Below are 57,671 nucleotides of genomic sequence, written 5' to 3'. Positions count from 1 at the left end.
AATTTACCACTGTTTCTTTCTTTAATAGCATCAACACTGATAGTGTTTAGGTTAAGTGCAGAACCTTTTTCAACAGCATCGGCCAACTGAGTGTTTTGGATAATCAAAGAATCGTTGAATACGGTTTGTTGCTCCAATTCAGCAAAAGTGCTGTCTCTTTGCATAGCCAACAAGCTGTTGGATTGAGTCAAGGAATCTACTTGCTTCAATAGTTTTTCTCTTTCAGCTTTAAGAACACTTACTTGTCTTCTGTATCTTGAAAGTGTTGCAATATCAGCTTTCATGCTGCTTACAGAATCGATGTATTTTGCAATGTTGTCTCTTGCAGCAACCAATTCCTCGTTTGTTGCGTTGCTTTCCAAAATGGCTTTGTCGTATTCAGATTTCAAGTTGTTCAAATCCTCAACAACCATTTCTTTTTCTTGTGTAAGAGCTTGTGTTGTTTGTTTTTTATCTTGGTAAAGACTCACAGTGTAAATAATGGTTCCCAAAAGAACTACACCCAACAGACCAGCAATTACCTTTAATCCGTTATTGTTACTTTTTGTTTCAGTCATAACTTTTTGTTTTAATTGATTCTCGTTTAAGGTTTTTAATCAATCGCGTTCAGTTTATATACGCATTGGATTCCATTTTGGATTATTTGGATTAAAATATTCTGGATAATTAATTACGTTTCTGCGTATTATCCCTTATTTTTAAAAGGAAAAATAAAAAACAGAACATGAAAAAAAATATCATACTTACCGCCAGTGCCCTATTAGTGCTCTTTACTTCCTGTAAGGAGAAAAAGGAAAATCAAGATGAAAAAACAGAAGTTGAGACTGTAGCGGTAATGGAGTCTCCGGACCCTGCCAAGATAATTCCGATTGAGCACGCCACGGCGCTAATTGAATGGGACGGTAAAACTATATATGTAGATCCTGTGGGAGGAAAAGCTGCATTCGAAGGTCAGAACTCCCCGGATATGATCTTTATAACAGATATCCATGGTGACCATTTTAATCCAGAAACATTAAATGAATTGGACTTGGAAGGTGTAACGATTATTGCTCCGGATGCCGTAAAATTACAAATGGAGGAAAACCTATCGTCCAAAACAACAACAATGAAAAATGGTGAAAGCAAAGAAATGGCCGGATTCAACGTTGAGGCAATTCCTATGTACAATCTACGTGAGGAGGCTAAAGATTTCCATACAAAAGGTAGAGGAAATGGTTATGTATTCACATTTGGTGATGAAAGAATCTATTTCTCTGGAGACACGGAGGATATTCCGGAAATGCGTGCATTGGAAAATATAGATAAAGCTTTTGTATGTATGAACCTTCCGTTTACCATGACAGAAGAAAGTGCAGCCGATGCCGTTTTGGAATTCAAACCAAAACAAGTTTATCCTTATCATTATAGGGGAAGACCGGAAGTGAGCGATGTAGAAAAGTTCAAAACCATCGTTAACGAGGGTGATAACAGTATCGAAGTGGTTCAGTTGGACTGGTATCCCAACGAAGAATACTAGATCTATGAAATAATAACGAATTTTCATCGTTAGAACATCAAACTTAGTAACCAAAACAAATACTTGAATATGGCTCCCAAATCCCATGTTTTTGTAGTGTTGGCAATTCTTTTTGCCTTACAGACTACCTACGCAAATCAATGTGATAATTTTTATTCCAAAGTGACCTATGCCCTCAGCCATGGTAAAAAAGCCATGGAGGCAACCAACTTTGAACACCAAATGTACTATGCCGAAAGAGCGTTGACTGCTCTGGAAAAAGGCGAAACATTTATGGCCGACTGCGCATGCGATAAAGCAAAGAACAAAACGTTGGATGCCATGGAAACCTTGGACAAGGCAATTGAGCCTGCTGACTGGGAAGCCGGTAGGTTTTTCACCAAAAAAGCTATTGGCGAAATCAATGAATTGATTACCATTTTAGATCAGTGTACACTAGGGAATACTACCGCATCAACTCTTGAAGTTGCAGTGGAGTATGAAGAGAGTCCTGAAACTGAAGTTGCCGAGACAGCTTCTGTGGAGTCCATGGAACTTGAAATGATCAAAGTATTCGAAAAACATGCTGGAGACAAGCTTCAATCTGCGGAACAGGCAATTGCCCAACTGATTGAACTTTCAAATTCCATTGGTTCGGCCCCAATTAACACCGAAGGCCCAAATAGCTTGGCTGCACACCAACAAGCCTACTTGGAAAAAGCAAAAAAAATATTGGAAGAAGGAATTAAAAATCTCGGAGGAGAAGATTAATTCCTTCCTCCTTTTTTTAACGAATCAGTTTTTTGTATTTGATACGCTTGGGCATGATATCCGTTCCCAAGCGTTTCTTTTTGTTCTCTTCGTAATCAGAGAAAGAACCTTCAAAGAAATATACTTGAGAATCTCCTTCAAATGCTAAAATATGCGTACAAATTCTATCCAAGAACCATCTGTCGTGGGAAATGATCACGGCACAACCCGCAAAGTTCTCCAAACCTTCTTCCAAGGCACGGAGCGTATTCACGTCCAAGTCGTTGGTAGGCTCATCCAAAAGCAATACGTTCCCCTCTTCTTTTAGGGTCATGGCTAAATGAAGACGATTTCGTTCACCCCCGGACAACATGTTCACTTTTTTGTTCTGTTCGCTACCAGAAAAATTAAATCGACTTAAATATGCTCGGGAATTCACTTGCTTCCCTCCCATCATGATCAATTCTTGGCTATCACTAAAGTTTTCCCAAATGGTCTTTTCTGGATCAATGTTGGAATGGGATTGATCTACATAGGCCAGCTTGGCAGTTTCCCCAACTATAAACTCACCTTTATCGGGAGTCTCCTCGCCCATTATCATTTTAAAAATGGTGGTTTTACCAGCACCGTTCGGGCCAATAATCCCTACAATACCTGCTTGGGGCAAATTAAAGTTCAAGTTCTCGTACAATAATTTGTCACCAAAAGCTTTGCTTACGTCCTTGGCCTCGATTACATTTGTACCCAAACGTGGTCCATTGGGAATATATATCTCCAACTTCTCCTCCATTTGTTTTTGGTCCTGGCTCAAGAGTTTATCGTAATTCTTTAAACGGGCCTTTTGCTTTGCCTGTCTTCCTTTGGCTCCTTGTCGTACCCAATCCAACTCTCGCTCCAATGTTTTTTGACGCTTGGAAGCCTGTTTACTCTCTTGCTCCAAACGTTTTGCTTTTTGATCCAACCAACTGGAGTAATTTCCTTTCCATGGGATTCCTTCGCCACGGTCCAATTCCAAAATCCAGCCAGCAACGTTGTCCAAGAAATAACGGTCGTGCGTAACAGCTATTACGGTTCCCTTATATTGTGCCAAATGGTGTTCCAACCAATGCACGGACTCAGCATCCAAGTGGTTGGTAGGCTCATCCAAAAGTAGAACGTCCGGTTCTTTTAGCAACAAACGACATAAAGCCACACGCCTACGCTCCCCACCGGAAAGCACACCTATCTTTTTGTCGGATTCCGGTGTACGAAGGGCATCCATGGCAATCTCCAATTTGGTATCAAGTTCCCAAGCATTTGCTGCGTCAATTTGATCTTGTAGGGCTGCTTGCTTATCCATCAACTTTTGCATCTTATCTGCATCCTCATAAACTTCGGGCAGACCGAACATATCGTTGATTTTGTTGTACTCGTCCAAAATGGCTACAGTTTCCGCAACCCCTTCTTTAACAACTTCCAAAACTGTTTTGTTCTCATCCAGCTCCGGTTCCTGTTCCAAATATCCTACCGAATAACCAGGAGAGAAAACTACATCTCCTTGATAATTTTTATCTACACCGGCAATAATTTTGAGCAAGGTGGACTTACCAGAACCGTTAAGACCTAAAATCCCGATCTTGGCCCCGTAGAAAAAACTCAGGTATATGTTTTTAAGTACCGGGGTGTTGGCCGTTTTATAGGTCTTGGTTACCCCAGACATTGAAAAAATGACTTTCTTATCGTCTGACATCTAGTATAAATTAAATTGTTCTGTGAAAAGAGGTTGGTTATACTCTACCTTTAAGGGCATTGAACACCCAAGCTACGGCAAAAAATCCTATTCCTACCGCTGCAAATCCGTATCCGGCAACCTCATCATACTTAAAAGCTCCTAGTGCGATCATTCCCAAGCCCACAAAGATCATAATCCATGTAGCATAGGCAAGCACAGTGTTCTTATTCATTCCCATTTTATAAATTTCTGAAGAATTTCAAATATCGTAAAAATAGAGATAATGTAAAGTTATTATTAAGGATTATGTTTCAAAAGGAAAGCTAACGCCACATTTTTCCCTCACCTTGTCTAATAAGTCGGATAAATCCAAACTATTTTGATGGGACCAGAGATCGCTCTCATTCTTTTTAGCTCTTAAACATTTATGAACCTCCAATATTTCATAGTAATATCCTATCCCTTTTAAAGGCATTTCAATTTGATGGGATTCATCCCCTTTAAACAATGTATAACCATCCGCTTCATGCCATCTAGGATTCAAAAACAATTGTGCTTCTGTTCCGGATATTTCGGCCTCCATTCTTGATCTACTTGTAAATCCACTATAGAGCATAGCCTGTGCCTCAGGATAATCAAAAATCATGCTGGTCTGTAATTCGGTGCCATTTTCATGAAACTTGGAAGTGGCCATAATTTTAGTTGGCATTCCCAATAAGAGATAGGATAAAAAAATGGGATAAATCCCGATATCCAAAATAGTCCCAGATGCCAAATTGGGATTCAACAACCTAGAATTCTCATCCCTGTCCAAAGCATAAAAAGCAAAATCGGCATACACATACTTAAGCTCACCAATTTCACCACTGTCAACCAATTGTTTAACTTTTTGAATGGATGGATTAAATCTCGACCACATGGCTTCCATCAAAAAAGCATTGTATTTTTTAGATGCATTGACTTGTGCGAGAACTTCCTTTTTATTCACACCCATTGGCTTTTCGCAAAGCACCCCAATACCATTTTCGAGTGCCTTTACCGATAAATCTTTATGAAAATTATGTGGTGTTGCTATGTAGACCACATCTACAGTTCCCGATTCAAAAAGTTCATCATAACTACCAAAAGTATGCGGAACCTTATATTCCTGAGCAAACTCCTCTGCCCTTTCCATAGATCGTGATGCTACTGCCGTAACCTCTGCATCTTCTACCAATAAAAGGTCCGAGACAAATTTCCTTGCTATTTTTCCTGGGCCTACAATGCCCCATCGTATTTTGGTTTCCATATAGTTCAAAAGTAATGATTATAACTCCTTATCTTTAACCAGCTAAACGAATTTAAATTAGAATGGACTTAAACTTCAACAAAAACGAAGACCATAATAAACTTAAACTCTCCGATCTTAAACGCAGACTGGCCAAAGTGAAACTTGGCGGTGGTAAAAGTCGCATTGAAAAGCACCACGCCAAGGGTAAGATGACAGCAAGGGAACGAATAGACTATTTGCTTGACGATGGTGCTGAATCCATTGAAATAGGTGCTTTTGCCGGTGAGGATATGTATCAAGAGCACGGTGGATGCCCATCGGGTGGTGTTGTGGTTAAATTGGGATACGTACAAGGAAAACAATGTGTTGTTGTTGCCAACGATGCCACTGTAAAAGCTGGCGCTTGGTTCCCAATCACCGGAAAGAAAAACCTACGTGCCCAAGAAATTTCCATTGAAAATAAGCTGCCCATCATCTATTTGGTGGACAGTGCAGGTGTTTATCTGCCTATGCAAGATGAAATATTTCCTGATAAAGAACATTTTGGGCGAATCTTCCGAAACAATGCTGTAATGAGCAGTATGGGCATTACCCAAATTGCAGCGGTAATGGGAAGTTGCGTTGCCGGAGGGGCCTACTTGCCCATTATGAGCGACGAAGCATTGATCGTTGATAAAACGGGAAGCATCTTTTTAGCGGGAAGCTATTTGGTAAAAGCTGCCATTGGCGAATCCATCGATAACGAAACCCTAGGGGGAGCCACCACACATTCCGAAATTAGCGGAGTAACCGATTATAAGGCAAAGGATGATAAAGATGCACTTGATAAAATCAAAAATATTGTAGATAAAATCGGGGATTTTGACAAGGCTGGATTTAACCGGATTGAAGCCAAGAAACCTGCTGAAAACCCTGATGACATTTTTGGATTGCTACCGGCATCCCGAAGCGATCAATACGATATGTTGGAAATTATAAAGCGTTTGGTGGATGATTCGGAATTTGAGCAATACAAAGAAGGATATGGACAAACCATTTTAACGGGCTATGCACGCATAGATGGTTGGGCCGTGGGTATCGTGGCCAATCAACGGAAAGTGGTAAAGACCAAAAAAGGTGAAATGCAGTTTGGTGGGGTCATCTATTCCGATTCTGCGGATAAGGCGACACGATTTATAGCCAATTGCAACCAGAAGAAAATTCCTTTGGTTTTCTTGCAAGATGTTACCGGATTTATGGTAGGCAGTAAAAGTGAACACGGAGGTATAATTAAAGACGGTGCCAAAATGGTGAATGCCGTAAGTAATTCGGTAGTTCCTAAGTTCACCATTGTTATAGGAAATAGTTATGGTGCCGGAAACTATGCCATGTGCGGTAAGGCTTATGACCCGCGATTGATTGTTGCTTGGCCAAGTGCCGAACTTGCCGTAATGAGCGGTAACTCTGCCGCCAAGGTACTCTTACAGATTGAAAAAGCGAGTTTGGAAAAAAGCGGAAAGGCAGTGGATGCAGATAAAGAAAAGGAGCTTTTTGACGAAATCAAACAACGCTATGATGAACAGATTTCTCCCTACTATGCAGCAGCCCGACTTTGGACAGATGGAATTATAAACCCGTTAGATACCCGTAAATGGATTTCTATGGGAATCGATGCGGCCAATCATGCTCCAATTGAGAAAAAGTTTAATATGGGAGTGCTTCAGGTATAACCGCTATTTGCTTTGCACAAATCTTGAAGGTAGATTAAAATCGAACAACTGCTGGTTGGCCCCTTTGGAGCCCAATCGATACACCTTTGTCTCTACAGTCTGCAATTTGCTACTGTAATTGCGATAAATGGATACTTTCAGATAAGTCGGGGCCAATTGTTTATTGCCATAATATGTGGCATTGATTTTCCAAGTGCCCTGTAGTTCATCATCCAGTAAAAAGTCGGCCATGGAGTATCCCAATTTCTTTTCCGATTGTATACGCTCGGGCATCTCTGCCATGGTATGCTTCCAATTAAAATATTGATTGCCCGGGTTCACGAACTGCAGGTCGAACTCCGCTTCGGAATCGCTCCACTCAAATACCAATCTTGTGGTAAACTGCTCCAACGGACTTTTTGAATTAACTTGTTCGTGCTTCTCCAATATGTCTGCTATTTCCCTCCCTATCATTTGGGCAAGCTCGGTGCTATCTCTAGAAATGAATCCTTCATCAATTAAATAGGCATGTCTTGCCAATAATGAATTTGCTTGATCGCTGTCACCGATAGCATGGTAACTTTTAGCCAAATCAATAAAACTCTGGGTGTAATCTGGACGTAACAGATATGCTTTCTTGTACATTTGATGGGCCTTATTGAACCTGGATTGTGATTCATACATAAAGGCCAATGTTTTTATCCAAACTGGATTTGATTCAAAAAAAGGCATTCCCTCCTTTATGATGTTATCCGCATGGGACTCACCAAATTTCTCAAAAAACAATGCATAGGTATCCAAATAAAAATATGGGACGCCAGAAAAATCTTGTTGATACTTTTGATAAATCTCCAAAGCTTTTTCAAAACTTGGGGAACTTTCCATTTCCTGTACGTAGGTTGGCAATTCATATTTTAGTTCTGATCGGGAAACCACTTTACCGGTAACAAAATTATCACGTAGTTTGGCCCTGTCGTAATACTTTGAACTATTCGGCTCCCTTAGACCATGAAAACTATTTTTAGTGTTAATGAGCACGACACCACCGCTGGCAATGTGACCATAACGCCAGACGGCTTGAATACCCGGTATAATTCCCACACGTTCTATGTTGGAAACATCCAACCAAACCGGGGGGTCCGTAAAAATATTGCCGTCGACCTCGAACAGAGCCGGCCTTGGGTTACCGATAGAACCTCCTCCTCGCAAAAACAATGTCCTTCCCGACTGACCTGTATTATAGTTACCATAGTTTCCCACCCTAATTCCTGCCCTTCGGCTTGCAATGGCCGATAGCACATCGGAACCTGGACGAAACTCTTTTCCATCTATTACCTTTAGATGATATGCCACAGTTGCAGGACTCAAATAGCCGAAAGAAGAATTCACAATGGATGAGTCGGTCAAGTAGTTCATCGCAAGATTCCGTTGCTTGCTTATTTTCTTGGTAACCACTACTTCATCCAACATTTCCACCTTGGGCCGCATGGCAATATTTAATATTCGGGTCACATCCTCCACTATAATGGTAATCGTGTCCATACCAACGTACGTAAATTGTAATTCTTCTCGGGGCGATGCCAGAATGTTATATGCGCCTTGCTTGTTTGATAATGTTTTGGTGTCCGTGGTCAAATTGGTTACGTGTACGTTGGCCAATGGACTTTCTCCATCAGTCACACGTCCATTGATCATATTTTGAGCCACACTTGGGGCCAGTGCACCTAAAAAAAATACTATGGAACAAAAGAATCTCAATTGTTGGCAACGTTAGAGGAAAGGTTAAAATCGAACAAATATTGGTTGGCGCCCTTAGGCCCCAAACGATACACCTTTGTTTCCTTACTCTGTAATTTGCTACCGTAATTACGATAAATGGTCACTTTGAGGTAGGTTGGAGTCACTTGTTTATTCCCGTGGTATGTGGCATTCACCCTCCATCTTCCCGGGAGTTCATCATCCAACAAAAAGTCGGCCATGGAATACCCAAATTTCTTTTCCGATTGTATGCGCTCCGGCATCTCTGCCAAAGTATGTTTCCAATTAAAATATTGATTGCCCGGGTTCACGAACTGTAGATCAAATTCCGCTTCAGAATCGTTCCACTCAAAAACAAGACGTGTTGCAAATTCATCGTCTTGGTAATCTCTCTTTTTGATTTTTAAGGTACTGTTCTCCAAAGTGAACAAATTTTTTATCTCTCGCTTCATGATCATTCCCAGTTCCATGCTATCCACAGGCAACATACCTTCATCTTGAAGATAAGCATGTCTTGCATATAAAGTGGTGGCAGACTTGGGTTGCCCCAAATTTCGATAACTATTGGCCATATCTATAAAGCTCTGAGCATAATCGGGCCTAAGCGAATAGACTTTTTTATAGATGTCATGTGCCTTTTCGTGTCTGGCCTCACTTTCCAATGTATAGGCCAATGCTTTAAGCATTACAGGATTTTTATCCATTACTTGGATATACTCCTCCATTATTTCGTCCGCGTAATCAACTTCTTTGCGTATTTCATAAAAATAGGTGTAGGAATCCAATAGGAAGTAAGGGTTATTGCCATAGATATTCCTGGTTTTCAAATAGATGTTTTTAGCCTCCTCAACAGAATTGCTTTCCTTTAACCGCTTTAAATAATTGGGTAAAGTTTGATTGGCAATACTTTTTTGAACCTCCCCTTCCTTCACATAATTATTGCGGAGCTTGGCTTGATCAAAAGGCGTGCTGCTTTTTTGCTTGTACGTTCCATTCTTGGTATTCACGATCACTACGCCACCATCAGCAATAGATCCATATTTTGAAGCTCCTATTAATCCGGGCATTAGGGCAACTCGTTCCACCGTACTCGGGTCTAACCAAGATGGGCCTTGGGTAAAAATTTGTCCATCAATATCATAAATAGCTGGTTTCGGGCCTCGAGCTGAACTCATTGACCTAGAATACACATCAAAGGTTTGGTCTGGATTAATAACAACTTTCATTCCAGCGAACTTACCTTGGAGGTACATTCCAAAATGATAATGGTTACTGATCATATCCTTGCTGTTGAGCACGGGTAACCTACCAGGGAAGGTTTCAGAATCAATAATGCCATAAGCAGTTCTGATCAGTTTTTCATTCTTGGGATATTGCTGCTGTAAAATTCGCTGTTTATTTCTGCCAACTTCACTGATTATCTCTACCTCATCCAGTTCCTCTATCCGAATCTCCATGGTCACATTTAGAATTCTTGTAACATCCTCGACCATAATGGAAACAGTATCCATTCCCATATAGGTATATTGGAGTTCTTCACGAGGTTTGGCCTTTATGGTATAATTGCCTTCCGAATTGGATGAAGTTTTACTTCCTGAGTCCAGGTTATGGATTTGAACGTTGGACAAGGGATTTTTACCATCCGTGATACGGCCGTTAATACTTTGTTGGGCAAAACTACCCACCGAATAGAAAACGAATGCAATCGTAAACAATAGTAATCTCATAGCAACTTGAATTTTAGTGGATTACTAAATTTACAAAAAAAAAGAATCAGTTCCCTAAATGTGCCTTGGGTCTTGGAATAAGCATTAATTCTGTTTGTCTTCCGTTGATGTATCTAAATCCATCTTCACCATAAAAACCAGGTTCTTCCAGCATAATCCTAATATCACGATTCCATTCAGGAATGTTCACGGTGGCATTCAATTCAATGGCATAAGCCGTATTTGGATTTAAGGGATAGTTTTCACCATCATCTTTCATTACTCCGCCTTGTGCATCCCACATGCCTATTGTAGTTCCTGCGGAGTGTCCGTACATTCCCAAAGGATGTGTATAGATGGATGGGCGCAGACCAGCATCTTTGGCATCTTGTAATGCCTTGGCCAAAATATCGTTCCCTACCCTTCCTTTGATCATGTTTTGGGTTAAAAAATCTTGAACTCGATTGCCATCATAAAGGGCATTGACCAAAAACGAAGGTGCCTCGGTTTCTTCTGGCTTTAAAACATAGGCCAATTCCTGACAATCGGTGTTCAACCTCAAATAGGTGATCCCGAAATCACAATGTAAAAGATCGCCCCGTTGAATCACGGCATCATCTGGTCGTCCTGAGAAAGAATATAGGTGTCCAACGAGTTCCTCACTGGTTCTTTGAATATCCACCGTGGGGTGAAACCAAGTCTCCAACCCTAAATCGGTTACTTTTTGACGCATCCACCATTCTACCTCAGTGGTTGTGGTAACACCAGGGGTAATTACTTTTTCTGAAAATGCCTCGGCAATTATATCATGGGTGATATCGGTAAGCTGATTAAAAATGGTCATCTCACGTGGAGTCCGTGTCTCGATCCAACGAACTGCCAATTGTTCTGCAGAAACTACTCTGGACTGATATTTTTTGGGCAAATTGGCCATGAATTCATCAAAATCTGTCTTATCCAATCCATCTGCAATATTGTGGTCTTTAGAAAAATTGAGACCTATTTTTTCCGGGTTTCGCTCAGCTATCAACTGCATCAACCTTTTCCATTGGTCCGGTTCCTTTTCCTTGTCCCAAGCAGAGGTTATGCTTTTACCGATATTGTAACGTGCCACGGCGAGCTTTTCGATCGTGTTCTTTTGTTTGTTCCTGTAAAAAAGTAGAATAGTTCTTCTTCTGGCATTCAACCAAGTTGCAGGCAGCATGGTTTTTAGTACTGGGTCTTCGTTATATTCACGGGAAATCAGCACCCACATATCCAATCCCGCATCATCCATTAATTGTGGAAGTAAAACATTGAACCTTTCTTCGAGAATTTCGTCCACTACTCTTGCCCTTTCGACCTCGGGCAGTATTTGTTGGGAAACAACGATAAAAGGTAATAACAGCAGTACTAGTTTGATGGTTTTTCGCATGGTTGATTTTTTGCTGAAATTACAGCTTTTAACAGATATAAAAAAAGTGCCCGAAGGCACTTTTAATTATACGTTTGCATACTTTTCAATTAATCGTACAATTAGATCGTTTAGCTTTTCCACTTCATAATCGGAAGTGGACGGTTTTAGATGCGTATTACCAATACCGCTGTCATCAGTTAAAAAAACATATGTTCCATTTGTAGAGATACTAAAGAAACGCATTAGCATTTCAACTGTTTTATCTGCGCCACTTGCTACTACAGGTATTATTTTGATACCATTTTTTTGTGCAACTTTGATTTGTTCGTGTATGATTTCAACATTTTCTTCTGTAAAATGAGGTGGAGCATCCAAAAGCAAAAACAATAATCTAGCGCGTGCATTCTTATTCCACGACATGGACATAGAGGATTCCATTGCCTTTTCCACTGCCTCCTCATAATCACCTCCCCCTCCAGCAAATTGGTTGTTCAAAATACTTTGGGCTTCATCCAAATTCGAAGTAAAGTCAAAATCCTTTACAACATAATCATCGCCTTGATCTCTATAAAAGGTCATTGCAACCCTTTTTTCTCCAACCGTGTTGTCAATTCTATTAATTATGTCTCTCAATTCATTTTTCAAGTACTCCATCTCATCTCCCATAGATCCAGTGGCATCAATTGTAAACATAATATCTATATTATTACAAGAAGATTTTCCATCAATTACAAAATCGACCTTAGTTGCATTGGACTTTATTTTCTTTCCAAATATTTTGTTTTCATGATATACTTGAACATAATAATAATCACTAATTCCACGACACTCATCATCTTTAAACAATACGGCTTTACCTAAGGCATCAGTTCTTGAACTCATTTCTGGTTGGGTTGAATCTTCACTATCTGAAAAAATTGATAACCTAGCATTATTTATAGCATTTCCCCTTTTATCCTTAACGGTTACAAGAACTTTGTTTTCTAGATGAAATCGCCAATCGGTTCTTATTTTTTGAAATTCCTTTTTGTTTATAATTTTTTTCAATTCATTAAAACTGTCAATATCGTTGATTTCACCTGCCGTTAAAATGCCTGATCTATAATTTCCAAATCCCTTTGTAATCGGTGCATCTGCTGCACTACCTCTTACAACGTCAGAAACCGCATAACTCAATGCCATTTTACTTTTACTTGAGCCATAGCCTACTACAACAACTTCTTCCAAAGTTTCTCTGCTTTCCGTTAACTGAACATTGATTATGTTATCCTCACCTATTTCCATTTCCTTGGTGTCGTATCCAATATAGGAAAACACCAAAGTCTGACCTTGATTAGCATTTATACTATACTGACCATCAAAATTAGTTTGGGTCCCGTTGGTAGTTTCTTTCACCATAACGTTGGCTCCAGGAATAGGATAGTTGTCGGCATCGGTTACAACACCGGAAATAGTGTTTTCCTGTGCGGCAATTTGCGCGGAAAATACCAGCAGTAATAGAATTATTGGATTTTTCATAATTGATACGGTTTTTAGATTTACAACTAACCTAGTATCAATTACTTTTAAATAAAATCGGGAATTAGGCAAGTGGAATCCTCAATTAGTGAAACACCCTTTAGGGTTAGTTTAGCCAATGAGCTCCATGGTTTTTTTACGGTCCACTTTTTTGGTGGAAGTTTCCACAAAGGATTTAACAAAGTAAACCTGTTTGGGTATTTCAAATTTTGCAATATTCTGGATGCCCTTAATGTTCTGGATTATCTTCTGAGGGTCTGACGGTTCTCCCTCCACGACCAGAATCAGTCGGTGGCCCAAAGCTTCATCGGGTTGGCCGGCCACAAAAAAACGTTTCCCCAACACTTCCGATAGCTTTTCCTCAATTTTTTCCGGCACCAACTTAACTCCACCAGAATTGATGATTGAATCATATCTGCCCAACCAATAAAACTTATTATCGTTGATGAGCTCAACGAGGTCGTTCGTAATTATCTTCCCATCAGAAATTTTTGGAGCATCTATCACCAAACATCCCCTATCGTCTTGGCTTACCCTAACGTTGGGCAATGTCTCGAATGGGTTCAAGGCTTCTTCATCTATTCGTTTTACTGCAATATGTGTGATGGTTTCCGTCATACCATAAGTTTCGAAAGCTTGTACTGGCAAATCCACAAGTCTCTTCCTTAAATTCGCATCGACCGGGGCTCCTCCCACAATCAATTGCTGTACCCGGCTTAATTGATGTAATGAGTTTTGAACCTGTAACGGAACCATAGCCACAAAATCGTAGATTTTATCATTATTGGGCATGGGTGACGAGGAGGGTTCCACATAGTCCAAATGCAAACCGAGAACCATGGCCCGTACCAACATCATTTTCCCTGCAATGCCAGTGCATGGCAAACAGAGAAGTGCTTTTTGTTTGGGTTTTAAATTGAAATATTCACCTGTGGCCAATGCGGAATTCACCATTTGCTCTTTCAGGAGCGTTATGGTCTTGGGTTTTCCCGTAGATCCGGATGTAGATACCTGCAAGGTTGATTTTTGAGAGCCCCAATCCAATAAAAAATCACCTATAGGATCTTCAAATTCTTCACCCTCCTTTACAAAACTGTACCCGACCTCAAAAAGGTTTTCAAAGGCACACGGAATGCCGTTTAATCTAAACTCTGGGTGTATTCTATGCCACGTCTGATGTTCCATTGGTAATTGCTACAAATTCTTCTTTGGATAACACCCGCCCAAAAAGTCTTTCGTTCCAGTTTTTCCAGCCATATTTTTTTGAGAAGAAAAACAATAGAATGGGAAACACTACAAATACAGGAATCAATACATCCCACCCCAATACTGGTTCAGAAATATCCCGATAAATCGAGTTGGTCTGAAAAGCTGTCCAATCAGCTGTCACCAAAAGTGCAGTGATCAAATTATTGGCCGCATGGAACCCAAGCGCCAGTTCCAACCCTTCATCCATTAGGGTTAAAATCCCCAAAAAGAACCCTGTGCCGATATAATAAATCATAATTCCAGGCCCAAGCTTTTCTACTTCCGGGTTCGCAATGTGCATTAACCCGAACAATGTGGAAGTAATTATCAGTGGTACCCATTTGTTCTTGGCCATTAGGCCTATTCCCTGCATCATATGCCCCCGAAACAAATATTCCTCAAAACTTGTTTGTAAAGGAATCAACAAAATGGCAATTATGGCCAAAGGAATAAATTTCACTAGGTTAAAATTAAGCTCATACTTTTCGGGTGAAAAGAAGATGTCGGTACCTGTGAGCACAATGGTCACTACGGTCCATAGCCCGAACGAAAACAAGATTCGCTTCCAATCTATTCTTTTTCTCGAGGTGGTCAATGAGGTTATGGATTGTTGGTGCACCAATAACGTCCATCCTATAACTACAAAAAAGCCTGCCACCAATGGGGCCAATAACATAATCAAAACCAAATTGCTCCCGAACTGATCAATAATTTGCTGCATGGCGTCCTCCACGCTAACGGGTGAATTTATGGTAGTGATGTAATTCAATATCATGAAGGCAATAAATCCAATTGGAATCACCAAGTACCTCCAAAGTCCTTCTTTTCCTTTATACCCTTGTTCTATGTACATATTTCTTGTATTAAATCCATATCCCAGGCTTTTGCCTGTCTGTAAAACAATTTCCCGTTGGAGACTTCCAAAGGACTATTGATATTATTTGTAAATAAACTTCCGGTTCCCAATCCTTGTGGCATGTGCGTATGCAAAGAGTATGTAAGCTGCGCTATGGCATTTAATCCAATATTGCTTTCCAGAGCACTGGTAATCCACCATTTGACACTTTGTTTTTCCGAAAGTTCAATCCACTCTTGGCTCCCTTTTATTCCTCCTATTAAACTTGGCTTTAAAATGATGTATTGGGGTTGAATGGTTTGTAGTAATTTTTGCTTTTCCGTTACATCGAACACTCCAATTAATTCCTCGTCAAGTGCTATGGGCAAAGGTGTTTTTTCGCAAAGATCGGCCATATGGTCCCACTGGCCCGCCTTTATCGGCTGTTCAATGGAATGTATTTTAAACTCTGACAACCGTTCCAGCTTTCCCATGGCTTCATTAAAGGGAAAAGCCCCATTTGCATCGACCCTGAGCTCAATCTCACTTGGAGAAAAATTGTCTCTAATAGATTTAAGTATGGCGATTTCCTTTTCAAAATCTATGGCACCAATCTTCATTTTGATACAACCAAAACCATCCTTTAATTTTTGCTCCAATTGCTTGAGCATATATGCCGTATCCCCCATCCAAATCAAACCATTGATAGGTATTGGTGATTCCTTTTGAGTAAAATCGGAAGGAAACAATTCAAACGGATTCTTGGAACTTAAAGATAAGAATGCTTGCTCCACACCAAATTGAATGGACGGGAACTCCTTTAATTGATTAAGAAGTTCTTCCTTTCCCAAATGTATATGATTGCATGTCCATGCCAATTGTTGCTCATAGTCCGGTCGATCATCCACACTTAATCCTCTTAAAATTCCGCACTCCCCTATTCCAATGCTATCAGCTTGTTTTAATATAATAAACCAGGTCTCCTTTTGGGTCATTACGCCACGAGAGGTACCGCTGGGCACTTTAAAATCTAAGGTGTACTTTTTATAGGTAGCTTTCATCATGAAGTAGTCAAATTTAAGTATATTTTGAATCTAAAAAAGCACTTATGTCAAGTATCCATGGAAAAACTATTTGGGTAACCGGAGCTTCTTCTGGAATAGGTAAAAGTTTGGTTATGGCACTTGGGTCATACTCCTGTAATATTATTATTTCCTCCCGTCGTGAAGATGAACTTATCAAAGTAAAGGAGGAGTGCGGTAATATGGACAATATTTCCATTTTACCATTAGACCTTAATAATCATAAAGGGATGGAAGCCATTGCCCAACAAGCTGTTTCCTTTTATGGAAAAGTGGATATTTTGGTGAACAATGCCGGAATTAGCCAACGTTCCCTAATAAAAGACACCAAGTTGGAGGTTTACGAGCAATTAATGGACATTAATTATTTGGGAACCGTGGCCTTGTCCAAAGCCATTCTCCCACACTTTTTGGCAAACCAAACAGGACATTTTGTAACGGTTACCAGTTTAATGGGCAAATTCGGTTCTCCTTATCGTTCAGGTTATTGTGGAGCTAAACACGCACTGCACGGTTTTTTTGATGTTATGCGTATGGAACACGAAAAAGATGGTGTTAAAGTGACTATGGTTTGCCCCGGTTTTGTACAGACCAATGTGGCCAAAAACGCTCTTACGGCAGATGGTTCTCCCCAAAAGAACGATGATGTCGCAACTCAAAATGGAATTAGCCCAGAACTAGCAGCCAAAAAAATGATAACAGCCATAGAAAAGGACAAGTTCGAAGTGTATGTGGGAGGAAAAGAAGTGAAGGGAATTTACCTTAAACGATTCTTTCCAAAACTACTGCACAAAATGGTACTTAAAAGTCAAGTGAGGTAGGCTAACTAAAGTTGAACCAAAAACGAACCCCATCAACTTGTTTGTCAATATTTAATTTGGATTGTAGCTGGTTCACCAACCTGTTGATCAATCTAATTCCCATGGACGAATGTGCACGTTCATCGGTATCCTCTGGCAATCCTACGCCATTATCAGTATACTCAAAATAACCTTGGTCTCCATTTTTACGTAGATGGATGTAAATTTTACCATTTTCATCGTTTTCCGGGAATGCATATTTAAAGGAGTTGGAAACGAGCTCGTTCAAAATAAGACCGAACGGAATTGCACGATCAATGTCCAACTCTGTCCCTTCAGCATCAATAGTAATGCTGATGTTGTGTCCTCCTTTTTTATAAACGGATTGTACGCTATTGATCAAACTTTCGATATAACCCTGCATTTCAATCACGGAAAGGTCATCGTTCTGATACAATTTTTGATGAATCAATGCCATGGCCTTTACCCTGCTCTTTCCTTCTTCCAAGGCCTCTATAGCAGCTTTACTCCGGGTATTCTTGGTCTGCAGGCTCAATAAACTGGAAACCATCTGAAGATTGTTCTTTACCCTATGGTGGATTTCTTTGAGCAATGAATCCTTTTCCACCAACGAATTTTCAATGATATGCTTTTGCTCCGCGATCAATCGTTGGTTTTTAATACTCTTTAAATATGCATAGACCAACCCTGCAAAGCCCAATAGCGTAAATATCAATGAAATGAACACTAGATTGATACGCTCATCCTTGGCTTTCATATCATTCCTGATCAGCTCGATGTTCCGCTTTTGCTCATCAATCATACGTTGCGAATTCTGCAAATTCTTATTGGCAACTATGGTTACCAATTGCTGTTTGATGATGGTGGATTGCTTCTCGGCCAGGGAATCCTTTATTCTTTCATTTCGTTTATAATACCCTGTTGCGTTTTTAAAGTTTTCTATCCTGTCGTAATACGCACCCAGCAGACTGTTCCTTTTGATTGTTTGTAGTACAGAAATATTCTCGAACTCCATATCGAGTATTTTCTTTGCTTTGGCATAAGCATCCTCTTGAAGGTTGGCTTCGGCCAAGAACAACGAATTTTCGATTACTTCGCTTTGATCGGAATTGTTGGCAGATGCTTTTAAAACTTCAATACTTTGCTCCAATAGGGGTATTGCCAACTCGTATTCGCCCAATTCCACGTGACATTTGGCGATACCACCTTCAATTCTTGCTTTGAGCAATTCTGCTTCAAAAATATCTCCCTCACTGTTTTGGATGGAAACATCGTTGAGATAAACATTTAAATATCCCTTTGCCTTGTTGAACTCCTTAAGTGCTGTTGGTGCAGAATCGTCCAATCGAAGGTAGTTCCCCATTTTACTGTGGTATTTTGCCAGTCCGTAGGCATCGTTGTCGGCGATAGTGGGTTTTACCTCTTTGGCAAATTGCTGCCATGCTTCCCTGTAGAGCCCTAGATTGCTGTAAATATCATAAAAGGCTACATTTTCGGTTATTCCCAATTCTCTTTTTTGCTCTCTTACTTCAATCTGTTTATCGTACAATTGAAGATTGGCATAATTATCATCCAAAACATCAAGGACCTTTTTTTGATATTCAATATCCAAAGTGTCCGGTGCCGCTATAAGTTCCTTGGCAAGAACGGTACTTTTATCATAATCCCCCAGATCATTATAAATCTGGGCCTGCATTACCTGGTAAAGAAGAATGGCTGAAGTATCCTGAGTTTTCTGAGCATTGGCCAGATAAATTTTAATGGTATCCAACCAATCGTATGCCGAATTGACATTGTACCTGTCCAGCGAATTGAAAAAAACATCGAACCTTTCGGATGGCAGGTCCGTATCCTGAAATTCTTTAAGAACACTTTCCTCGTCTTCTGCAATTATTTGTGCAGATGAAACAGAGAGAAAAGCAAAGTATACCGAGAGAAATAAAAATCTTACGTAACGTCCCATTAATTAATTTGATACAGTTCCCCGGAAATACTCCAGGGGCCTATATTATTATCGTGCCCTTTTTTCCTTTATTGCCCCAATAATCGATTCAAATAAAAAAATAGAATATTGTTAAGAATCGCAATGTATGGGGTATATAAAGAACGTTAGTTTACCTACAAAATTAAATCCCAAGGTAGAGAGTTGTTGGTTATTGTTGTGAAAGTGTTGTTTTCTGTTGTGAAATGACCGTGAGCGTATGCCAAGTAGCACTTTATCGATGTTTTGTGCCTTTTATGGAGTATAGTGAGCAATTACGATAGGTGCAAAATTGAAAAAGGCCCTGCTTTTTACGACAAGACCCTTTTACGAGAACACTATATGAAAATGAAAAAATTACTTTCTGAATTATTAACACTGCTAAAGTAGTCGCCTATGTCCAGTGTACGAAAATATTGTTGTGAACCCCATAAAAGTTGTGGTCTCGCTCTTTCTATAGTGTTGTGGCATAAAAAAAGCGCCTTAATAAGGCGCTTTTTAAATAATAGCTTTTACTCGTTAACTGTTCATTGATGAAAGAATAAACTCCTTGAAGTCCTTTGAAATAGGAATCAAATTGTTGTTGATCATTATATCCTTGGAGTTGATCGCATCAATATGATCTACATTAACAATGTATGATTTGTGCGCTCTATAAAATTTATTCTTTGGCAATTTCTCGAGATAATCCTTTAATGGTGAGCGGACCAAGAACTTTTTGTCCACTGTATTTACTTCCAAATACACATTGTCAGCTTTAATGAATTGAATATCGCTGAACTGGATGCGGTAATACAGATGTTGTTTTTTTACAAAGATGGAATCCTTTAAAACAGAATTCGAAGTTATCTCATCGGCAGCATCATCGTCCTCTACTTTTACATTTCCTTTTTTGGCATAATTAAAATTGGAAAGTGCAATTTCAATGGATGTATAAAGATCCTGTTGCTCAAAAGGCTTTACCAAATAACCATCGGGCTTTACCGTTTTTGCATTCTCCACAGTGGCACGATCCGAGTTGGAAGTGACGAATATGAAAGGAATGTTATATGTATCCCGTATATGTTTGCCTAAATCGATACCTGTTTTGTCCGAAGCCAAAATAATGTCTATCAACACAAGGTCCACATGATTGTTCTTTAACACATCTACGGCTTGTTCGTAAACAATCACATTATCCACGATCTCATAGCCGATTTCCTCTAGCATGGATTGCATATCATCAGCGATGATGACATTATCCTCTACAATCAAAATTTTTATCGGTTGTTCCAAGTTGCCTAAAGTTTATTTGGTTGTACTTCAAATTTACAAAAAAATATTAACTGAAATTAAGAATAAAATCGCCAGCAGAAAGGTACTCAGCGCGACTTTTTTTAATTCCACATCTAAATTACCAGGGTTATCGGTTTTCATCACTTTGAGCAAATGAATCAACAGAGGGACAAAGGCCAACATAAAAAATGACTGTTTTATGTCAAAGTTTTCCAAACTCAGAAAAACCAAGAAACAGATCAAGGCCAGTAAAATCAAACTATAATGATATCGCTTACCGTTCTCAAAACCCATTTTTACCACCAAAGTGATCTTGCCATGCTTTTTGTCCGAAACCACATCCCTTAAATTGTTCAGATTGAGTACTGCCACACATAAAAAACCAATGGCAACCGCCGGGAGTACGACCGTCCAACCAAGCGATTTGGTATATAAAAACATACTTCCCAAAACTCCCAAGAGTCCAAAAAACAGAAAGACAAAAAGATCTCCCATTCCGCGATATCCGTAGGCATTGGATCCCACGGTATATTTTATTGCCGCCCAAATGCTCAACAGTCCCAACACAAAAAAGAGTAGAATGTAAATAATGTTCTCCTTGCCGAAAGCCAAATAAATCAGTGCCAAGGCAATGAGCATGCTAATAACTATGGAAATGATAATTCCTTTTTTCAAGGATCCTCTGGTGATGGAACCACTTTGAATGGCCCGTGCAGGACCAATCCTGTCCTCATTGTCCGTTCCCTTTACCCCATCGCCATAATCGTTTGCAAAATTGGAGGTGACCTGAAAACCTACGGTTGTGAATAAGGCCAATATAAATATGGTCAAATCGAATTGTCCTTCCATTACGGCCAAGGCCGTACCTACTATTATTCCTGATAACGAAAGTGGAAGTGTGCGGAGTCTAGCGGCTTGTACCCAAGCCTTTGTGTTTCCCAATATTAAAACGGATCTTCAATTTTTATTCTCTGACCATCTTTATAAGATGCTACAAACGCATCTTGAAAGCCCATTTGTACCAACTGCTTTCTAAATTTCTGTGCTTCCTCCAAGGTTTCAAAATTACCAAGGGAATACGCATAAAAAGGGTTGGTCTTAACAAAAAGGGTGTTGGTCAGCGCTTCAGAGGCCAATGTTACATTATTGTCCACAAAGGATTTTACCTGAACGGAATAAATTTTTTCCTTGTTCAGGAATTCTTTCGCCAAATAAAACTCTTTGACCAAACTTAGTTCCTCATTTTGGGATTTAAGATTATCAATTCGTGCCTTGATCACATCAAGACTGTCTATGGATACAAGCACATTACTTTGGTTCTCAAAAGATTGCTTGCTGCTCAATCCTGCGGTAAACGAGGTTATGGCTAAGGTTCCTATTACAAAAAGTCCAACAAACCCAAGAAGAATGTTTCGTTGCAACTTGATTTTACGTAGGTCCTTGTTCTTATATTTAATCTGGTCGAGAAGTCTTTCGTTGATAATCTGGGCCTTATCAATATCCTTATGAAGGTCCAACAAATCGCTTTCTTCAATAAAAGGCATATGGTAAAGGGGTTATAGTTATGTGTTACGCTAAAGGCATAACAACCAATAAGTTATTCTGAATCCCTACAAAAATAAAATATTTACCTAAAGAAAAAAACTTAAATCCCCTAAAGCTCAAAAGATTCCGCGATTAAAGATACTCCCCTTTACAATAAATGGATGCCGTCTTCCTGTATATTTATCTTTCGCTGTCTATAAAGTATTCCAACCCCTTTTTTAAAGGCCTTTTTACTCATATGGAGTGTCTTTTGGATGTCGTCGGGAGAAGACTTATCGTGAAGGGGCAAGAATCCATTATGCTGGACCAACTTGTCGAAAATCATTTTAGCGGTGGGTTCCAACATTTTAGCACCAATGGGCTGAAGTGAAATATCCAATTTCTTATCATCCCTTACATTTTTAACAAAACCTTTGATACGTTCTCCAACGGAAATGGGCTTAAAAATATCACTATCAAAAACAAGTCCTTTGTGGCTTTCATCAACTATAACTTCCCAACCTAACGGGGTTTTTCTGTATACCAAAAGGTCAACTGGATCATTTTGGCTATAGGACACATCATCGTTCGATAAAAACTTATCTACCCTACTGGATCCGGTAAGCCTCATACTTTCTTCATCCATGTAGCAATGGACTACATATTCATTCCCCTCTTCCATTCTTTGGGATTGTTCCCTAAAAGGCACAAGCAAATGTTTTTCCAAGCCCCAGTCCATAAACGCCCCATAGGCCCCGACTTCAACTACCTTTAAATGGGCAAAGCCATTTCTGATGATCTTTGGTTTTAAAGTGGTTGAAATAGGACGTTCTGCATTGTCCAAATAGCAAAAAACCTCCATTTCTTGATCTATCTGAAAATCTTCGGGTACGTATTTGTTCGGCAAGAGGATTTCCGTGCCTTCATCGTCCCCTAAAAAAAGTCCTATACTAGTGCTTCTGAGCACCTTAAGGGTATTGTAGTTTCCCAATTCTATCATGCGATAAAGGTAGGGGTAAATTCTGGGTATAAAAAAGTTGTTCTCGTTAACGTAATTTCCTATACAACCTATAGGTATGAAAAGATAAATTCAACAATACACTTGAATTGAAAATAAAGACTAAAATCTTATTAACCGAGTTTCTAAACTTATCTATTTTTAATAAGTAGCGAAATGGATATGAGTCTATTTTTTTATAAAAGTTTAAATCTTGTTTTAATGCTGCAAAACTGAAATCAGATTTAAAATAGCGCACTATTGCTATCAACACATAGCGTTCTTTCTTTGCCTTCAACATCTTTAAACAATCCTCATCTTCATCCCTGCCCAATTTTTCAATCGACTTTATTAATTCCTGTTGTTTTTGTACAGCAAATGCCAGATCCCTAAAATGCGTTTCCAAATGCTTTTTGGACCTGTTTCGAGTTATGGAATTTTCGGACATATAATATCTGTATACATCATAATCTACATATGCCATTGTATCTGCCTTACTGAATAGAATGGGTGTGAAATAAGAATCTTGCACAAACTTTCTATCATAGAATCGAAGATTACATTCATCGAAAAAGTCCCTCCTAATAAAATACCACCATACCTCAGGTTCAAAGTTGTATTTACCCATAAACTCAGTTCCGCTCAATATTTCAACATCCTTATCTTGATCTATATTGGTCGACAACAAATCTTCATGATCGAATACATGCTTACTGTTGAATCCAATAATATCGAGATTGTATTTAAGTGCTTTATCCAATACCTTGCCGAAGGTATTTGTAGCCACATAATCGTCCCCATCCACAAAATAAATGTATTTACCCTTGGCAATATCTAACGCAGCGTTTCTTGCACCTCCAATGCCCTTATTTTCCTGAGTTATAAGATTTATGTTGCTGTAGTTGGATTTTAGCTTTTTTATAATAGAACCTGTATTATCAGTAGACCCATCATTTACTACTAAAATCTCATAACTTGACTTGTCCAAATCTTGTTGCAGTAAACTTTTTAAACAAGATTCTATATGCTTTTCAACGTTGTACGCCGGAATAATTATGCTTAGGTCCATTATGGATGTTCTTTGGTTGAATAATAGCTTTTGGGTGAGATGCCAAAAAAAAGCTGCCCTAAATTGAGCAGCTTCTTTACATGGTTCGTAATCTTAATTATAAACCGATTCTTTTCCGAAATGCTTTGCCAACATATAATAGATGACCGCACGGTGCTTGTTCTTTTCAGATCTACCATAAGCATCTATAACACTATTAATGGATTCCATAAGGGCAGGTGTGTCGGTAAGGCCCAATTTCTTGATCAAAAAGTTATTCTTGACCGTCTCCAATTCTTTATCATCCGATCCAGAAACTTTGGATGCGTCCAGATTATAAATAGCGGGACCTAGGCCTATAGCTACTTTTGTCAACAAATCCATGTCCGGTGTTTGGCCGAATTTGCTCTTAATGTCTTCAGCGTACTTTTCGATTAATTCGTCTCTTTTACTCATAATATGTTAGTGTTCTATATTGATTTTTATAGTTAAGCTTCTAAGATATAAAATCGAAGTACCCAAGCAAAATTTTATTGTTCAAAACCCGTGGTGTGGCGACTTCCAGGATTTTTGGACTATTGGATTCAGTGTAGAATTCTCTAAGTGATTCTTCTAATTCTTCTTCATTTTTTACACTGATATGTTCAAAACCATACATTTCCGCCAACTGTTGTGCCGTTAAATCGTGACTCGTCTCAAAAAAGGTCTCGAATTCTTCTGTATCCTCTTTTCCTGGTAAAATCCTAAAAATACCCCCACCAGAATTATTGATAAGAACAATCCTAAAATCCGGACGAACATATCTGTTCCATAGGGCATTGCTATCATAAAAGAAACTAAGGTCTCCAGTTAGCAGTACGGTTGCATCCTTACTATAAATTGAACTTCCTATAGCAGTAGATGTAGACCCATCAATACCGCTGGTACCCCTATTACAAAAAACCTTCAAGCTCTGATCTAATGGAAACAACTGTGCGTATCTTACCGTGGAACTATTGGCCAAATGTACCTGGTATCCCTTTGGGATTGTTTTGATGATACAATCAAACGCAATAAAATCTGAAAATGGAATTTTTTCGAGGTAAGCTTCTCGCTTTTTCTCGTAATGGTCCTTCTTATCTTCCCAAAATGCCTTGAATTTACTTTCTCCTGAAACACCATCACCAACATTTTTAAAAAACTCGTTGGGATTACATGGTATATGACGGGTTAGGCAGTAGAAAGTGTCATTCGCTCTTTTTGTATCGATATGCCAATGATTCTTAGGCTTGTATTCACGTAAAAAAGCCTTTATTTTTTTGGACACAATCAAACCACCAAAAGTCACCAATAAATCCGGTTGTAATTTTTTAAAGAGTTCATCCTTGTGCTCCGACTTTTCGATAGGAGCAATTATACTGTCTATGCTCTCAAAAAAATTAGGGTGATGTAAATTAGAGGTGGTTTCAGTAAACAACAAGGTAGTAGGGTCGTTAGCCAAAGTATTTAGCGCTTCTTTTTCTAGGGCATTGGGCTGATTGACTCCCACTAAAACCATTTTTTTGGAACTATTCCTCCATATTGTTGACAATTCTTCCCAATTAATTTGGCTTGATTCACCTTGAACGTAGGGTACTTCAATATTTTGAGTTTCCACCGTGGGTTCTTCTATTCGTCCGTACAAAGGCTCTTCAAAAGGTATATTGATGTGTACCGGGTAGTTATCGTTAAAAGCAACCGTTAGCGTCTTTGCAATCTCGCTTTCGTTGTAACGTTGCACTTCCATTTGACTCTCCTCCAACAGGTGTTTGCCATATTTAGAAATGGTATTCGTGGCATGGGAAACATCCTGCTTTAAATTGGCCGAATACCCTATATGTTTATCCAGTACATTTTCTTGCCGGATGGTCTGTCCATCACCTATATCTATTCGGTAACTAGGTCTATCCGCAGATACAATAATGAGAGGGATGTCGCTGTAAAAAGCCTCCGCTACTGCCGGGTAAAAGTTTAACATGGCACTACCAGATGAGCAAAGAACGGCTACAGGTTCCTGTAAATGTTGAGACATTCCCATGGCAAAAAAAGCGGCACACCGCTCATCGACCACACTAAAACACTTAAAAAATGGATTCTTGGTAAAACTTATGGTCAATGGAGCATTTCTAGACCCCGGTGAGATAACAATATTTTTAACTCCCCTTGATTTAAAGTACAATACCAAGGTTTGCGCTGAGGGTATGTCTGAGTACATCATGGACTACAAAAATACAGCTTCTGACTGGTAAAATCCCAAAAATTAAGTACATCTATTTACAAGATGCCCAACATGGTCTTGCTCTTGTTTTGCGTCTCTATCCATTCACTTTTAGGGTCCGATGCTTCCGTTATTCCTCCCCCAACAAAAATGGATGCCGTATGGTTTTTTATTTCCATACACCTAAGGTTCACAAACAACGATAACTCACCTTGCGAATTCAGGTTGATTTCACCTAAAAAGCCTGTATAGAATGTTCTGTTATAATTTTCGTTTGCTCTTATAAATTGTTGCGCCTCTGCAGTGGGGATACCACAAACCGCAGGGGTTGGGTGTAATGCCCTGATCACCTTACCCACCTCAAGGTCGGGCAACATGGTACCGCGTACTTCCGAACGTAAATGCCATAGTCCCCCAGCCCTAACCGATTCAGCTTCATCAATTTCCAAACGCTGAACGGTATGTGCCAATTTATCACCTATATATTCCGATACCATTTGCTGTTCCTGAACTTCCTTATCGCCCCATTGGGGAGATTTATTTTCCTCATAAGGAAGGGTTGCTGCCAAAGACATTGTCCGTAGTTCTTTATCCTTGATTCTCACAAGAGTTTCTGGAGTTGCACCACACCAGGTACCAACATCGGGATGATGGAATAAATACCCGAAGGCATTCGGGTATCTGTTCAACAGTGTTTTAAAAATCTCAATAGGTGATCTGGAAATGGAAACTTCTATTTTCCTGGAAAGCACTACTTTTTGAAGCCTTCCTTTTTTAATGGCCCTTACGCCATTCTCCACCAATTTTATATGAGTTTCTTCATCATTATCAAACAAAGAAATATCACTGTTTATTGGGATATCCTCTTTTTTAAAAGCAGCCTTCCAATATTCGTCTGGTTGAATCAGCACTACTTTATCCTGAGAATAGAACGGTGCGAACACAAATCCTTTTTCTGAAAAATCCGATGTATAGTGCAAGGCTTTAGTGGCTTGATAAACCCCTATTACCTCATTCTCGTTCGGTTTTCTATATATGGCAAAAGGAAGCCCTTTTTCCAAGGAATCCTCTACCCTATTCAAAATCTCTTTGAGCCCTTTAGTTTCTGGGTAATGCAATGGTTGTAAGTTTACAATTGGAAATCAAACGGTCTTCCTCGTCGGTAATTTTAATCTCCCAAAGCTGGGTGGTTCGTCCTTTGTGTAAGATGGATGCTTTTGCATACACAAAACCCTCTTTAATGGAACGTACATGGTTGGCCGCAATCTCAATACCGCGAACAAAAAATTTTTGCCCATCTAAGAAGATATAGGATGCTGCACTGCCCACACTTTCGGCCAATGCGACCGATGCGCCTCCATGTAGCACACCATCGGGTTGATGGACCTTAGGGGTAACGGGCATTTTTGCCAAGAGAAAATTTTCACCAACATCAATATATGTTATGTCCAATGTTTCCATTAACGTACCCTTGCAAATTTCGTTGCAAACGGATAGAATCTTCTCTTTATGCTCGTTCATCCTTGTATTTTTTGTAAAATTACGCAAAGCTTTGCCAATATCTAAATAAGCAGAATTAAACATGTCCAATACAGAAAAGACAGTTTCCTACACTACGGAGAATACATACTTGACTCAGAACGAATTAACCTCCAAAACCAAAAACGTATGGTTGGTTTTTCATGGTATTGGATATTTAAGCCGCTACTTTGTAAAATATTTTAACGGATTGAATCCGGAAGAGAATTACATTATAGTTCCCCAGGCACCTTCTAAATATTATTTAAAAAACGAGTACAAATATGTGGGGGCCAGTTGGCTGACAAAAGAAAATACTGCCACCGAAATAAACAATGTTCTAAATTATATCGATGCCGTTCTGGAAGCCGAGCATATTCCAAAAAATACAAACCTTATTTTATTTGGATTTTCCCAAGGTGTATCGGTCGCTACAAGATGGCTAGCCAGCAAAAAGTTACCATGTAGTTTAGTCGTGCTTTATGCAGGAGGCATACCCAATGAACTATCCCGATCGGATTTTGAGTTTTTGGATTATGATACTACCAAGGTCCAAATAGTATATGGAGATCAAGACGAATTCCTAACACCGGAACGTCTAAAAAAGGAGAAGGTAAAAGTTGAGAACTTATTTCAAGGAAATGCCCAAACCCTCACCTTTAATGGTGGGCATGAGGTAAAGCCTGAAATTATTGAAGGTTTATTACATCAAATTAATTCGAAGTCTCCTCTTTAGAAGCCTCTTCCTTATAATATTCCAGGGTCCTGGTAGTATAAGTATTGCCGGGAGTAATAATCTGTTTAACCCAATTGCTTGGAGTATGGTTGTCAAACTGAAAAATATACGTGTCCGATGACTCCGTATTCACAGTTTTTTTAACAACCTTACTCAATACACCATTCTTATATTGATAATAGTTCTTCTTTTGAGAAACAAATTCTTTCTCGGCGACATCATATAAAAAATCCTCGCTTGTAATCAAATCACCAGAACTATTAAAAACTTCTTCATTGGCCGTATTGGGTTCGCCATCAATATATTCCTTAGTCAGTATAATTTTCTGTTCGCCATTAGGCGTTTTTTTAATGGAAGTCCTTACCGCTTTCTGTAATATTCCGTTGGTGAAGGTGCTCACGGTTTCCTCGTTCTTTACTTTGGTGTAGTCTAAAGTGGTCTCATCCACACCTTCCCCGTTAGATGAAATAATTTTCACCAATTTTCCATCCTCATCATATTGGTATTGCTGTTGCTCCAAAAACTGCTTGTCATAAGAAATAATTTTTTCAACGACCATTCTGTTCGGAACCGTATCAACCTCATAAAAATTAGCCATGGATGTTGCCTCGTCCAAAATATTGTTTTTGTAACTCTCCATGCGCTTTTCCAACAATTCCCCGTCTTTATATTTGTAATAGGTAATATCTTGATCGGTTTCGTTGTATTGCGTAATTGTCTTTGTTAAAACCCCTTCCTTGTTGAACTCGAACAATTCCTTACCATAATCCGTGGTCACCAAGCAAGATTTTACACGACCATTAAGGTCAAAATCGTTCAGGGTGAAAATCTGTACCTCTTGGGCCCAGATTACAAGCACTTGGAACAATGAAAAAAGAAGAGTAATGGCGTAGTGTTTTTTCATACTGTAAAATTAGTTGTTCTAAAAACAAATGAAAAATCTAAACCACATATATCATGCCCTATAAGGCAAGAAATCCTTTAAAATTTACGATTAGGCACAAATGCTGAAATATCCATCGAAGTTTTAACCCCGGATATAAGCTCCGTTACTAATTTTCCGGTGGCTGGCCCTAAGCTCCATCCCATCATGGCATGTCCGGTGGCAATGGTAAGATTATCAAAATTTGTCGACTTGCCTATGTATGGAAGTCCATCTGGCGATACGGGCCTAAGTCCACATTTGGCATTGTTCTTTGCTTCTTCCGGAATATGTAAGCCTTTATAATAGGCCTCCACCCCATTTGCTATGGCCTCTACCCTTTCCTTTCTAATTTGATGGTTGATTCCAGAGAATTCCATTGTCCCTGCAAAACGTGTAAATCCCTCCATTGGGGTCACCGCAATTTTTTTCTCCATCAAGATTGCCGGCATAGTAATCTGCGTAGGCTCTTCCACATTGATCCTGTATCCTTTACCAGCTTGTAATGGTAATTTAAGGTTCAATTTTTTAGTAAGATTAGAAGTCCACGATCCAGCGGCCAAAACCACTTCATCTGCGCGGTAGGACCCTTTGGCGGTTTTCACTTCAGAAATTTTGGAATCGGATACAGTAATATCGGTAACTTCTTCATTTTTATGGATTGTAACGCCTGCATTCTCAAGGTACTCTACCATCCTGTTCATGATCAAAGGTGGTGTGGTATGTCTGTCACATTCCCAAAGAATGGCGCCCTCTGCATTAAAATCAACATTGGGCTCTATTTTCTGTAACTCTTCTTTGGATAAATGTCTTCCCACAAGTCCCATTTCTGCGGCTTTTTCCACAACCTCCATTTCGTGGTCACAAGCTTCCTGGGTTTTATAAACCATCATCAAACCTTGATCACCTATTTTAAAATCGCCCAAATCGCCCGAAGCCTGAATTCCCTCGTACAATTCCCTGCTCAAAAGATTAATGTCCCTAATAACAGGCATGGCCCTTTTTACCTTCTCCTTGGTACAAGATTTCTTAAAATACCATGCCCATTTTATAAAATCCATATCTAACCTTGGTTTCATATAAAATGGACTGGAGGAGTTAAACATGTATTTTATTCCTGTATTGATCATTCCCGGTGCGGCCAAGGAAACAATATGGCTCGGTGTAAGATAACCAGCATTTACAAAGGAAGCTCCAGCGTTGATATCGGACTTATCAAGTAAAGTAACTTGGTGCCCGGCTTTATGCAAAAAATAAGCAGTGGAGAGTCCTACAATTCCTCCACCCACTACGATTACACTTTTATTCTTGGCCATACATACAAGTTTGTGGTATCCATTTAAAGAGCCAGCAAGATACAGAAAGGACCCGATAATGTTAATGCTTGGTTTGGGAATTCTTTATGAAACTTTTGAGTACTTTTGGAAGATTTTGAAAACAAGCGCACGAATGAAAAAACTATCCTTATTGGTGATGGGATTGGCCTTTGCCTGCAACTCCTCGCATAAAACTGTTACCGAGGCCCCACAGCCCAAACCATTGGCCGATCCGGTTACCTACGCGGAAACAATTACGCAAGAAGACTTAAAAGAACATTTGTATACCTATGCCTCCGATGAGTTCGAAGGAAGGGAAACCGGTACCCCCGGACAAAAGAAAGCCGTAGCTTATATAAAGTCTCATTATGAATCCCTGGGCATTCCACCTGCTAAATCTGATGGGGACTATTTACAAAATGTACCCTTGGAGGTTTCCAATGTCCCTACCGGAAGTATGAGCATTAACAATACTTCCTTTGTTCTTGGAGAAGACGTTTTAACCTTTTCACAAGCAAAAGGAACCTACAGTTCCATTGTATATGTAGGCTATGGGATTGAAGACGGAACATATTCCGATTATAACGGAATCGATGTAAAAGGAAAGTTCGTGCTTATTAAAGCAGGTGAACCCGTAGATGCCAATGGTGTGTATACCATAACCGGAAACATGGAAAAATCTGTTTGGAGCAATGCTTCTGAGGCAGTTGGTAAAAAAAGGGACATCGCCCAAGAAAAAGGTGCTATCGGAGTTCTTTATTACGATATGTTGAGCTTCCCAAGGTTTAAAGGGTATTTTCAGTTCATGAAATCCAACAACAGCGGAAGAATGCAATTGGCCAACGATACCAACGACGAAGTTCTTATTTATTTGAACGATAAAGCAGTAAAAACCTTAAAGAGTGATATTGAAGAAGATCACAAAGCCAAAATAATTCCAACCAATATTTCCATGAACATTACCAGTGGAAACGATGAAATTAGTTCCGAAAATGTGGTGGCATTTATTGAAGGATCGGAGAAGCCCGATGAATATGTGGTAATATCTTCCCACTTGGATCATATCGGAATTACAGATGGCGGTAAAATCAACAATGGAGCCGATGATGACGGTTCCGGCACCGTAGCATTATTGGAAATCGCACAAGCATTCAAAAAAGCTGCAGACGAAGGCAATGGACCAAAACGTTCTTTGGTTTTCCTACATGTTACAGGTGAAGAAAAAGGGCTGTTGGGATCCAGATACTATACAGATGTAGACCCGGTTTTCCCATTGGAAAATACTGTGGCCGACCTAAATATTGATATGATCGGTAGAATAGACCCAAATTATAAGGGAGCCCGAAACTATTTGTACTTGATTGGCTCCGATAAATTAAGCACCGAATTGCACCAATTATCGGAAGCTGTCAATAAAAAGTACACCAATATTGAGTTTGATTACACTTATAATGATGAGAATGACCCCAATAGGTTTTATTATAGGAGCGATCACTACAATTTTGCGAAGAACAATATTCCGATCATTTTCTATTTCAACGGTACTCATGCAGACTATCATCGTCCGAGTGATACACCCGATAAAATCAACTATGATCTATTGGAAAACCGTACACGCTTAATTTTCCATACTGCTTGGGAAATTGCCAACAGACCAAGTAGACTGCTTGTTGATAAGGCTGCAGATTAGAGCTAAATACCTAATTATAAATAAAGCCCTCCATGTTGAGGGTTTTATTTTGCGTTTTATCCAAACAAAAAATCCCAAACCAAAAGGTTCGGGATTTTAAAAACTCAAGGGTGGAAGACCGGGTTCGAACCGGCGACCTCTGGAACCACAATCCAGCGCTCTAACCAGCTGAGCTACAACCACCATTTAAAGCGGATGCAAAAATACTTTTTTGTAATGATTCAACCAAAATATTTTTCAATTTAGATGAATTTATTCCATTAAAATTTTCTTCTTAAATAGTGGAAGTTAATTAATGGCCTGACAACTAACAATAAATACGGATTGTACAATTTCCCGATTAAATGCACGTTTTTAAGACCAAACACACATTTTTGGGGATTTCACAACAATTAATTCCCAGAAAGGTAGCCTAAAACTAATTTAGCTGTAAATAATTCAACCGGGTGCTGTCAGAAAAAAACTTCATTGTTCAATGTAAAAATTCTGTTTTGATAAAGATGCTCTTCATCTTTATTCTTGCACTGTCTCAATGGAGCTACGCACAATCTTCCAATGAAAGGGATAGCTTGTCCTACAAACTCCAACGTCTGGAATCTACCAACCGATTCAATCCAAAGGATACCACGCATATTAAACTATTGATTGAACTGGCATTTTCCTATCGATATCTAGATAGTGATAGCCTTTTCTCCATTGCTAGTCGTGCTTTGGATTACAGTAAAAAAATTGACTACACTTATGGTAAAATAAAGGGATTGAATGCCCTTGGTGATTATTATTATAATAAAGGTGAGCGTAAAAAATCCATTCCCCTATTTAAAGAGGCCCTGGACCTCGCCATGGATATCAACGACATTAAATCTGAGCTCACCATTATAAACACAATGGCCCAGAACTATAGCTTTGAAGGTAACTATGCCGAAGCTTTAAATCTTAACCTTAAGGGAATTGATCTGGCCAGGGAAATAAACGACCAAGAAACACTTTCCATTCTTAACGAGAATATTGCCGGACTTTATGCGGACCAAAAGGATTTCAAGAATGCCTTGATGTTCTATGATACCGTTCAAAAAATAAATAGAAGGTTGGGCAACGAAGTTATAGATGCGGAAACCCAAAGTAACATGGCATCGCTCTATAAGGATGCAAAGGACTACAAAAATGCCATGTTCAACATCAATCGAAGCATCAATACATTTGAAAAGCACAAAGTGTATGATTGGCTCGCCTATGCCTACGAAGTAAAGGGAGATATTTACCTGGACCAAGAAAAATACAAATGGGCCCTTTATTGGTACGATCAAAGTAATATGCTTTTCAAGCATCAAATTGAAGATGATAGAATCAAAATTCAATTGATGAACGGTATGGCCAAAGTGTATTTTGGTCTGGAAAAAGATAGTTTATCTCTAGAATTTGCAAAAAAGGGATTGGCACTCTCCAACAAGATAAAATCGTTGCAAGGTCAGATAGATTGTTCGGAAACCTTGTACAAGGTGTACAAAAAAAATGGGGAAGATACCGAGGCATTGGCTTATCTAGAAACCTTTAAAACCTTGTCCGACTCCTTGTTCATGGATAAAAACAAACAAAGTTTATCCCTCTTAGAAACCAAGATACAATACGAGCAAGAAAAACAGGAATTGATTGAAGCCAACGAAGAAGCATTGGCCAAACAGCGTAATTACATCTATTTCTCCGTAATTGTCCTCCTAATTCTTACCATAATAACCTTTGTGATAAGGAGAAGTGAGAACATCCAGAAAAAACTGAACAAAGAACTTAAGGAAAAATCGGAGGCTGTTACCCAACGTGAAGCTCAATTATCCGAAATCAATAAAACAAATACCAAATTATTTTCCATTATTGGTCATGATCTAAGAGGTCCAATTGGAGGTCTACAGGGAATCCTTAAAATGTTTACCGATGGAGAAATTACCACAAAGGAACTGGTTTCCTTTATCCCTAAACTTAAGACCGATGTGGACAATATTTCGTTTACGCTCAACAACCTCCTTTCTTGGGGATTGAACCAGCTCAATGGTGTAATCACAAAACCAAAACGTGTTTCCTTATCTTATTTGGTCAGCAATAATATTCAGTTGTTATCGGAAATTGCTAAAAACAAATCCATAAAAATTATCAATCAGCTTCCGGACAACCCAAGAATTTGGGCGGATAACAACCAAATTGATATTGTAATAAGAAACTTGCTGAGCAACGCCATAAAGTTCACCCCCGAAAATGGCCTCATCACCATAGAGGCTGAGGAAAATGGTAATATGTGGCAAATATCCGTTCGTGACACTGGTATAGGTATGACTGCGGAAATGCAACGGAATCTTTTCAAAAACACCTCCAATATTACCACATACGGTACCAATAACGAAAAAGGAACTGGTCTTGGCCTTTCGTTATGTAAGGAAATGGTAATGAAAAACAATGGTAAAATCTGGGTAGAGAGTACTCCGCGCAAGGGAACTACATTCTTTTTTACAGTTCCCAAGGCTCAAAGTAAATACCAGAAAGCTTCCTAGCTATATTAAATCGTCCAGGCTATCCACACCAACATAACGTTCCACCGTAAAGCCTTCGGCGTAATCCACCCCTATGATTCTCCCTAAATCCCTGGCCCTATAATTAACGCTGTCCGTAAAGTTTTTACTGCTGATAGGTGTTTCCGGCTCATCACTATCTGGATCATAAAATTGGGATCCATAGGCCATGATCGCATCTGTTTTCTTTTCAATAAACCCAGAAACATCCACTACAAAATCGGGTTCCAAATTTTTCCATTGAATAAAATGATAGATCAATTTCGGCCTCCAAGCTTCTTGCCAGCTATCATCACCGTCCATTTTGGTATCTATCTTCATCAAACCGCTTAAAAAACAAGCATCACTGACCAATTTGCTTCCTTTGCCGTGATCAATATGTCTATCGTCCACTGCATTGCACAATACAATTTCAGGTCTATATTTTCTGATGATTTTAATGAGTTCCAACTGATGCTCCTTGTCATTTACAAAGAAACCATCGGCGAACTCCATGTTTTCCCTAACGGTTACCCCTAAAATTTCGGCAGCTTTTGCGGCTTCCTTATCCCTGATTTCGGCAGAGCCACGTGTTCCTAGCTCACCACGGGTCAAATCAACGATTCCTACTTTTTTCCCTTTGGAAACTTCTTTTGCGATAGTAGCCCCTGCACCCAATTCAGCATCATCTGGATGCGCTCCAAATACTAAAATGTCTAATTTCATATACTTTTATGCCGTGACGGTCATAGATTTTACTTTGGCTATTGCCTGTTCAATATCCGCTATTAAATCTTCGGTTTCTTCGATTCCCAAGGAGAAACGAATCAACGAATCCTTTATCCCTTGTTTAGCCCTGTCTTCTGGGCTCATTAGTGCATGGGAAGTCTGTGTGGGTGAAAGCATGGTACTTTCAATCCCTGCCAAACTCATGGATGGTTTTATCAATTTCAATTCCTTAAAAAACAGGGAAGCATTTATCTCCGGATTCAATTCAAAAGATAGCATCCCTCCAAAACCTTTCATTTGCGATTTGGCCAACTCGTGTCCCGGATGATCTTTAAGTCCCGGATAATACACATTGTCCACATCTTTGTTTTGACTCAAATAGGTAGCCATTTTCATTGCATTTTCATTCTGTGCCTTCACCCGTATGGCCATCGTTTTTAAACTTCGTTCCAAAAGCCAGACCGTATACTCGCTCAAACTTCCCCCAAAGCAAATACCTGTTTGCCAAACCTTATCCATAAGCTCTTGGGATGCCGCAACCACACCTGCACAAATATCGGAGTGTCCCCCCATATATTTTGTAGCACTGTGCACCACCACATCTATCCCAAAATCAATGGGATTCTGGTTAACGGGGCTTGCGAAAGTATTGTCGATCATGGAAAGGATTCCTTTCTTTTTTGCCAAATCGGCCACTCCTTTTACATCGGAAATGGTCAACAATGGGTTCGATGGTGTTTCCAAATACAGCACTTTGGTATTGGGTTTGATTTCCTTCTCAAAATCCTCAACCTCCCAACCTGTGGTAAAGGAGTATTCAATGCCAAATCGTTCAAACTGGGAAACGGCAAAATGGTAAGTACCTCCATAAATGGTCTGCTGTAGTACCACATGATCACCAGCCTGAAGAAAAGTCATCAATGCCGTACTAATTGCAGCCATGCCACTACCAAAAATTAAAGCAGCCTCGGTATGCTCCAAGGCTGCCAGTTTTTTGCCCAACGCTTCTTGGTTGGGCGTATTGTAATATCTCGGGTATCTTTTTACCGCAACGTCTTCAAATTGATAGGATGTACTCATGTACAAAGGGGAAACAGCCCCTTTAAACTGATTATCCTCCAATTCACCGACGTGGGTACAGATTGTATTCAGTCCTTTAGTATCGTTTTTCATGTTGGTTTTCTTTCGCATAAAGATACGAAACCGATCATACTTGGACTTTCTTCCATTTCCCTTTTTTAAACCAGATCATGGCCAAAACCGCAATCAGTACTTCAGCCAAAGTAATGGCTACAAAAACTCCTGTTGCTCCCCATCCCAATACCATTGCCGATATATAGGCCAATGGCAATTGAAACAACCAAAATGATATAAAATTTATCTTGGTCGGTGTCTTGGTATCCCCTGCTCCGTTAAAGGCCTGGGTCATTACCATGCCGTAGGCATAAAATATATAACCCAACGCGATGATCTGCAGACAAAGTGCTCCGCTCTTTACCACTTCCGGGGTTGTATTGAACCAAGAGATAATGGTGTTCGCAAAAATCATGTACCCCAAGGAAACCGTCCCCATAAAAATGGCATTGTACTTCCCTGTTTTCCATACAGACCGCTCGGCCCTATCGGGTTGTTTGGCACCCAGATTCTGTCCCACCAAAGTGGCCGCGGCATTACTCATACCCCAAGAGGGCATTAAAGTGAACATCATTACACGAATGGCAATGGTGTAGCCTGCCAATACCTCGCTTCCGAATTCGGACATGATTCGCATAAGGAATATCCAACTGGAGGTTCCGATCAAGAATTGCGCAATCCCGCCCAATGAAACCTTGATCAAATTGATCATCACCTTAAGGTTCAAAACCAAATCCTTGGCCATTAATTTAATCTTGCCCCATCCAAAGAACAATATGCCCAATTGGAAAAGTACAGCCGTGCCCCTACCAATATTGGTAGCAACAGCCGCTCCTTTTACGCCCATTTCCGGTATGGGACCAAAGCCAAAAATAAACATGGGGTCCAGAATTATATTGAGTCCATTGGATAGCACCAAGGCCCACATGGCAATTGATGCATTGCCGGCACCCCGGAAAATGGCATTGATCAAGAACAAAAGGACCACCGTTATGTTTCCTCCGATCAAGAATTGGGTGTAACCGTATCCTTCGGCAATCAAATCCGGCTCTGCACCCATTAGCGCCAAAATATCCTTGGCAAAAACAATCCCAACAACTCCGATTGTTATGGATATGACAACGCCCAAACAAATAGCTTGTACAGCTGCAATACGTGCGCCATCCACATCCTTTTCGCCAATCCTTCGGGCAACTACGGCTGTGGCGGCCATACTTAGCCCAATGGCTAATGCGTAAACAAGTGTAATAACGGACTCTGTAAGACCTATTGTAGCTACCGCATTTACGCTAACGCTAGAGACATAAGCAATGTCCACCAGTGCGAAAATGGATTCCATGAGCATTTCCAAGATCATGGGAATGGAAAGCATAAAAATGGCCTTACGGATGCTTCCAGAAGTAAATTCTGATTCCTTGCCGGAAATTGCTATCCAGAAATATTGGATAAATTTTTTAAATGGATTGGTATGTTGATGTGTCATTATCAAAGAATTATGTGTGAAAAAAGTAAGTAAATGTCGAATTCGCCGAGGGAGTTTCGGTTACTGGATTGGCCCTCGGCCAACGGTGACATCTATCGCGTACATAATTCTTATAGCTTCATGATGATGCAAATATGCAAAAAAAACCAATATATTATTAGTAAATTTTTATTTACTACTCCAAACCTTGTGGCTACCTTCGTAACCAAACCAACTTAAATAATTCAAAATCATGCGCATTAAAAGTTTGATTGCCATTGGAATATTATCCTCCATGGTGCTCACGTCATCTTGTAAAAAAAGTAGCGAAACAGCTGAAACCGAAAAAAAAACAGGTTATCAAGGACAAGGTAAAAGCCCTATTGTGCCTACCGTTGACAAACCTATTCAAAAGCAATGGAGAGGTGTTTGGGCCTTTAACGATAGTACCACGTTTTTTTCAAATAAGTTCGAAGGTGCCCGTTTAAACGGTGTGGCCTACGATGGGGACGATCATTACACCATTTGGGTAACGGCAGAAAACACCCCTATAAACGTAAGTCCATGGTATGCCTTTCAGGTATGGTCTAAAGAACCTCGAGACATTACGGTGCAATTGAACTACCAAGATTCCAGAAGTAGGTATTACCCAAAAATCAGTACCGATGGAAGAAACTTTACTCCATTGGACAGTACAAAGTTTAAAGCCGTCAACCCCGGGGAGGGCGAGTTTGGAATAAAAGCAGCACCAGAATCAGCCGAATTGACCATAAGCGTGGCCGAAGAACCAACTTGGATTACGGCCCAGGAACTTTACACATCATCCGTAGTAAAAGAGTGGGTGGATTCCTTGAGCCAAAAACCATTCATTACAAATTATCCAATAGGTCTTTCCAAAGAAAAACGAACCATGCATTTGATGGAAGTCAATGAAAATGAAGAAGCCAAAAAAGCTTTGATGATCATTTCGAGACAGCACCCACCAGAAGTTACAGGCTTTTTAGCAATGAAATCCTTTATCGAAACTATTTCCGGTGATTCTGAACTGGCTAAGGAATTTAGACAAGAGCATACCGTTTTTGTAGTGCCATTAATGAACCCTGATGGGGCCGACAACGGACATTGGAGACATAACATGGGAGGAATAGACCTAAACAGGGACTGGCAAAACTTTAATCAGCCGGAAACAAGGAATGTCAGGGATTTTCTTGTAGAAAAAGACAAAACATATGACTTCGTTTTTGGTGCGGACTTCCACTCCACTTGGGATGATATTTATTACCCAATTGATACGACAGTGACCGGGGATAAAGGCAAAATTGTTTTTGATTGGATCGAGAACATCAGCCAAAGATTACCTCAAAAGAAAACCAATGTAAGCGCTTCTGATGAACTGGACCCAACTATGGTATCGAGCAAATACTTTTATGTACACCATGGAATGCCCGCCATTGTTTTTGAGCTAGGAGATAATACTTCCAGGCCTTTCCTAAAGGAAAAGGGCAAGGTGGCAGCAGAAGAAATCATGAAACTTTTAATGGAGCAATAGCCTATTTTTTGGCGTAGTGCACTTTGTAACGCCAAAAGCTTATACCTCCCAAAATAAAGACCCCAAGTACAGTGTACCACACAAAGCTTGGGGTTATTACTTGGTCCCCACTTGCATAACTGTGCAGTCCTACCAAATAGAAGTTCACCCCAAAATAGGTCATCATGATACTCGCATAAGCCACAATACTGGCGAAATTATAGATCCATTTTCCACGTAGTCCCGGAACCAATCGCATATGCAGAACAAATGCATAGATCATAATGGAAACCAAAGCCCAAGTTTCTTTGGGATCCCAGCCCCAATAACGACCCCAACTTTCGTTGGCCCATTGTCCTCCTAAAAAGTTTCCTATGGTCAACATCACCAAACCAGCAGTTAGGGCCAGTTCGTTGATCACCGTAAGCTCCTTAATATTGATGTCCATACGTTTTTTGTTCTTTTTGGTTGTCAGTACCATCAACAATAATGCTACCACTCCCAAAATCATCCCAACCGTTAATGGACCATAACTGCCCACAATTACAGCTACGTGGATCATCAACCAATAACTATCCAATACTGGAACCAAATTGGCGATAGCAGGATCAACCCAGCTTTGGTGCGCCACCCACAACAACATACAGGTAACAAAAGCACTGGAAGCAATCGTTAATTCACTTTTTCGGCCCAGTGCCAATCCTATACCCATGGTTGCCCATGCTACGTAAAGTATACTTTCATAAGCATCACTCCAAGGAGCGTGTCCAGATATATACCAACGAAGAATCAACCCGATGGTATGCCAGATAAAGAACAAGATAATGGTCCCCTTTAACAAATAGGCAGCAGCATCTAAAATCTTACGTTCCTTAAAAATCTTGGCTATCAGTACAAAAAACAACAATACCCCAACCAAGGCATAATATTGATATAAACGGTTGAACAGGTCGAGCTTGTTGTAAATAATCTCAATTTTAACTTTGTTATCCGAAGGCAATATCTCTTCACCGTGATTTTTCTGGTTCTGTTTAAAGGCTTCCAACAACCTATCAGGTTGTGAATAATCCCCTGTGGCGATGGATTGTTGCAGCGAATTCAAATAATAGGGCATCGCATTTCTGATAAAATTCGCATAAAGCGAATCTTGAACCTGATATTGTCCGGAACGATATTCTACGGCAGAAATCCATTTGTTGTTTTCATCGTTCAACAAAGGAAATATCTTGACCATATTGCCGCTTAAAGCAATATCGAGTAAACTCAATCGCTCCCCTACCTTTTTAAAGTCTTTTTCAAATTTATTGGGGTTGGCCTTGGCGGTTGCCTTTTCTAAAAATGTTCTGAGTTTATAATTGCCTTTTGCATCGAAGAAATCGGTCGCTTTTACAAACTTTGTATCTCCCGGGACACCAACAACCTTACGAATACTATCATTCCCCTTATTTCCTAAAGCAATAATATCCGTAGTATACCACACCCCAGGATTCAACATCATGGAAAGGAATACTTGGTTGGCTGAAAGGTCTTTGAATTTATCATCCCCGCTCAATCTTCTCAACAACTCGGAGGCAAAGGTATTTACGGGTTTCATTCGACCGTTTTCATCTTGAATCACCAAAGCTCCAAACTTTTCGGCGTGTTCCTTGGCAACGGTAGTTGCCTGAATTACGGAGTCAATCTGTGCTTGGGTCGGTACATTGGTATGTTCATGGGAATCCTGTGCATTTGCTGATACAAAGGCGAAGAAAAGTGCTATTGTGGTCAATGCGGCTTTCTTTTCCTTGATTTTCTCGAGCATGGTCTGCAAATCCCTGAAACGTGTTTTCCCAAAGAACATGATGCCCATCAAACCAATATACAACAGAAAATAACCAATATAGGTAATCCATGTGCCCCACCAATCATGGTTTACGGAAAGTACCGTTCCCTTTTCATCTGGATCAAAACTGGATTGAAAGAATCTATACCCTTGATGGTCCAATACATGGTTCATATAAATATCATAATCAAAAGGACGGTCGTCGTGTACGGTAACCTTACTCATAAAAGAAGCGTAACCCGCCTCGGTTCCGGGATATTTCTCGGCAATAAAATCGTTCAATTCTATGGAAAAAGGAAGTTCGTATACTTTGGAACCATAACTCAAAGAAAAATCCAACCCACCTATATTGATCTTGTCTGAGAAATTGGAGGTTCCCTTGCTTCCTAATAATTTCACTTCTTTACTTTCCCCATTTGCAGTGATGGAAACGACCAGTGCATCCTGAGTAACCTTGGTAATCTCCTCGTCCGGGACTTTAATTATACCATACCTTCCTTTAACCAAAGGTTCGGGCACTACAAACTGCATACCTCCCATGGTGTAAAGGGAACGCAATTGCAATTGCTGAATACTATCACTGGCAACTTCTCCTTGGAATTGGTCCGCCATGCGCATAAAATTACCTTCAAAAGGCGATTTGATGCGGTATCCATTCTCTTCATCATAAAAAATATTGACGGCACCATCGGTTTCGTTGTTCAATGCAAAAAGGATATTGTGAACGCTTGCTATTTTACCGTTCTCCAGATAATGCTCATGGCGCTGCCCATTGCCAGCTTCCACAATTTGGAGGTATTCGGTTCCATTTTCATCGGGAATCAATCCCTTTTCTGCTCCTCTGATAAAATCCACATAACTAATGGAAAACGGTTGCCCATTGAAATCAGATTTCCATGGTAAGCTGGAACGCTTTCCTTCTGGAGTCACCAAAATAGCATCCTCAAGTACCCGGCGTTTGGTCTCTCCATTGATATCCCCATCCACAAAAGCAGTTAAATAGGTCTTGTCCGAATAAAATATTTTTTCGGTAGCACCTTCCCTGATGGGCATCATACCTTCGTAACTGATGTAACGGGTCACAAACGCACCTATAATGATCAGAATCCAAGAAAGGTGCAGAATAAGTACGGGCCATTTTTTCCATTCCAACAAACGATATCTATAAATATTGCCGAAAAAGTTGATTACAAAAAAGACCATAATGGCCTCGAACCAAGTAGCATTATAAATATAAATTCGTGCGGTGTCCGTACTGTACCAAGTTTCCACAAAAGTTCCAATGGCCAACGCTGCTGCAAAGACCAAAAATAGAACTGCCATAAGTCTAGTGGAAAAAAGTGTTTTCTTGAGGATATTGATCATGGAAATTCGGTCTACTTTCGGCTTGCAAAAATAAGGTCTTTTTAGAACTTCCCTGCTGCCTTAACACATAAAAATCAAACAGATTTGTTAATTCTTACGATAATCTATCAACCCTAAATTTGTAGTTTTGGGCATGCTTAAGATTGTAATATTGGGGACTGGAAGCCTCGCCAAGCACTTATCCAACGCTTTTGAAAAAGCCAAGGATGTTGATGTGGCGCAAGTTGTGGGGCGTAACAAGAAAGAACTACAAAAGTTTTCCGAATATTCCACTATTTCCAATGATTTTAATGCGATTGACGATGCAGATGTGTATATAATCGCTGTAAAAGATGATGCCATTAACAAAGTTTCTGGCTATCTCTTGAACAAAACAGGAATTGTGGTCCATACTTCCGGGGCCATTGGTTTAAAAGCAATACAACCCACAAACAGGGGTGTTTTTTATCCCTTACAGACATTTACCAAAGGTAAATCAGTTGATTTTTCAACCATTCCCTTCTGCGTGGAAGCCGAAGAAAAAGAATCTTTGGAAACCTTGAAGACACTGGCAGCATCCATTTCCGAAAACGTACACCTTATCGACTCGGAACAGCGAAAAAAATTGCATCTTGCAGCCGTTTTTGTGAACAACTTTACCAATTATCTCTATAGTGTCGGTGAAGAACTTTGCGTAGAGGAAGGTCTTTCTTTTGATTTGTTGAAACCATTGATCATGGAAACTGCGAATAAAATCCAGACCATGTCTCCCAAAAAGGCTCAAACGGGGCCAGCACGCCGAAATGACATCAAAAGCATGGAAAGCCACCTAGAACTACTGAATAAAAATGAACATATTACACTCTATAAATTATTGAGCCAAGCTATAAAACAAGCCCATGAAGAAGAATTATAAAGAGCTATTGAGCAATATTACCACATTTGTTTTTGATGTTGATGGTGTTTTTACCGATGGAACTGTTTTAATTACCACCGATGGAGAACTGCTTCGCAAAATGAGCGTTAAAGATGGTTACGCCTTAAAAACGGCCATTAAAAAAGGATACAATGTCTGTATTATTACCGGCGGAACCAATCAAGGGGTAAAAGAGCGCTTAAAAGGCCTCGGGGTTACCGATTTTTATATGGGTGCCCACCACAAACAAGAACCTTTGGAGGAATATTTGGATATTCACGGCATAGACCCACAATCCGTGGTATACATGGGTGATGATGTTCCAGACATTCCACCTATGAAAATGGTTGCTCTGGCCACTTCCCCACAAAATGCGGTGCCAGAGGTAAAAGCAATTTCCGATTATGTGTCGCACAAAAACGGTGGCGATGGCTGTGTTCGGGACATTATTGAGCAAGTTTTAAAGGTTCGGGGGGACTGGAACGATAATTTTAGTGCCAAGAATGACTAAAAATCCACTCAAAGAAAAGCTCAAGGACAAAAAAATCATCTTAGGCTCTGGCTCGCCAAGACGCAAAATGTTTTTGGAAGAACTGGGACTCGACTTCGAAGTAAGACCAAAATCCGTGGAAGAAGTATACCCAGAGGAATTACAAGGTCAAGAAATATCAGAGTATCTGGCCAAACTAAAAGCCTCTCCATTTATGGAGGAGTTGGAACCAAATCAAATTGTGATTACTTCGGATACGGTGGTTTGGCATAACAAAACATCCTTAGCCAAAGCCGCAGACAAGGCTGAAGCTTTTGAAATGCTCCGCACCCTTTCGGGCGATTGGCACGAAGTGATAACTTCCGTTTGTTTTACCACAAAAGATTCCCAAAAAACCGTAAGTGGTATCACCAAGGTAAAGTTGAAGGATTTCTCGGATGATGAAATCAATTATTACATAGAAACGTGCCAACCTTTTGATAAGGCTGGAGCCTACGGCATCCAGGAATGGATTGGGATGATCGGCATTACCGAAATTCAAGGTTCTTACACCAATGTAGTGGGATTACCGACCGATTTGGTCTACAAAGCCTTGATGGAACTATAGTCAGGTTCGCTTTACCGAAATAATTTTTACGGGACAGGCTTTCGCGGCTTGTTCAGAAGCATCGTAAATGCCCTCATCGTGGGATTTTATGGTATGAAATCCCTTTTTGTTCTGGGAATGCAACAATACAGATTTGCCATCTTTTTTGGACATGGCAAATTGTTCTGGGGCCAACTCCACACAATAATTACAACCGATACATTTTTCGCGCTGAAGCGTAACAACAACCATTAGGCCTCTACCTTATTTTCTACGATTTTATACAGCTTATCCGATAGTCGAATTCTAAAATCCAAAGGAATGGTCACCGAATCTCCTTTTTTTGCGGTGGAAAGTTTGGCATCGTTCACCAACATTTCGGTCACTTTCATTTCTTTGGCACCTGTTGTGGGACCAGTCACCAAAATGGTATCCCCAATTGATATATCATAAGCTTCGATGATAAACTCACCGATATTGCTCTTTGGGAAGAAGTGGGCTCCTTTTCCAATGTAAACTTTCTTTTGGGTGGCAGATGAGCCAGGAATTTTACTCCATTCACCCAACTTTTGTCCCAAGTAGTAACCACTCCAAAAACCACGGTTGTACACTTTTTCCAACTCCTGCATCCAAGTGATTACTTTATCCTTATCATAATTGCCTTCATACAAACTATCCAAAGCCTGACGGTAACATTTGATCACTTTCGCCACATATTCGGGAGCACGCCCCCTACCCTCGATCTTCAAAACTTTGATGCCTGCATCGGCAACCTGATCTAAGAAATCGATAGTACATAAATCTTTTGGGGACATAATGTATTCGTTGTCCAATTCCATTTCAAAACCGGTCTCCTGATCGATAACGGTATACTTTTTTCGGCAGTTTTGCTTGCAAGCCCCTCTGTTTGCAGATGAATTGTAGGAGTGCAAACTCATATAACATTTACCCGAAACGGCCATACATAAGGCTCCGTGACCAAAAACCTCGATTTCAACCAAACGACCGGATGGTCCTTTGATCTGATCCTTTTCAATTTGCTCGGTAATCTTTTTTACCTGTCGCAAGCTCAACTCACGGCTCAATACCATAGTGTCAGCGAACATGGCATAGAATTTCACCGTTTCAATATTGGTTACATTGATTTGAGTGGAAATATGCACCTCTAACCCCAATTCCCTAGCAGAAGCAATTACGGCTTGATCCATGGCAATAATTGCTGTCAACCCAACTTCTTTGGCTTTTTTCAATAAGGTTTTGACAATGGAAAGATCATGGTCGTAGATAATGGTGTTCAAAGTCAGGTAGGTTCTTACCCCCTTGGCATTACATCGTTTCGCTATCTCGGGAAGGTCGTCCAAAGTAAAGTTCATGGTGGCCCTTGCCCTCATATTCAATTGCTCCACACCAAAATACACCGAATCGGCCCCATTATCCAATGCAGCTTGCAAGGATTCAAAATTACCCGCAGGTGCCATCAACTCAATCTGTTGCATACCAAAAAGTTTAGCTTCCGAAATATTTTGCAAAACTACATTTTTCCGTGTATTGGAAAAAGTTAAGTATCTTGATATAATTCGACTTTATACTTAAGTTTCCTAAAAATGAGTTTATGAAGCCTTCTAAATCAACTTTCAGCACTTCCCTTATACTATTGATTCTCTTAGTTATTGGGTGTAAACAAGAAAATAATACGGAAACATCCATGGATGCCGCCACTACCTCAAAAACGAAAGAGCAGCCTCCCAAAAATCCTCTTTCAGATGATTTTAAAAAATACTGGTATGCCGGTGAGGCGGAAATCACATCATACCAACTGAGTCAGGCTCGATATGGGGAAATTAGGGATGGGAAAGCGGTTTTGATCTATGTTACCGAACCCTTTTTGCCCGAAGAGCAGGTCAAAGCGAATAACAGTAATCCAGAAAATGTTTCAGTCTTAAAACTGAATGCTACCAAAAAGTTCTTGACTGGGATTTACCCCTACTCCATTATGAGTAGTACATTTTATCCGGTTTATGACAATCAACATGCAATAAAAACCAGTTTATCTGTACAAGAATGGTGTGGCCATGTCTATTCACAACTGAACAATCGTGATCAATTTGAATTTACTTCACACTCTTATTTTGAAGGAGAGGCCGACCAAGCTTTCTACATGGAAAAAGCAATCCTCGAAAATGAAATTTGGAACAAAATCCGAATAAATCCTGAAAATCTTCCTGTCGGCGATATCTCAATAATTCCTTCTTTGGAGTTTCTTAGATTAAGTCACCAAAAGATGAGAGCATATGATGCCAACGCAGAGCTTTCATCTAAAAATGGCATTTCTACCTACATTATTACTTATACAGAATTGGATCGAAAACTCTCAATAAACTTCAGTACAGACTTCCCCTATTCCATCGAAAGCTGGACAGAGGAATTTAAAAGTGGATTTGGTGCAAATGCCAAAACATTAATCACATCTGCAACTAAGCTCAAGTCCCTCAAAACTGCCTATTGGCAGAAAAATGACAACAAAAATTCAATCTTAAGAGACAGTTTAGGTTTATAACACCAGTGAATCGCTATGTTAAAAGTCTTCTAAAGAAACAGATGACTGTGCACAAACTGCCTATATTTGAATCAACCACTAAACAACCACTTATGAAGCATTTTTGGGTATTCCTCTCCATAACCACATTATTATTTACAAACTCATTCTCCCAAAAACCGGACAAACTCACTTCCGCTGAGTTGTTCCACGAATTACAAAAATTGAACTTTTTGGGTACCGCACTCTATGTTGCTGCACACCCAGATGATGAGAATACAAGCCTGATTTCCTACCTCGCCAATCATGAAAAAGCAAGAACTGTCTACCTTTCCATGACTCGTGGAGATGGGGGACAAAACCTTATTGGGTCGGAGCTACGTGAATTATTGGGCGTTTTAAGAACACAGGAACTTTTGGCCGCAAGGCACATGGACGGTGGGGAACAGCGCTTTACGCGTGCCAACGACTTTGGTTTTTCCAAACACCCGAACGAAACCTTGAAAATATGGGATAAAGAAAAAGTTTTGGCCGATGTGGTCTGGGCCATCCGAAATATAAAACCCGATGTGATCATTAACCGTTTTAATCATAGAACGCCGGGAACCACGCACGGCCATCATACGTCTTCGGCAGTTTTGAGCATGGAAGCCTTTGACATTGCCAACGATCCTAAAGTTTATTCGGACCAATTACAGTGGACCACCACTTGGCAACCCAAGCGTATTTTCTACAACACTTCGTGGTGGCAATACGGAAGCCAAGAAGCATTTGAAAAAGTAGATAAGTCTGGTATGGTAAAGTTTGATGTTGGAACGTATTACCCGGAACTTGGTCTATCCAACAACGAAATTGCAGCCATGGCGCGTAGCCAGCACCTTTGTCAAGGATTCGGTAGATTGACCGATAGAGGTGCTTCTGACGAATACATTGAACTCTTAAAGGGAGATATGCCCAAAAACAATAATGTTTTTGAAGGTATCAATACCACTTGGTCCCGTGTGGAAGGTGGTGAAGCTGTTGGTGAAATACTTTATAAAGTTGAAGAAAACTTCGATTTCCAAAATCCGGCCAAACATATTCCTGATTTGGTGAAAGCATATGAATTGTTGCAACAAGTGGATGATGAACATTGGAGAACACTTAAATCTGAAGAGTTAAAGAATATCATTTTGGCCGCTTCAGGACTTTATCTGGAAGCCAGTTCCGCAAGTGCATCAGCCACACCGGGAAGCAAAACTACCATCAACATTGAAACCATTAACAGGTCAGCACCTAGTGTTACCTTAAAAGAAATCGAGATAATCGGTGCAGACACCAAATTGATGCCCAATAAAGTTTTGGGAGAGAATCAACGGGAAAACTTTGAAATCAGTTTTACAGTTCCTGAATCTACGTCGTATACCAGTCCATATTGGTTGAACGAACCTGGCACTTTGGGAACTTATACGGTTAACGAGCAAGGTTTAATAGGAAAACCCGAAACCCCGAGTGCCTTCAAGGCCATTTTTAACCTCCAAATAGACGGTATTGAAATTCCATTTGAGAAATCTGTGGTACACCGATATTCAAAACCCGACAGAGGTGAATTATACGAACCATTTGCAATTTTACCAGAGGTAACTTCAAAAATTGATGAAAAGGTGCTCATTTTTGCCAATGCCGATACCAAGGAGGTACAAGTGAAAATTAGAGCTGGTAAAAATGATGTGTCGGGCACAGTTGTCCTGAACCACCCATCAGGATGGGTAGTTTCTCCAAGCAGTATACCTTTTACCATTGCTCAAAAAGGAGAGGAAATATCCGTTGCGTTCAATGTTACTCCTCCCAATACGGAAAGTGAGGGGAAATTAGAGCCGAAAATCACCTTGGGTTCAAAAGTGTATGACAAAGAGCTTGTAGAAATTGACTATAACCACATTCCAAAACAATCTGTACTACTACCTTCCGAGGCCAAAGTGGTTCGCATGAACATTAAAAAATCCGGTGAGCACATTGCCTACATCATGGGTGCCGGGGACAACGTTCCAGAAAGTTTGGAGCAAATTGGATATCAGGTACATGTAGTGGACCCTAATGATATTCAAAATGGAGATTTAGATAAATATGATGCCGTTGTAGTCGGGATACGAGCGTACAATGTGGTGGATGCCCTAAAATTTAAACAACCGGTTCTATTCGACTATGTGAAAAATGGTGGTACTATGATCGTACAGTACAATACCGCTGGAAGATGGTCCAATCAGTTTGAAAACATTGCACCATATGACGTAACTCTGTCCCGTGATAGGGTAACCGATGAAAATGCAGAGGTAAAGATATTGGCTCCGAACAATTCATTGGTCAATTTCCCGAACAACATAACAGAAAAAGATTTCGATGGCTGGGTACAGGAGCGCGGATTATACTTTCCAAGTGAATGGAGCTCGGAGTTTACCCCCATTCTATCCATGAAAGATGAGGGTGAAACAGAAAAACAAGGTAGCCTAATAGTAGCACCTTATGGAGAAGGTCATTATATTTACACAGGTTTAAGCTTTTTCAGGGAATTGCCTGTTGGGGTTTCGGGAGCATATAAACTCTTTGCAAATATGCTTTCCATAGGAAAAGATGAAGTAAAAAAAGACAGTAATGTCAAAGGATAATATGGATACCAAATTCGAATGGAAAAAGGAATACAGCATTGTAATCCTTTTAAACGCCATATATATATTAGTTTTTTACCTCATAATGATGTTAAACAATTAGAATCCTAAATGGCATTACTCGACTGGATCATTCTTGGTAGCACGCTACTCTTTATTGTTGCATACGGTGTTTGGAAAACCCGAGGAAACAATAGCGTGGACGACTATGTTCGTGGTGGCGACGATATAAAATGGTGGACCATTGGACTATCCGTTATGGCTACCCAAGCAAGTGCCATCACATTCTTGTCCACTCCGGGACAAGCTTTTCATGACGGAATGGGTTTTGTACAGTTCTATTTTGGACTGCCTTTGGCCATGATCGTTATTTGTTTGGTGTTTATTCCCATTTACAAAAAATTAAAGGTCTTTACCGCTTACGAAATGCTTGAGGGACGTTTCGATCTAAAAACACGTACCCTTACGGCACTTCTATTTCTTATTCAACGGGGATTGGCTGCGGGAATCACGATTTTTGCTCCATCTATCATCCTTTCAGCCGTGTTGGGATGGGATTTGAGAACCTTGAACGTTATCATTGGAATCCTCGTTATTATTTACACAGTTTCAGGAGGTACCAAGGCAGTGAGCGTAACCCAAAAGCAACAGATGTTCATCATTATGTTGGGTATGTTCTTTGCTTTCTTCTTTATTATGGGCGCCCTTCCTACCGATATTTCTTTTGGTAAAGCATTAAAAATTGCTGGTGCCAATAACAAATTGAACATTCTTGATTTTACTTTGGATACCGACAATAGATACACATTTTGGAGCGGTATTACCGGTGGTTTCTTTTTGGCGCTGGCCTATTTTGGAACAGATCAGAGCCAGGTTCAGCGATATCTATCCGGAAGATCGGTACGTGAAAGCCAATGGGCACTGATTTTCAACGGTATTTTTAAAATACCCATGCAATTCTTCATACTTCTTGTAGGTGCCATGGTATTTGTGTTTTACCAGTACAATTCATCACCCTTGAACTTTAACCCGGCCGCAACAGAAGCTGTAATGCAGTCGGAATATGCAAACGATTACAAGGCCTTGGAAGAGGACCATAAAGAATTGGAGAAAGAAAAAAGAATGGCCCAACACTCTTTCTCCGCTGCTTTGGAACTCAAGGAATATAATGCCATTGAGCAGGCCAAACAGAATATTATTAAGATCAACCAAAAGGAAAACGCCAGTAGGGAAACCGCAAAAGATTTGATTTCCAAAGCAGATGGCGCTGTTGAGACCAATGATAAGGATTATGTATTTATCCATTTCATCCTCAACAACTTACCCATGGGCTTAATTGGTTTATTGTTGGCGGTTATTCTATCTGCCGCAATGTCATCGACTGCCTCGGAGCTGAATGCATTGGGAACCATTACCGCACTAGACCTGTATAAGAGAAATACCAAAAAAGAACATTCCCAAGAGCATTATTTAAAAGCGACCAAAGCTTTTACCTTGCTTTGGGGGATTATAGCCATAATCATAGCCAATGTTGCCAACCTTTTTGACAATCTTATTCAATTGGTCAACATTATCGGTTCCATTTTTTACGGAAATGTGCTAGGAATATTTTTATTGGCGTTCTTCTTCAAATTTGTGAAAGGGAATGCTGTTTTTGTGGCCGCCATTGTTACACAGATTATTGTAATTGTAGGCTTCAATTTAGACTGGATGTCCTATTTATGGTTAAACGCCTTTGGATGTGTCTTGGTTATTGTCTTGGCCATAATTACCCAAATTTTCGATAATTTCTTGGGTAACTCAGCATATAATGTAGAGGAATAAAAAAACCCACTTTTTAAAGTGGGCTTTTATAATTTTTCAAAAATAGGTTTTGATTTACATCTTAGCCCATTCTTGCAAGGAGTCCTTGTTCATTTTAACGTAATCCTGGTTGCCGGCAGCTTGTGCAGCAGCCATGGACTTTTTAGCAGCCTCGATAGCAGCTTCCTTATCTCCCATTTTAGCATATATCAAAGACTGGGTACGCATCATCCAATACGCTTTTCCACCGTCCATCTCAACAGCTTTGTCAACCCATTCTCTGGCTTGTTGCATATTCATTCCCTCAGCAAAATAATAAGATCCGGCAGCAAAGTAATCGTTGGCGGTCAAATCTTCTTTAGAAGACATCGTCTCTTCTATGCTTTTGATGGCCTTATCTACCGTTGGTACAACAAAGTCGACCCCAACATAGGTGTTCTCCCACATAATTCCCAAAGTAGCACCATTATTGTGCAGGTCGTCAATGGTAATAGTAAATGATTCGATAGGCATTGGAATTTCCATAGTCTCAACTTTTACAGTTGCTGCAACCTTGGAAGCATCCCATTCAGCTGGGTTCCCCCAATTTTCAGTATCGGTATAAAAGAAAACCTCCCATACAGCTTCGTCTGGTCTTGTATAAATAGCGTAAGTACCAGCTTTAAGCTCTTTACCTTTAACGGTAACATCATCACTAAAACTGATGACTGTGTTCTGATTGGCTCCAGTTCTCCAAATAGCCCCATAAGGAACTAAATCCCCAAATATGGTTCGTCCCTTCATCGCTGGACGAGAATATTTTACAGTAACATCCGTTAGTCCCACTTTTTGTTCCAATGTAGAAAACGGACTTGGTGCCGGTGTCTGAATTTGTGCTTCCATAGAAAAACACATGGACACAGCAAATAATAAGAGTGCAAATTTTTTCATAGTTGTAATAAGTATTAATTGTTCAGCAAAGCAAAATTAAGATAAAGCGATGCGCAATTTGTTAATGAAACCTTAAAACCAAAAATAAGAAATAAAAGGGCTTGATTTAATTTTTGTTTAACTTTTTAATATTTTTATTAAACATTTTACCTTTATCTTTGTATAAACTCATTTGGATGCAACTTTATCAATTAAAATCAAAACAAGTATTTCCTATAAGTAAAAAGGAAGCTTGGGACTTTTTGTCCGACCCTAAAAACCTTGCCGTAATTACGCCACAGCATATGGGATTCCATATTTTAGCCGGAGCGGACAGGCCTATGTTCCAAGGCCAAATAATACAATACATTGTAAAACCATTTCCGTTTATTTCCACTAAATGGGTCACCGAAATCACCCATGTAAAAGATGGCGAATATTTTGTGGATGAGCAACGTTTTGGCCCCTACTCCCTTTGGCACCACAAGCACTTTATTAAAGAGGTTCCCGAAGGTGTGGAAATGGAAGATATTATAGATTACAAATTGCCATTTGGCTTTTTAGGACAATTGACACACCCAATCTTAGTAAAAAAACAACTGAAAAAGATTTTTGAGTTTAGGGAGAACAAGCTCGCAGAACTTTTTGGAACAGTGAACGGGCAAGAAAATTATTTGAGCATTAGAAAAGTATAACATGAAAAAGAATATTCTATTGATAGGTGGTTCGTACGGTATTGGTTTGGAGCTGGCGAAAAAGCTCTCCAAAGACAATCAGGTATTTGTTGCCAGCCGAAGTAACGAGAATCTTTCAGGTTTGGAGGTCACTCATATTCCATTTAACGCATTGACGGAAGACATATCCGAAAAAGCAATTCCGGAAAAACTGGACGGCTTTGTATATTGTCCTGGTAGTATTAACCTGAAACCATTCAAAACCATGGGGGTCGAGACCATAAAAAACGATATGGAAATCAATTTTATCGGATTGGCCAAAACCGTTAAATCCATTATCAATAAAATGAATGAAGGTTCTAGCATGGTTTTTTTCAGTACGGTGGCAGTAGGAACAGGAATGCCATTCCATACCAGTGTTTCGGCAGCAAAAGGAGCCATTGAAGGTTTTGCCAGAGCATTGGCGGCAGAATATGCACCAAAGGTGCGCGTCAATGTTATCGCTCCGTCATTGGTAGACACTCCGTTGTCCGAGCGACTGTTGAGCAATGACAAGAAAAAGGAAATGATGTCGGCAAGACATCCCATGAAGAGAGTGGGCAATACAGCGGATATCGCCAATATGGCCAGCTTTTTATTGGACTCCAATAATTCGTGGATTACAGGACAAGTAATCGGTGTAGATGGCGGAATGTCCAGTTTAAACATAAGTTAATGAAAGACAATGTTATAGTTTTTTGGTTTAGAAGGGATTTGCGCTTAGATGATAATGTTGGGCTATATCAAGCACTCCAAAATGATGTTCGCGTACTACCGATATTCATATTTGATAAGGAAATACTCGAAAATCTACCCAAAAACGATGCACGTGTAAACTTCATCCACGAACAAATTCAAAAAATCAATAACAAGCTCAGAACCAACTTCGATAGTGGTATTGCGCAGTTCTATGACACACCAAAACAGGTTTTTCAACAACTATTGGACCATTACCAAATAGAAGCAGTATACACTAATCATGATTACGAACCTTATGCAAAAAAACGAGATGTAGCCATTAAATCCTTTTTAGAAGAAAATAAGGTCGAATTCAACACCTTCAAAGATCAAGTTATTTTTGAAAAAGAAGAAGTGGTAAAGGACGATGGAGACCCCTACGTGGTCTACACACCATACATGCGAAAATGGAAAGAAAACTTTAACCCGTCCATCCATTTGGTAGAGTACGACACTTTGGGAGACCTTGGCAATAATCTTTATCAATCCACAACACTGCCGCAACTTTCCTTAGAAGACATTGGTTTTGAGGAATCCACGATCGAGGTGCCCGATTTTACGGTTACCCCGCACTTAATACAAAAATATGAGGACACCCGGAACTATCCTGCCAAAGAAAAAGGAACTTCCCGACTTGGACCACATTTGCGCTTTGGTACCGTGTCTATCCGAAAAATGGTGAAAAAGGCCATCGAAGAAAAAAACGAAACGTTTTGGAACGAGTTGATTTGGAGAGAATTCTTTATGCAAATCCTTTGGCATTACCCACATACCGTCAACAAAGCCTTTCGATCAAAATACGATAGAATCGAATGGAGAAACAACGAAGAAGAATTCGAAAAGTGGAAAAATGGAAAAACGGGTTATCCACTGGTAGATGCCGGAATGCGCGAGCTCAATGAAACAGGATATATGCACAACCGGGTCCGAATGCTCGTAGCCAGTTTTCTCTGCAAACATTTGCTGATCGATTGGCGGTGGGGCGAAGCCTATTTTGCCGAAAAGTTGCTGGACTATGAAATGGCCAGTAACGTTGGTAACTGGCAATGGGCAGCAGGAAGTGGTGTAGATGCAGCTCCATATTTTAGAATTTTTAATCCGACCACACAGATCAAAAAATTTGATAAAGACAAGAAGTATATCAACACATGGGTACCAGACCTTCAGGAATTGACTTACCCAGATCCGATAGTAGATCATAAAATGGCACGTGAACGATGCTTAAAAACCTATAAAGAAGCGGTCAGTTGAAGCTTTTTCTTTAATTTTATTTCCTGTTGATGGTCTCCTGTTAATCCTAAGATAGGCTGGATGGATTCAACAACTTATAACTAACTCAAAACCTTTAAAATGAAGAAACTTTCAACCTTACTCCTTTTGGGATTGGTAACACTAAACCTTTCCGCCCAAAAGATGACCAAGGACAAAAAAGCCGTAGTTGCTTCGGTAGAAAAGCACAAAGAAAACCTTATTAAAATCAGTGATTCCATTTGGGCACTGGCAGAAACTGCCTTTGAAGAATCCATTTCCGCAGAATTGCTTGCCGATTACGCCGAAGAAAATGGCATGACCGTAACAAGAGGTGTAGCTGACATTCCAACTGCCTTTATTGCAACTTATGGTTCAGGCTCACCGGTAATCAGTGTATTGGGAGAGTTTGATGCGCTTCCAGGTCTTTCTCAGAACACTGTTCCAACAAAAGACCCAAGAATTGAAGGCGAACCCGGACATGGCTGTGGACATAATATGTTTGGGGCTGCTAGTTTAGGGGCAGCTATTGCTATCAAAGAACAAATTGAAGCTGGTAACATTACAGGAACCGTTAAGTTCTTTGGAACCCCAGCAGAAGAAAAATACTTCGGAAAAGTTTGGATGGTAGAAGCAGGTCTTTGGGACGATGTGGATGTAAATGTTAGCTGGCACCCTGCTGCAGAAATTGAAGCTGATGTACAAAGTGGATTGGCATTGGTGGATTTTATGGTAGAATTCTATGGTCAGGCTGCACACGCTTCTGCAGATCCATGGAACGGTCGTAGTGCCTCCGATGCGTTGGAATTGTACACCACGGGTATCAATTACTACAGAGAGCATATAAAACCTACCTCGCGAATCCATTATCACATTCAAGATGGTGGACAAGTAGTAAATGTGGTACCTGATTACTCCAGATTATGGGTTAGGGTGCGTGATCCAAAAAGAGATGTAATGCTCCCTACCTTCGAAAGAGTAAAAGCCATGGCCGAAGGTGCTGCAATTATGGCTAATGTTGAATACAAATACTCATTGATTTCTGGTATTTACGAGACATTGGTAAACCGAGAAGGCGGTAAAATAATGCAAAGCAACTTGGAACTTTTGGGTCCTATCACCTATACCGATGAGGAAGTTACCTATGGAAAAGCCATTCAAGAGGCTACAGGAAAGCCACAAGTGGGCATGGACGGAGAAGTTCACCCATTAAAAGAAACCGAAGCACTCCCTGGAGGAGGTTCCACTGATGTTGGAGACGTAAGCTGGAATGTACCAAATATCAACTTGGGCGTTACCGTTGCTCCAAAAGGAACCCCTTGGCATTCTTGGGCCGTAGTTGCCTGTGGTGGTATGAGCATTGGTCATAAAGGTATGATTTATGCTTCCAAAGCAATGGGAATGACCATGTTAGATCTTTTTGACGACCCAAAATTGGTAGAAAAAGTAAAAGAAGAATATAAAACCAGAAAAGGTGATGTAAAATATGAAGCCATGATTGATGGCCCACCACCCATTCCTGGCAAATAGTTTTAACTTAGTTGTATTGAAAAGCCTGCCCAGTGCAGGCTTTTTGATCTATAAACCTCTTACGTATCAAGCTATGAAAAATCCTGTTATACAAACTTTCCCACTTAGCTCACCTTGGCAAACATTAGATCCATTTTTGTTCAGTGTGTACCATTTGGACCACTTTCCTAAAGGAAATGGTGCAATGGGACCTGATGCATCTTTGCTAAAAGGAAGAAACTTGGGAAGTGATTTTGATCCAAGTACCGATTGGCGTATGTATCACGGACAGACCATACCAGGCTTCCCCTATCACCCCCACAGAGGGTTTGAAACCATAACCATTGTAAACAGAGGATTCTGTGATCATTCAGATTCCTTGGGTGCTGCAGGTAGATTTGGACAAGGAGATGTCCAATGGATGACAGCCGGAAGAGGTGTGCAACACTCCGAAATGTTCCCATTGTTGAATGATGATGATGAAAACCCGTTGGAGCT

General features: G+C 40.0%; 49 protein-coding genes and 1 tRNA gene (2 of these 50 only partly in view). 19 read left to right on the top strand and 31 right to left on the bottom strand.

From position 1 onward, the window contains the following. A protein-coding gene (locus PY091_RS14595; RefSeq protein WP_275650393.1) for a hypothetical protein crosses the window boundary here: on the bottom strand, positions 1-557 show its 5' portion. Its footprint begins 334 nt before the window's first position; the window shows 557 of its 891 coding nt (coding positions 1-557); it begins with the start codon at positions 555-557; the stop codon falls past the left edge of the window. 167 nt (positions 558-724) lie between these two features. On the opposite strand from PY091_RS14595, the gene PY091_RS14590 reads away from it, so the two are divergent. Then, a complete protein-coding gene (locus PY091_RS14590) occupies positions 725-1,519 on the top strand; it encodes an MBL fold metallo-hydrolase (protein ID WP_275650392.1) in 795 nt (264 codons plus the stop codon). Positions 1,520-1,588: 69 nt separating this feature from the next. Then, positions 1,589-2,269 (top strand): hypothetical protein, encoded by a 681-nt coding sequence (locus PY091_RS14585; protein WP_275650391.1) that lies wholly within the window; start codon positions 1,589-1,591, stop codon positions 2,267-2,269. A gap of 16 nt (positions 2,270-2,285) precedes the next feature. Here the strand turns inward: PY091_RS14585 and ettA are convergent, their stop codons facing one another. The 3 genes from ettA to PY091_RS14570 form a co-directional block, all read right to left on the bottom strand. Then, positions 2,286-3,977 carry an energy-dependent translational throttle protein EttA gene (gene ettA, locus PY091_RS14580; protein WP_275650390.1) on the bottom strand — a complete coding sequence of 564 codons (1,692 nt, stop codon included), beginning with the start codon at positions 3,975-3,977 and terminating at the stop codon, positions 2,286-2,288. A gap of 37 nt (positions 3,978-4,014) precedes the next feature. Continuing rightward, positions 4,015-4,197 carry a CAL67264 family membrane protein gene (locus PY091_RS14575; RefSeq protein ID WP_275650389.1) on the bottom strand — a complete coding sequence of 61 codons (183 nt, stop codon included), beginning with the start codon at positions 4,195-4,197 and terminating at the stop codon, positions 4,015-4,017. A 66-nt stretch (positions 4,198-4,263) separates the two neighbouring features. Next, positions 4,264-5,247, bottom strand: a complete 984-nt coding sequence (locus tag PY091_RS14570; protein ID WP_275650388.1) for a Gfo/Idh/MocA family protein — start codon at positions 5,245-5,247, stop codon at positions 4,264-4,266. A gap of 62 nt (positions 5,248-5,309) precedes the next feature. Here PY091_RS14570 and PY091_RS14565 point away from each other — a divergent pair, with 62 nt between their 5' ends. Continuing rightward, positions 5,310-6,938, top strand: coding sequence for an acyl-CoA carboxylase subunit beta (locus PY091_RS14565; RefSeq protein WP_275650387.1), 1,629 nt, complete (start codon positions 5,310-5,312; stop codon positions 6,936-6,938). Positions 6,939-6,941: 3 nt separating this feature from the next. Here PY091_RS14565 and PY091_RS14560 read toward each other — a convergent pair whose 3' ends face one another. The 7 genes from PY091_RS14560 to PY091_RS14530 form a co-directional block, all read right to left on the bottom strand. After that, on the bottom strand, positions 6,942-8,612 hold the full coding sequence (locus PY091_RS14560; protein WP_275650386.1) for a carboxypeptidase-like regulatory domain-containing protein: 1,671 nt from the start codon (positions 8,610-8,612) through the stop codon (positions 6,942-6,944). A 59-nt stretch (positions 8,613-8,671) separates the two neighbouring features. Beyond that, complete coding sequence (locus tag PY091_RS14555) at positions 8,672-10,402, bottom strand: carboxypeptidase-like regulatory domain-containing protein (RefSeq protein WP_275650385.1); 1,731 nt, start codon at positions 10,400-10,402, stop codon at positions 8,672-8,674. Positions 10,403-10,448: 46 nt separating this feature from the next. Continuing rightward, a complete protein-coding gene (locus tag PY091_RS14550) occupies positions 10,449-11,795 on the bottom strand; it encodes a M24 family metallopeptidase (RefSeq protein WP_275650384.1) in 1,347 nt (448 codons plus the stop codon). Between the two features lie 66 nt (positions 11,796-11,861). Next, positions 11,862-13,295, bottom strand: coding sequence for a carboxypeptidase-like regulatory domain-containing protein (locus PY091_RS14545; RefSeq protein WP_275650383.1), 1,434 nt, complete (start codon positions 13,293-13,295; stop codon positions 11,862-11,864). A gap of 111 nt (positions 13,296-13,406) precedes the next feature. Further along, positions 13,407-14,480 (bottom strand): AMP-binding protein, encoded by a 1,074-nt coding sequence (locus tag PY091_RS14540; RefSeq protein ID WP_275650382.1) that lies wholly within the window; start codon positions 14,478-14,480, stop codon positions 13,407-13,409. After that, positions 14,458-15,396, bottom strand: coding sequence for a CPBP family intramembrane glutamic endopeptidase (locus tag PY091_RS14535; RefSeq protein ID WP_275650381.1), 939 nt, complete (start codon positions 15,394-15,396; stop codon positions 14,458-14,460). Before PY091_RS14535 ends, PY091_RS14540 begins: the two co-directional genes overlap by 23 nt. Then, positions 15,387-16,439 carry an o-succinylbenzoate synthase gene (locus PY091_RS14530; protein ID WP_275650441.1) on the bottom strand — a complete coding sequence of 351 codons (1,053 nt, stop codon included), beginning with the start codon at positions 16,437-16,439 and terminating at the stop codon, positions 15,387-15,389. The genes PY091_RS14535 and PY091_RS14530 overlap by 10 nt, the downstream gene beginning before the upstream one ends. Before the next feature lie 47 nt (positions 16,440-16,486). On the opposite strand from PY091_RS14530, the gene PY091_RS14525 reads away from it, so the two are divergent. Then, on the top strand, positions 16,487-17,281 hold the full coding sequence (locus tag PY091_RS14525) for an SDR family oxidoreductase (protein WP_275650380.1): 795 nt from the start codon (positions 16,487-16,489) through the stop codon (positions 17,279-17,281). Position 17,282: 1 nt separating this feature from the next. Here the strand turns inward: PY091_RS14525 and PY091_RS14520 are convergent, their stop codons facing one another. The 10 genes from PY091_RS14520 to PY091_RS14475 form a co-directional block, all read right to left on the bottom strand. After that, a complete protein-coding gene (locus PY091_RS14520; protein ID WP_275650379.1) occupies positions 17,283-19,244 on the bottom strand; it encodes a sensor histidine kinase in 1,962 nt (653 codons plus the stop codon). A gap of 537 nt (positions 19,245-19,781) precedes the next feature. Then, entirely contained in the window at positions 19,782-20,537 is a 756-nt protein-coding gene (locus PY091_RS14515) for a LytR/AlgR family response regulator transcription factor (RefSeq protein WP_275650378.1), read from the bottom strand. Between the two features lie 33 nt (positions 20,538-20,570). After that, positions 20,571-21,479: a 1,4-dihydroxy-2-naphthoate octaprenyltransferase gene (gene menA / locus PY091_RS14510; RefSeq protein ID WP_275650377.1), complete on the bottom strand. Its 909-nt coding sequence runs from the start codon at positions 21,477-21,479 to the stop codon at positions 20,571-20,573. Positions 21,480-21,481: 2 nt separating this feature from the next. Then, positions 21,482-22,081 (bottom strand): SPOR domain-containing protein, encoded by a 600-nt coding sequence (locus PY091_RS14505; protein ID WP_275650376.1) that lies wholly within the window; start codon positions 22,079-22,081, stop codon positions 21,482-21,484. A gap of 149 nt (positions 22,082-22,230) precedes the next feature. Continuing rightward, positions 22,231-23,061, bottom strand: coding sequence for a CvfB family protein (locus PY091_RS14500; RefSeq protein WP_275650375.1), 831 nt, complete (start codon positions 23,059-23,061; stop codon positions 22,231-22,233). A gap of 46 nt (positions 23,062-23,107) precedes the next feature. Continuing rightward, complete coding sequence (locus tag PY091_RS14495) at positions 23,108-24,127, bottom strand: glycosyltransferase (protein ID WP_275650374.1); 1,020 nt, start codon at positions 24,125-24,127, stop codon at positions 23,108-23,110. Positions 24,128-24,220: 93 nt separating this feature from the next. Next, complete coding sequence (locus PY091_RS14490; protein WP_275650373.1) at positions 24,221-24,562, bottom strand: DUF2853 family protein; 342 nt, start codon at positions 24,560-24,562, stop codon at positions 24,221-24,223. A 40-nt stretch (positions 24,563-24,602) separates the two neighbouring features. After that, positions 24,603-26,342 (bottom strand): 2-succinyl-5-enolpyruvyl-6-hydroxy-3-cyclohexene-1-carboxylic-acid synthase, encoded by a 1,740-nt coding sequence (gene menD, locus PY091_RS14485; protein WP_275650372.1) that lies wholly within the window; start codon positions 26,340-26,342, stop codon positions 24,603-24,605. A gap of 56 nt (positions 26,343-26,398) precedes the next feature. Further along, positions 26,399-27,460 carry a chorismate-binding protein gene (locus PY091_RS14480; RefSeq protein WP_275650371.1) on the bottom strand — a complete coding sequence of 354 codons (1,062 nt, stop codon included), beginning with the start codon at positions 27,458-27,460 and terminating at the stop codon, positions 26,399-26,401. Next, positions 27,441-27,863: a PaaI family thioesterase gene (locus tag PY091_RS14475; RefSeq protein ID WP_275650370.1), complete on the bottom strand. Its 423-nt coding sequence runs from the start codon at positions 27,861-27,863 to the stop codon at positions 27,441-27,443. Before PY091_RS14475 ends, PY091_RS14480 begins: the two co-directional genes overlap by 20 nt. Before the next feature lie 61 nt (positions 27,864-27,924). Here PY091_RS14475 and PY091_RS14470 point away from each other — a divergent pair, with 61 nt between their 5' ends. Beyond that, entirely contained in the window at positions 27,925-28,596 is a 672-nt protein-coding gene (locus tag PY091_RS14470; RefSeq protein WP_275650369.1) for an alpha/beta hydrolase, read from the top strand. On the opposite strand, the gene PY091_RS14465 is transcribed toward PY091_RS14470, so the two are convergent. Together PY091_RS14465 and PY091_RS14460 are read right to left on the bottom strand one after the other, a co-directional pair. Beyond that, positions 28,574-29,500, bottom strand: coding sequence for a hypothetical protein (locus PY091_RS14465; RefSeq protein ID WP_275650368.1), 927 nt, complete (start codon positions 29,498-29,500; stop codon positions 28,574-28,576). The genes PY091_RS14470 and PY091_RS14465 overlap by 23 nt on opposite strands. 77 nt (positions 29,501-29,577) lie before the next feature. Beyond that, the gene (locus PY091_RS14460) at positions 29,578-30,834 is read right to left on the bottom strand and encodes an NAD(P)/FAD-dependent oxidoreductase (RefSeq protein WP_275650367.1); all 1,257 of its coding nucleotides are present in this window, start codon (positions 30,832-30,834) and stop codon (positions 29,578-29,580) included. A gap of 133 nt (positions 30,835-30,967) precedes the next feature. Between PY091_RS14460 and PY091_RS14455 the strand changes: the two genes are divergently transcribed. Next, positions 30,968-32,524 (top strand): M28 family peptidase, encoded by a 1,557-nt coding sequence (locus PY091_RS14455; protein ID WP_275650366.1) that lies wholly within the window; start codon positions 30,968-30,970, stop codon positions 32,522-32,524. A gap of 108 nt (positions 32,525-32,632) precedes the next feature. Here the strand turns inward: PY091_RS14455 and PY091_RS14450 are convergent. Beyond that, positions 32,633-32,708 (bottom strand) — tRNA-His (locus PY091_RS14450). 316 nt (positions 32,709-33,024) lie between these two features. Between PY091_RS14450 and PY091_RS14445 the strand changes: the two genes are divergently transcribed. After that, entirely contained in the window at positions 33,025-35,064 is a 2,040-nt protein-coding gene (locus PY091_RS14445; protein ID WP_275650365.1) for a tetratricopeptide repeat-containing sensor histidine kinase, read from the top strand. Here PY091_RS14445 and bshB1 read toward each other — a convergent pair whose 3' ends face one another. Genes bshB1 through PY091_RS14430 form a run of 3 tightly spaced genes read right to left on the bottom strand, consistent with a single transcriptional unit; the run spans position 35,065 to position 38,407 of the window. Next, positions 35,065-35,787, bottom strand: a complete 723-nt coding sequence (bshB1, locus tag PY091_RS14440; protein ID WP_275650364.1) for a bacillithiol biosynthesis deacetylase BshB1 — start codon at positions 35,785-35,787, stop codon at positions 35,065-35,067. A 6-nt stretch (positions 35,788-35,793) separates the two neighbouring features. Further along, positions 35,794-36,963, bottom strand: coding sequence for a trans-sulfuration enzyme family protein (locus PY091_RS14435; RefSeq protein WP_275650363.1), 1,170 nt, complete (start codon positions 36,961-36,963; stop codon positions 35,794-35,796). Between the two features lie 34 nt (positions 36,964-36,997). Then, complete coding sequence (locus PY091_RS14430) at positions 36,998-38,407, bottom strand: MATE family efflux transporter (RefSeq protein ID WP_275650362.1); 1,410 nt, start codon at positions 38,405-38,407, stop codon at positions 36,998-37,000. 232 nt (positions 38,408-38,639) lie between these two features. Between PY091_RS14430 and PY091_RS14425 the strand changes: the two genes are divergently transcribed. Continuing rightward, positions 38,640-39,935 (top strand): M14 family metallopeptidase, encoded by a 1,296-nt coding sequence (locus tag PY091_RS14425; protein ID WP_275650361.1) that lies wholly within the window; start codon positions 38,640-38,642, stop codon positions 39,933-39,935. Between the two features lies 1 nt (position 39,936). Here PY091_RS14425 and PY091_RS14420 read toward each other — a convergent pair whose 3' ends face one another. Then, positions 39,937-43,101 (bottom strand): cytochrome c biogenesis protein CcsA, encoded by a 3,165-nt coding sequence (locus PY091_RS14420; RefSeq protein WP_275650360.1) that lies wholly within the window; start codon positions 43,099-43,101, stop codon positions 39,937-39,939. A gap of 133 nt (positions 43,102-43,234) precedes the next feature. On the opposite strand from PY091_RS14420, the gene PY091_RS14415 reads away from it, so the two are divergent. Genes PY091_RS14415 through PY091_RS14405 form a run of 3 tightly spaced genes read left to right on the top strand, consistent with a single transcriptional unit; the run spans position 43,235 to position 45,093 of the window. Then, positions 43,235-43,996 carry a Rossmann-like and DUF2520 domain-containing protein gene (locus PY091_RS14415; protein WP_275650359.1) on the top strand — a complete coding sequence of 254 codons (762 nt, stop codon included), beginning with the start codon at positions 43,235-43,237 and terminating at the stop codon, positions 43,994-43,996. After that, positions 43,980-44,507: a KdsC family phosphatase gene (locus PY091_RS14410; RefSeq protein WP_275650358.1), complete on the top strand. Its 528-nt coding sequence runs from the start codon at positions 43,980-43,982 to the stop codon at positions 44,505-44,507. The genes PY091_RS14415 and PY091_RS14410 overlap by 17 nt, the downstream gene beginning before the upstream one ends. Next, entirely contained in the window at positions 44,500-45,093 is a 594-nt protein-coding gene (locus PY091_RS14405) for a Maf family nucleotide pyrophosphatase (RefSeq protein WP_275650357.1), read from the top strand. Before PY091_RS14410 ends, PY091_RS14405 begins: the two co-directional genes overlap by 8 nt. Here PY091_RS14405 and PY091_RS14400 read toward each other — a convergent pair whose 3' ends face one another. Next, entirely contained in the window at positions 45,094-45,324 is a 231-nt protein-coding gene (locus tag PY091_RS14400) for a ferredoxin (protein ID WP_275650356.1), read from the bottom strand. After that, positions 45,324-46,568: a peptidase U32 family protein gene (locus PY091_RS14395; protein WP_275650355.1), complete on the bottom strand. Its 1,245-nt coding sequence runs from the start codon at positions 46,566-46,568 to the stop codon at positions 45,324-45,326. The genes PY091_RS14400 and PY091_RS14395 overlap by 1 nt, the downstream gene beginning before the upstream one ends. Before the next feature lie 116 nt (positions 46,569-46,684). Here PY091_RS14395 and PY091_RS14390 point away from each other — a divergent pair, with 116 nt between their 5' ends. The 3 genes from PY091_RS14390 to PY091_RS14380 all read left to right on the top strand — a co-directional run bounded on the left by PY091_RS14390 (position 46,685) and on the right by PY091_RS14380 (position 52,077). Continuing rightward, the gene (locus tag PY091_RS14390; protein WP_275650354.1) at positions 46,685-47,629 is read left to right on the top strand and encodes a septum formation inhibitor Maf; all 945 of its coding nucleotides are present in this window, start codon (positions 46,685-46,687) and stop codon (positions 47,627-47,629) included. A gap of 92 nt (positions 47,630-47,721) precedes the next feature. Further along, positions 47,722-50,253, top strand: coding sequence for a PIG-L family deacetylase (locus PY091_RS14385; RefSeq protein ID WP_275650353.1), 2,532 nt, complete (start codon positions 47,722-47,724; stop codon positions 50,251-50,253). A gap of 111 nt (positions 50,254-50,364) precedes the next feature. Next, positions 50,365-52,077: a sodium:solute symporter family protein gene (locus PY091_RS14380; RefSeq protein WP_275650352.1), complete on the top strand. Its 1,713-nt coding sequence runs from the start codon at positions 50,365-50,367 to the stop codon at positions 52,075-52,077. A 54-nt stretch (positions 52,078-52,131) separates the two neighbouring features. Here PY091_RS14380 and PY091_RS14375 read toward each other — a convergent pair whose 3' ends face one another. Continuing rightward, positions 52,132-52,986: a DUF2911 domain-containing protein gene (locus PY091_RS14375; RefSeq protein WP_275650351.1), complete on the bottom strand. Its 855-nt coding sequence runs from the start codon at positions 52,984-52,986 to the stop codon at positions 52,132-52,134. A gap of 176 nt (positions 52,987-53,162) precedes the next feature. Between PY091_RS14375 and PY091_RS14370 the strand changes: the two genes are divergently transcribed. The 5 genes from PY091_RS14370 to PY091_RS14350 all read left to right on the top strand — a co-directional run. Further along, positions 53,163-53,660, top strand: coding sequence for an SRPBCC family protein (locus PY091_RS14370; protein WP_275650350.1), 498 nt, complete (start codon positions 53,163-53,165; stop codon positions 53,658-53,660). A gap of 1 nt (position 53,661) precedes the next feature. Next, on the top strand, positions 53,662-54,354 hold the full coding sequence (locus PY091_RS14365) for an SDR family NAD(P)-dependent oxidoreductase (protein WP_275650349.1): 693 nt from the start codon (positions 53,662-53,664) through the stop codon (positions 54,352-54,354). Continuing rightward, positions 54,354-55,667: a cryptochrome/photolyase family protein gene (locus PY091_RS14360; RefSeq protein ID WP_275650348.1), complete on the top strand. Its 1,314-nt coding sequence runs from the start codon at positions 54,354-54,356 to the stop codon at positions 55,665-55,667. The genes PY091_RS14365 and PY091_RS14360 overlap by 1 nt, the downstream gene beginning before the upstream one ends. Positions 55,668-55,766: 99 nt before the next feature. After that, positions 55,767-57,194 (top strand): amidohydrolase, encoded by a 1,428-nt coding sequence (locus PY091_RS14355; protein ID WP_275650347.1) that lies wholly within the window; start codon positions 55,767-55,769, stop codon positions 57,192-57,194. A gap of 73 nt (positions 57,195-57,267) precedes the next feature. After that, positions 57,268-57,671, top strand: partial view of a pirin family protein gene (locus PY091_RS14350; protein WP_275650346.1) — the start only. Its footprint extends 598 nt past the window's final position; 404 of the gene's 1,002 nt are visible here — the first part of the coding sequence; the start codon lies at positions 57,268-57,270; its stop codon lies beyond the right edge, outside the window.

Origin of the sequence: Flagellimonas okinawensis (assembly GCF_029194005.1) — a bacterium.
Lineage (GTDB): Bacteria > Bacteroidota > Bacteroidia > Flavobacteriales > Flavobacteriaceae > Flagellimonas > Flagellimonas okinawensis.
The sequence above is the reverse complement of the archived record's forward strand: the minus strand, read 5'-3'. Positions and strand labels throughout refer to the sequence as shown.

What these genes read in the sequence shown, in the direction of transcription:
- PY091_RS14415 (WP_275650359.1), top strand. Translation starts at nt 43,235, where the DNA reads ATGCTTAAGATTGTAATATTGGGGACTGGAAGCCTCGCCAAGCACTTA.
- PY091_RS14520 (WP_275650379.1), bottom strand. Translation starts at nt 19,244, where the DNA reads ATGGGACGTTACGTAAGATTTTTATTTCTCTCGGTATACTTTGCTTTT.
- PY091_RS14505 (WP_275650376.1), bottom strand. Translation starts at nt 22,081, where the DNA reads ATGCCTTTTATTGAAGAAAGCGATTTGTTGGACCTTCATAAGGATATT.
- PY091_RS14465 (WP_275650368.1), bottom strand. Translation starts at nt 29,500, where the DNA reads ATGAAAAAACACTACGCCATTACTCTTCTTTTTTCATTGTTCCAAGTG.
- PY091_RS14390 (WP_275650354.1), top strand. Translation starts at nt 46,685, where the DNA reads ATGAAGCCTTCTAAATCAACTTTCAGCACTTCCCTTATACTATTGATT.
- PY091_RS14360 (WP_275650348.1), top strand. Translation starts at nt 54,354, where the DNA reads ATGAAAGACAATGTTATAGTTTTTTGGTTTAGAAGGGATTTGCGCTTA.
- PY091_RS14365 (WP_275650349.1), top strand. Translation starts at nt 53,662, where the DNA reads ATGAAAAAGAATATTCTATTGATAGGTGGTTCGTACGGTATTGGTTTG.
- PY091_RS14585 (WP_275650391.1), top strand. Translation starts at nt 1,589, where the DNA reads ATGGCTCCCAAATCCCATGTTTTTGTAGTGTTGGCAATTCTTTTTGCC.
- PY091_RS14420 (WP_275650360.1), bottom strand. Translation starts at nt 43,101, where the DNA reads ATGATCAATATCCTCAAGAAAACACTTTTTTCCACTAGACTTATGGCA.
- PY091_RS14490 (WP_275650373.1), bottom strand. Translation starts at nt 24,562, where the DNA reads ATGAGTAAAAGAGACGAATTAATCGAAAAGTACGCTGAAGACATTAAG.
- menD (WP_275650372.1), bottom strand. Translation starts at nt 26,342, where the DNA reads ATGATGTACTCAGACATACCCTCAGCGCAAACCTTGGTATTGTACTTT.
- PY091_RS14530 (WP_275650441.1), bottom strand. Translation starts at nt 16,439, where the DNA reads ATGAAAGCTACCTATAAAAAGTACACCTTAGATTTTAAAGTGCCCAGC.
- PY091_RS14550 (WP_275650384.1), bottom strand. Translation starts at nt 11,795, where the DNA reads ATGCGAAAAACCATCAAACTAGTACTGCTGTTATTACCTTTTATCGTT.
- PY091_RS14435 (WP_275650363.1), bottom strand. Translation starts at nt 36,963, where the DNA reads ATGAAAAACGATACTAAAGGACTGAATACAATCTGTACCCACGTCGGT.
- PY091_RS14560 (WP_275650386.1), bottom strand. Translation starts at nt 8,612, where the DNA reads ATGATCAATGGACGTGTGACTGATGGAGAAAGTCCATTGGCCAACGTA.
- PY091_RS14405 (WP_275650357.1), top strand. Translation starts at nt 44,500, where the DNA reads ATGACTAAAAATCCACTCAAAGAAAAGCTCAAGGACAAAAAAATCATC.
- PY091_RS14380 (WP_275650352.1), top strand. Translation starts at nt 50,365, where the DNA reads ATGGCATTACTCGACTGGATCATTCTTGGTAGCACGCTACTCTTTATT.
- PY091_RS14565 (WP_275650387.1), top strand. Translation starts at nt 5,310, where the DNA reads ATGGACTTAAACTTCAACAAAAACGAAGACCATAATAAACTTAAACTC.
- PY091_RS14355 (WP_275650347.1), top strand. Translation starts at nt 55,767, where the DNA reads ATGAAGAAACTTTCAACCTTACTCCTTTTGGGATTGGTAACACTAAAC.
- PY091_RS14455 (WP_275650366.1), top strand. Translation starts at nt 30,968, where the DNA reads ATGAAAAAACTATCCTTATTGGTGATGGGATTGGCCTTTGCCTGCAAC.
- PY091_RS14395 (WP_275650355.1), bottom strand. Translation starts at nt 46,568, where the DNA reads ATGCAACAGATTGAGTTGATGGCACCTGCGGGTAATTTTGAATCCTTG.
- PY091_RS14570 (WP_275650388.1), bottom strand. Translation starts at nt 5,247, where the DNA reads ATGGAAACCAAAATACGATGGGGCATTGTAGGCCCAGGAAAAATAGCA.
- PY091_RS14525 (WP_275650380.1), top strand. Translation starts at nt 16,487, where the DNA reads ATGTCAAGTATCCATGGAAAAACTATTTGGGTAACCGGAGCTTCTTCT.
- PY091_RS14545 (WP_275650383.1), bottom strand. Translation starts at nt 13,295, where the DNA reads ATGAAAAATCCAATAATTCTATTACTGCTGGTATTTTCCGCGCAAATT.
- PY091_RS14375 (WP_275650351.1), bottom strand. Translation starts at nt 52,986, where the DNA reads ATGAAAAAATTTGCACTCTTATTATTTGCTGTGTCCATGTGTTTTTCT.
- PY091_RS14400 (WP_275650356.1), bottom strand. Translation starts at nt 45,324, where the DNA reads ATGGTTGTTGTTACGCTTCAGCGCGAAAAATGTATCGGTTGTAATTAT.
- PY091_RS14470 (WP_275650369.1), top strand. Translation starts at nt 27,925, where the DNA reads ATGTCCAATACAGAAAAGACAGTTTCCTACACTACGGAGAATACATAC.
- PY091_RS14445 (WP_275650365.1), top strand. Translation starts at nt 33,025, where the DNA reads ATGCTCTTCATCTTTATTCTTGCACTGTCTCAATGGAGCTACGCACAA.
- PY091_RS14495 (WP_275650374.1), bottom strand. Translation starts at nt 24,127, where the DNA reads ATGGACCTAAGCATAATTATTCCGGCGTACAACGTTGAAAAGCATATA.
- PY091_RS14430 (WP_275650362.1), bottom strand. Translation starts at nt 38,407, where the DNA reads ATGACACATCAACATACCAATCCATTTAAAAAATTTATCCAATATTTC.
- PY091_RS14475 (WP_275650370.1), bottom strand. Translation starts at nt 27,863, where the DNA reads ATGAACGAGCATAAAGAGAAGATTCTATCCGTTTGCAACGAAATTTGC.
- ettA (WP_275650390.1), bottom strand. Translation starts at nt 3,977, where the DNA reads ATGTCAGACGATAAGAAAGTCATTTTTTCAATGTCTGGGGTAACCAAG.
- PY091_RS14555 (WP_275650385.1), bottom strand. Translation starts at nt 10,402, where the DNA reads ATGAGATTACTATTGTTTACGATTGCATTCGTTTTCTATTCGGTGGGT.
- PY091_RS14575 (WP_275650389.1), bottom strand. Translation starts at nt 4,197, where the DNA reads ATGGGAATGAATAAGAACACTGTGCTTGCCTATGCTACATGGATTATG.
- bshB1 (WP_275650364.1), bottom strand. Translation starts at nt 35,787, where the DNA reads ATGAAATTAGACATTTTAGTATTTGGAGCGCATCCAGATGATGCTGAA.
- PY091_RS14590 (WP_275650392.1), top strand. Translation starts at nt 725, where the DNA reads ATGAAAAAAAATATCATACTTACCGCCAGTGCCCTATTAGTGCTCTTT.
- PY091_RS14535 (WP_275650381.1), bottom strand. Translation starts at nt 15,396, where the DNA reads ATGTACATAGAACAAGGGTATAAAGGAAAAGAAGGACTTTGGAGGTAC.
- PY091_RS14540 (WP_275650382.1), bottom strand. Translation starts at nt 14,480, where the DNA reads ATGGAACATCAGACGTGGCATAGAATACACCCAGAGTTTAGATTAAAC.
- PY091_RS14460 (WP_275650367.1), bottom strand. Translation starts at nt 30,834, where the DNA reads ATGGCCAAGAATAAAAGTGTAATCGTAGTGGGTGGAGGAATTGTAGGA.
- PY091_RS14370 (WP_275650350.1), top strand. Translation starts at nt 53,163, where the DNA reads ATGCAACTTTATCAATTAAAATCAAAACAAGTATTTCCTATAAGTAAA.
- PY091_RS14500 (WP_275650375.1), bottom strand. Translation starts at nt 23,061, where the DNA reads ATGATAGAATTGGGAAACTACAATACCCTTAAGGTGCTCAGAAGCACT.
- PY091_RS14385 (WP_275650353.1), top strand. Translation starts at nt 47,722, where the DNA reads ATGAAGCATTTTTGGGTATTCCTCTCCATAACCACATTATTATTTACA.
- PY091_RS14410 (WP_275650358.1), top strand. Translation starts at nt 43,980, where the DNA reads ATGAAGAAGAATTATAAAGAGCTATTGAGCAATATTACCACATTTGTT.
- PY091_RS14425 (WP_275650361.1), top strand. Translation starts at nt 38,640, where the DNA reads ATGCGCATTAAAAGTTTGATTGCCATTGGAATATTATCCTCCATGGTG.